Source organism: Variovorax sp. 770b2, assembly GCF_900115685.1.
Classification (GTDB): domain Bacteria; phylum Pseudomonadota; class Gammaproteobacteria; order Burkholderiales; family Burkholderiaceae_C; genus Variovorax.
Window position 1 is genome coordinate 224,571 of sequence record NZ_FOXJ01000007.1, and the last position, 57,671, is coordinate 282,241.

Annotated in this window: 49 protein-coding genes and 2 riboswitches (2 of these 51 cut by a window edge); of the genes, 30 read left to right on the plus strand and 19 right to left on the minus strand. The window is 64.1% G+C overall.

Going from position 1 to position 57,671, the window contains the following annotated elements; genetic code table 11:
- Positions 1-920, minus strand: the 5' portion of a protein-coding gene (locus tag BM133_RS28820; RefSeq protein ID WP_093441738.1) for a glycosyltransferase family 4 protein. 178 nt of this gene lie to the left of the window's left edge; only the first 920 of its 1,098 coding nucleotides appear in the window; its start codon is at positions 918-920; the stop codon falls past the left edge of the window.
- A 45-nt stretch (positions 921-965) separates the two neighbouring features.
- On the opposite strand from BM133_RS28820, the gene BM133_RS28825 reads away from it, so the two are divergent.
- Together BM133_RS28825 and BM133_RS28830 are read left to right on the plus strand one after the other, a co-directional pair.
- Complete coding sequence (locus BM133_RS28825) at positions 966-1,736, plus strand: glycosyltransferase family 2 protein (RefSeq protein WP_093441740.1); 771 nt, start codon at positions 966-968, stop codon at positions 1,734-1,736.
- Between the two features lie 66 nt (positions 1,737-1,802).
- Complete coding sequence (locus BM133_RS28830; RefSeq protein ID WP_093441743.1) at positions 1,803-3,851, plus strand: acyltransferase family protein; 2,049 nt, start codon at positions 1,803-1,805, stop codon at positions 3,849-3,851.
- Here the strand turns inward: BM133_RS28830 and BM133_RS28835 are convergent.
- The 3 genes from BM133_RS28835 to BM133_RS28845 are packed head-to-tail and all read right to left on the minus strand — an operon-like array spanning position 3,848 to position 7,387.
- Positions 3,848-4,900, minus strand: a complete 1,053-nt coding sequence (locus BM133_RS28835; RefSeq protein WP_093441745.1) for a glycosyltransferase family 2 protein — start codon at positions 4,898-4,900, stop codon at positions 3,848-3,850. The genes BM133_RS28830 and BM133_RS28835 overlap by 4 nt on opposite strands.
- A gap of 28 nt (positions 4,901-4,928) precedes the next feature.
- Positions 4,929-5,933 (minus strand): glycosyltransferase family 2 protein, encoded by a 1,005-nt coding sequence (locus BM133_RS28840; protein WP_093441748.1) that lies wholly within the window; start codon positions 5,931-5,933, stop codon positions 4,929-4,931.
- Complete coding sequence (locus BM133_RS28845; protein ID WP_177224966.1) at positions 5,930-7,387, minus strand: glycosyltransferase family 2 protein; 1,458 nt, start codon at positions 7,385-7,387, stop codon at positions 5,930-5,932. Before BM133_RS28845 ends, BM133_RS28840 begins: the two co-directional genes overlap by 4 nt.
- A 485-nt stretch (positions 7,388-7,872) precedes the next feature.
- Here BM133_RS28845 and BM133_RS28850 point away from each other — a divergent pair, with 485 nt between their 5' ends.
- From BM133_RS28850 to BM133_RS28860, 3 genes are read left to right on the plus strand one after another with little or no spacing between them, the layout of a single operon-like run.
- Positions 7,873-9,291 carry a mannose-1-phosphate guanylyltransferase/mannose-6-phosphate isomerase gene (locus tag BM133_RS28850; protein WP_093441753.1) on the plus strand — a complete coding sequence of 473 codons (1,419 nt, stop codon included), beginning with the start codon at positions 7,873-7,875 and terminating at the stop codon, positions 9,289-9,291.
- On the plus strand, positions 9,288-10,091 hold the full coding sequence (locus BM133_RS28855; RefSeq protein ID WP_093441756.1) for an ABC transporter permease: 804 nt from the start codon (positions 9,288-9,290) through the stop codon (positions 10,089-10,091). Before BM133_RS28850 ends, BM133_RS28855 begins: the two co-directional genes overlap by 4 nt.
- Positions 10,092-10,094: 3 nt before the next feature.
- Positions 10,095-10,796 carry an ABC transporter ATP-binding protein gene (locus BM133_RS28860; protein WP_093441758.1) on the plus strand — a complete coding sequence of 234 codons (702 nt, stop codon included), beginning with the start codon at positions 10,095-10,097 and terminating at the stop codon, positions 10,794-10,796.
- 6 nt (positions 10,797-10,802) lie between these two features.
- On the opposite strand, the gene BM133_RS28865 is transcribed toward BM133_RS28860, so the two are convergent.
- Positions 10,803-12,962, minus strand: a complete 2,160-nt coding sequence (locus BM133_RS28865; protein ID WP_093441761.1) for a glycosyltransferase family 4 protein — start codon at positions 12,960-12,962, stop codon at positions 10,803-10,805.
- Positions 12,963-13,124: 162 nt separating this feature from the next.
- Between BM133_RS28865 and BM133_RS28870 the strand changes: the two genes are divergently transcribed.
- From BM133_RS28870 to BM133_RS28930, 13 genes are all read left to right on the plus strand, one after another.
- Positions 13,125-14,417 carry an FkbM family methyltransferase gene (locus BM133_RS28870; protein ID WP_093441763.1) on the plus strand — a complete coding sequence of 431 codons (1,293 nt, stop codon included), beginning with the start codon at positions 13,125-13,127 and terminating at the stop codon, positions 14,415-14,417.
- Positions 14,417-18,184: a glycosyltransferase gene (locus BM133_RS28875; protein WP_093441766.1), complete on the plus strand. Its 3,768-nt coding sequence runs from the start codon at positions 14,417-14,419 to the stop codon at positions 18,182-18,184. Before BM133_RS28870 ends, BM133_RS28875 begins: the two co-directional genes overlap by 1 nt.
- Positions 18,185-18,264: 80 nt before the next feature.
- Positions 18,265-19,302, plus strand: coding sequence for a GDP-mannose 4,6-dehydratase (gene gmd / locus BM133_RS28880; RefSeq protein WP_093441768.1), 1,038 nt, complete (start codon positions 18,265-18,267; stop codon positions 19,300-19,302).
- Positions 19,299-20,168, plus strand: a complete 870-nt coding sequence (locus tag BM133_RS28885; protein WP_093441771.1) for a GDP-mannose 4,6-dehydratase — start codon at positions 19,299-19,301, stop codon at positions 20,166-20,168. Before gmd ends, BM133_RS28885 begins: the two co-directional genes overlap by 4 nt.
- A 191-nt stretch (positions 20,169-20,359) precedes the next feature.
- Positions 20,360-21,130 carry a glucose-1-phosphate cytidylyltransferase gene (gene rfbF / locus BM133_RS28890; RefSeq protein WP_093441773.1) on the plus strand — a complete coding sequence of 257 codons (771 nt, stop codon included), beginning with the start codon at positions 20,360-20,362 and terminating at the stop codon, positions 21,128-21,130.
- Entirely contained in the window at positions 21,130-22,212 is a 1,083-nt protein-coding gene (gene rfbG / locus BM133_RS28895; RefSeq protein ID WP_093442043.1) for a CDP-glucose 4,6-dehydratase, read from the plus strand. Before rfbF ends, rfbG begins: the two co-directional genes overlap by 1 nt.
- Positions 22,205-23,533, plus strand: coding sequence for a lipopolysaccharide biosynthesis protein RfbH (gene rfbH / locus BM133_RS28900; protein ID WP_093441776.1), 1,329 nt, complete (start codon positions 22,205-22,207; stop codon positions 23,531-23,533). The genes rfbG and rfbH overlap by 8 nt, the downstream gene beginning before the upstream one ends.
- Positions 23,526-24,584, plus strand: a complete 1,059-nt coding sequence (locus BM133_RS28905; RefSeq protein WP_177224967.1) for an NAD-dependent epimerase/dehydratase family protein — start codon at positions 23,526-23,528, stop codon at positions 24,582-24,584. Before rfbH ends, BM133_RS28905 begins: the two co-directional genes overlap by 8 nt.
- Positions 24,581-25,393 carry a transketolase gene (locus BM133_RS28910; RefSeq protein ID WP_093441781.1) on the plus strand — a complete coding sequence of 271 codons (813 nt, stop codon included), beginning with the start codon at positions 24,581-24,583 and terminating at the stop codon, positions 25,391-25,393. Before BM133_RS28905 ends, BM133_RS28910 begins: the two co-directional genes overlap by 4 nt.
- Positions 25,390-26,307, plus strand: coding sequence for a transketolase family protein (locus BM133_RS28915; RefSeq protein ID WP_093441783.1), 918 nt, complete (start codon positions 25,390-25,392; stop codon positions 26,305-26,307). Before BM133_RS28910 ends, BM133_RS28915 begins: the two co-directional genes overlap by 4 nt.
- 1 nt (position 26,308) lies before the next feature.
- On the plus strand, positions 26,309-26,674 hold the full coding sequence (locus BM133_RS28920) for a GtrA family protein (protein ID WP_256219383.1): 366 nt from the start codon (positions 26,309-26,311) through the stop codon (positions 26,672-26,674).
- Positions 26,671-27,618 (plus strand): glycosyltransferase family 2 protein, encoded by a 948-nt coding sequence (locus tag BM133_RS28925; RefSeq protein ID WP_093441786.1) that lies wholly within the window; start codon positions 26,671-26,673, stop codon positions 27,616-27,618. Before BM133_RS28920 ends, BM133_RS28925 begins: the two co-directional genes overlap by 4 nt.
- Positions 27,612-29,843, plus strand: a complete 2,232-nt coding sequence (locus tag BM133_RS28930) for a DUF7024 domain-containing protein (RefSeq protein ID WP_143100233.1) — start codon at positions 27,612-27,614, stop codon at positions 29,841-29,843. The genes BM133_RS28925 and BM133_RS28930 overlap by 7 nt, the downstream gene beginning before the upstream one ends.
- Before the next feature lie 21 nt (positions 29,844-29,864).
- Here the strand turns inward: BM133_RS28930 and rfbC are convergent, their stop codons facing one another.
- The 10 genes from rfbC to rfbB all read right to left on the minus strand — a co-directional run bounded on the left by rfbC (position 29,865) and on the right by rfbB (position 39,396).
- Complete coding sequence (gene rfbC / locus BM133_RS28935; protein ID WP_093441791.1) at positions 29,865-30,413, minus strand: dTDP-4-dehydrorhamnose 3,5-epimerase; 549 nt, start codon at positions 30,411-30,413, stop codon at positions 29,865-29,867.
- 27 nt (positions 30,414-30,440) lie between these two features.
- On the minus strand, positions 30,441-31,181 hold the full coding sequence (locus BM133_RS28940) for a cephalosporin hydroxylase family protein (RefSeq protein ID WP_093441793.1): 741 nt from the start codon (positions 31,179-31,181) through the stop codon (positions 30,441-30,443).
- Complete coding sequence (locus BM133_RS28945; RefSeq protein ID WP_093441796.1) at positions 31,165-32,238, minus strand: class I SAM-dependent methyltransferase; 1,074 nt, start codon at positions 32,236-32,238, stop codon at positions 31,165-31,167. The genes BM133_RS28940 and BM133_RS28945 overlap by 17 nt, the downstream gene beginning before the upstream one ends.
- Complete coding sequence (locus BM133_RS28950) at positions 32,238-33,083, minus strand: NAD-dependent epimerase/dehydratase family protein (protein ID WP_093441799.1); 846 nt, start codon at positions 33,081-33,083, stop codon at positions 32,238-32,240. Before BM133_RS28950 ends, BM133_RS28945 begins: the two co-directional genes overlap by 1 nt.
- Positions 33,080-34,306: a class I SAM-dependent methyltransferase gene (locus BM133_RS28955; protein ID WP_093441801.1), complete on the minus strand. Its 1,227-nt coding sequence runs from the start codon at positions 34,304-34,306 to the stop codon at positions 33,080-33,082. The genes BM133_RS28950 and BM133_RS28955 overlap by 4 nt, the downstream gene beginning before the upstream one ends.
- A 1-nt stretch (position 34,307) precedes the next feature.
- The gene (locus tag BM133_RS28960; RefSeq protein ID WP_093441804.1) at positions 34,308-34,874 is read right to left on the minus strand and encodes a dTDP-4-dehydrorhamnose 3,5-epimerase family protein; all 567 of its coding nucleotides are present in this window, start codon (positions 34,872-34,874) and stop codon (positions 34,308-34,310) included.
- Between the two features lie 101 nt (positions 34,875-34,975).
- The gene (locus BM133_RS28965; RefSeq protein ID WP_177224968.1) at positions 34,976-36,481 is read right to left on the minus strand and encodes a glycosyltransferase family 2 protein; all 1,506 of its coding nucleotides are present in this window, start codon (positions 36,479-36,481) and stop codon (positions 34,976-34,978) included.
- Positions 36,478-37,374: a glucose-1-phosphate thymidylyltransferase RfbA gene (gene rfbA, locus BM133_RS28970; RefSeq protein ID WP_093441809.1), complete on the minus strand. Its 897-nt coding sequence runs from the start codon at positions 37,372-37,374 to the stop codon at positions 36,478-36,480. The genes BM133_RS28965 and rfbA overlap by 4 nt, the downstream gene beginning before the upstream one ends.
- 46 nt (positions 37,375-37,420) lie before the next feature.
- Positions 37,421-38,311, minus strand: a complete 891-nt coding sequence (gene rfbD / locus BM133_RS28975; RefSeq protein WP_093441812.1) for a dTDP-4-dehydrorhamnose reductase — start codon at positions 38,309-38,311, stop codon at positions 37,421-37,423.
- Complete coding sequence (rfbB, locus tag BM133_RS28980) at positions 38,308-39,396, minus strand: dTDP-glucose 4,6-dehydratase (RefSeq protein WP_093441814.1); 1,089 nt, start codon at positions 39,394-39,396, stop codon at positions 38,308-38,310. The genes rfbD and rfbB overlap by 4 nt, the downstream gene beginning before the upstream one ends.
- A gap of 114 nt (positions 39,397-39,510) precedes the next feature.
- A riboswitch (glycine riboswitch) is annotated at positions 39,511-39,601 on the plus strand.
- Between the two features lie 33 nt (positions 39,602-39,634).
- A riboswitch (glycine riboswitch) is annotated at positions 39,635-39,754 on the plus strand.
- Between the two features lie 90 nt (positions 39,755-39,844).
- Here rfbB and BM133_RS28985 point away from each other — a divergent pair.
- Positions 39,845-41,146, plus strand: a complete 1,302-nt coding sequence (locus BM133_RS28985; RefSeq protein ID WP_093441817.1) for a D-amino acid dehydrogenase — start codon at positions 39,845-39,847, stop codon at positions 41,144-41,146.
- Between the two features lie 13 nt (positions 41,147-41,159).
- Here the strand turns inward: BM133_RS28985 and BM133_RS28990 are convergent, their stop codons facing one another.
- The 3 genes from BM133_RS28990 to BM133_RS29000 form a co-directional block, all read right to left on the minus strand.
- On the minus strand, positions 41,160-42,437 hold the full coding sequence (locus BM133_RS28990; RefSeq protein ID WP_093441819.1) for an FIST signal transduction protein: 1,278 nt from the start codon (positions 42,435-42,437) through the stop codon (positions 41,160-41,162).
- A gap of 45 nt (positions 42,438-42,482) precedes the next feature.
- On the minus strand, positions 42,483-43,238 hold the full coding sequence (locus BM133_RS28995) for a PhaM family polyhydroxyalkanoate granule multifunctional regulatory protein (protein ID WP_093441822.1): 756 nt from the start codon (positions 43,236-43,238) through the stop codon (positions 42,483-42,485).
- 65 nt (positions 43,239-43,303) lie between these two features.
- Complete coding sequence (locus BM133_RS29000) at positions 43,304-44,749, minus strand: aminotransferase-like domain-containing protein (protein WP_093441824.1); 1,446 nt, start codon at positions 44,747-44,749, stop codon at positions 43,304-43,306.
- A gap of 101 nt (positions 44,750-44,850) precedes the next feature.
- On the opposite strand from BM133_RS29000, the gene BM133_RS29005 reads away from it, so the two are divergent.
- The 9 genes from BM133_RS29005 (at position 44,851) to BM133_RS29045 (ending at position 52,362) form a co-directional block, all read left to right on the plus strand.
- Positions 44,851-45,450 carry a LysE family translocator gene (locus BM133_RS29005; protein WP_093441826.1) on the plus strand — a complete coding sequence of 200 codons (600 nt, stop codon included), beginning with the start codon at positions 44,851-44,853 and terminating at the stop codon, positions 45,448-45,450.
- Between the two features lie 55 nt (positions 45,451-45,505).
- A complete protein-coding gene (locus tag BM133_RS29010) occupies positions 45,506-46,477 on the plus strand; it encodes a DMT family transporter (RefSeq protein ID WP_093441828.1) in 972 nt (323 codons plus the stop codon).
- A 97-nt stretch (positions 46,478-46,574) separates the two neighbouring features.
- Entirely contained in the window at positions 46,575-47,777 is a 1,203-nt protein-coding gene (locus BM133_RS29015) for an aminotransferase-like domain-containing protein (protein ID WP_093441831.1), read from the plus strand.
- Positions 47,778-47,790: 13 nt separating this feature from the next.
- Positions 47,791-48,453, plus strand: coding sequence for a LysE family translocator (locus BM133_RS29020; protein WP_093441833.1), 663 nt, complete (start codon positions 47,791-47,793; stop codon positions 48,451-48,453).
- Between the two features lie 5 nt (positions 48,454-48,458).
- Positions 48,459-49,100, plus strand: a complete 642-nt coding sequence (locus BM133_RS29025) for a glutathione S-transferase family protein (protein ID WP_093441836.1) — start codon at positions 48,459-48,461, stop codon at positions 49,098-49,100.
- A 5-nt stretch (positions 49,101-49,105) separates the two neighbouring features.
- On the plus strand, positions 49,106-50,029 hold the full coding sequence (locus BM133_RS29030; protein ID WP_177224969.1) for a PhzF family phenazine biosynthesis protein: 924 nt from the start codon (positions 49,106-49,108) through the stop codon (positions 50,027-50,029).
- A gap of 16 nt (positions 50,030-50,045) precedes the next feature.
- Complete coding sequence (locus BM133_RS29035) at positions 50,046-50,738, plus strand: VOC family protein (protein ID WP_093441841.1); 693 nt, start codon at positions 50,046-50,048, stop codon at positions 50,736-50,738.
- 2 nt (positions 50,739-50,740) lie between these two features.
- Positions 50,741-51,373: a LysE family translocator gene (locus tag BM133_RS29040; RefSeq protein ID WP_093441843.1), complete on the plus strand. Its 633-nt coding sequence runs from the start codon at positions 50,741-50,743 to the stop codon at positions 51,371-51,373.
- A 17-nt stretch (positions 51,374-51,390) separates the two neighbouring features.
- The gene (locus BM133_RS29045; protein ID WP_093441846.1) at positions 51,391-52,362 is read left to right on the plus strand and encodes a threonine dehydratase; all 972 of its coding nucleotides are present in this window, start codon (positions 51,391-51,393) and stop codon (positions 52,360-52,362) included.
- A 13-nt stretch (positions 52,363-52,375) separates the two neighbouring features.
- On the opposite strand, the gene BM133_RS29050 is transcribed toward BM133_RS29045, so the two are convergent.
- Positions 52,376-53,212 carry a creatininase family protein gene (locus BM133_RS29050; RefSeq protein WP_093441848.1) on the minus strand — a complete coding sequence of 279 codons (837 nt, stop codon included), beginning with the start codon at positions 53,210-53,212 and terminating at the stop codon, positions 52,376-52,378.
- A 348-nt stretch (positions 53,213-53,560) separates the two neighbouring features.
- On the opposite strand from BM133_RS29050, the gene pgaA reads away from it, so the two are divergent.
- Together pgaA and pgaB are read left to right on the plus strand one after the other, a co-directional pair.
- Positions 53,561-56,104 (plus strand): poly-beta-1,6 N-acetyl-D-glucosamine export porin PgaA, encoded by a 2,544-nt coding sequence (gene pgaA, locus BM133_RS29055; RefSeq protein WP_143100234.1) that lies wholly within the window; start codon positions 53,561-53,563, stop codon positions 56,102-56,104.
- A 38-nt stretch (positions 56,105-56,142) separates the two neighbouring features.
- Positions 56,143-57,671, plus strand: the 5' portion of a protein-coding gene (gene pgaB, locus BM133_RS29060; RefSeq protein WP_256219384.1) for a poly-beta-1,6-N-acetyl-D-glucosamine N-deacetylase PgaB. 496 nt of this gene lie beyond the right edge of the window; only the first 1,529 of its 2,025 coding nucleotides appear in the window; its start codon is at positions 56,143-56,145; the stop codon falls past the right edge of the window.

The following is a 57,671-nucleotide window of genomic DNA, read 5'->3' on the forward strand; positions in this document are numbered from 1 at the left end:
CGCGCCAGCAGCTGCCGCGCCTCGTCGTCCGCCAGCGCCACGCGCACGATGCGGCGAAAGATCAGCTGGTGGAAGTGCAGCGCATCGGCCGTGCCGGGCGACTGGCCGCGCGCGAGCTTGCGGTAGATGGAAAACAGCGTCTCCCACACCGGGTAGATCAGGAGCAGCATCGGGAACCACGGCGAGACCACGCGGTGGCGCTGCACCAGCGTCACGCAGGCCACGGCGATCACCATGCCCCAGACGTAGGCGCCGCCGTCGCCGGCAAATATCTTGCCGCGCGGGTAGTTCCAGACCAGAAAGCCGAAGGTCGCCCCCACCAGGCAGATCACCATCGCCGCCAGTTGCCGGTCGCCCACCTGAAGGGCCACGTGCGAGATCGCCAGGCACACCAGCACCGCGACCGTGCCGGCCAGGCCGTTGTAGCCGTCGATGATGTTGAAGGCATGCGGCAGTCCGCCGATGGCGAGCGCCGCGAACAGCACCGTGGCATACGGCAGCATGGCCAGCCAGCCGTCGACCACCGGGACGCCGGTGCGCGAAACGCCCAGGCCGAGCAGCCAGCACACCAGCAGGGCAGAGCCGATGGTCAGGCCCAGCCGGTAGCGCACCTTCACCTGTTGCGTCATGTCCTCGACGATGCCGCCCAGCACCGCGGGCGCAATGCACAGCAGCGTCAGCATCGAGGTCTTGACCGGCCACGACACGTTGAAGGGATCGGTGCCGGTGATGCCGGCGGCCAGCCAGGCCGCCCCCATGCCCAGCAGGATGCCCGCACCGCCCAGGCGCGGCACATGGCCCTTGTGGAAGCGCTGCGGCATGTCGGCGCCGTAAAGCCGTGCGTGCCTGCGCGCCCGGCGCATGAAGAGCTGGACCGCGAAGGCAGCGACGAAGAAACTGATGACGATCAGGGCAATCATGTGTGGGGGTTGGGGAACCCTAGAATTCCCGAGCGAAATTAGACCATGCCAACGCCCCCCTCCCCCGCCCCCTCCGCTCCTTTGCCCCCGATCACCATTTCCATCGTGAGCCACGGCCAGCTTGCCCTGGTGCAGCCGCTGCTCGACCAGTTGGACCGGCACAGCCGCGCGTCGATTGCCAAGGTCGTGCTCACGGTGAACATCCCGGAGCCCGACGTGCTGGCGGGGCAAGGCTGGGGTTTCGAGGTCGAGCGGATCGAGAACGCGGGCCCCATGGGCTTCGGCGCCAATCACAACCAGGCCTTCAGGCGTTGCGCGAGCCCGTGGTTCCTGGTGCTCAATCCGGACATCCGCCTGGACAGCGACGTGCTCGCGCCGCTGATCTTGCAGGCCGCACCTGACGCGGGCCTCATGACACCGCGCATCCTGGAGCCCGGCAAGCCCGCGCCCGAGCCGCACCGGGCGCTGCTCACACCCCTGGAGATCCTCGGGCGCAATAAGCCGGGCTATGTACGGCCCGCCGTGCCCGCGTGGATTCCGGGCCTGTTCATGCTGTTCCGCAGCGATGCCTACCGCCAGGTCGGCGGTTTCGACGAGCGCTTCTTCATGTACGGGGAAGATTTCGACATCTGCGCCCGCACCCGCCTGGCCGGCTGGAAGCTGCAGGTCGGCGAAGACCTGCTCGCGCGGCACGACGCCCAGCGCGCGAGCCACCGCAGCAAGCGCTATCTGTACTGGCACGTCACCAGCCTGCTGAAGGTGTGGCTCTCGGGCGCCTTCTGGCGCTACCGGCGGATGCAGCCACCCCGCCCCTGAAGAGGGCGAAAAGCGTTTGCGAGGACAATCGGGAACGAAAAAAGCAAGCGCGCCTTCACACAGACGATGACGACGACAACGACGAGCCCGACGTTCCACAACGAACACGCCCACCTGGTTCACCCCAAATACCGCCCGGACATCGACGGGCTGCGCGCCGTGGCGGTGCTCTCGGTCCTGGGTTACCACGCGTTCCCGCAGTGGATCAAGGGCGGCTTCATCGGCGTGGACATCTTCTTCGTCATCTCGGGCTTCCTGATCACCACGATCATCCTGGCCAGCTTCGAGGGCGAGGGCTTCAGCTACCGCGAGTTCTATGCCCGGCGCGTGAAGCGGATCTTCCCGGCGCTGGCGCTGGTGCTGGCGGCCACGCTGGCCTTCGGCTGGTACTCGCTCCTGCCCAACGAATGGGAGCAATTGGGCAAGCACGTGGCATCGGGCGCCGGGTTCGTCTCGAACTTCGCGTTCTGGAGCGAGGCCGGCTACTTCGACAACGCGGCCGAGACCAAGCCGCTCCTGCACCTGTGGTCGCTGGCCATCGAGGAGCAGTTCTACATCTTCTGGCCCGTGCTGCTGGGCCTGGCCTGGAAGCGCAAGTGGCGCGTGCTCTGGGTGGTGGGCATCGTGGCGGCGGCGTCGTTCCTGCTGAACGTGACGACCATCCACAGCCACCGCGAGGCCGCGTTCTATTCGCCGCTCTCGCGCTTCTGGGAGCTGATGATCGGTGGCATGCTCGCGTACATGCGGCTGCACCGGCCGCTGCCCAAGCCGGGCTGGGGACGCCATGCGCAGTCCATCGCCGGGCTGGCGCTGATCGTTCTGGGCCTGTGCACGATCCGCGGCGGCAAGGCCTTCCCGGGTTTCTGGGCGATCCTGCCGACGCTGGGCGCCTTCTTCTGCATCGCCGCCGGACCGACCGGCGTGCTGAACCGCTACGTGCTCGCATCCAGGCCGATGGTGTGGGTCGGGCTCATCAGCTATCCGCTGTACCTGTGGCACTGGCCGCTGCTGGCGTACGCGCGCATCCTGGAAGGCAAGCTGCCCTCCGACGGCATCCGGGCGCTGATGCTGGTCGCCGCCTTCGTGCTGGCGTGGCTGACCTACCGTTTCGTCGAACGCCACACGCGCAAGACCGAGAACCCCACGGTGACCTCGGGCCTCGTCGCCGCGATGGTGGGTTTCGTCGTGCTCGGCCTGCTGGCCACCTCGGGCTACTACGTCGGGCGCCACAGCGACCCGTACTTCAACAAGACGGCGGCCGCGGCCAAGGACTGGGGCTATCCGGATGGCCTGAGCCCGATCAAGGTCGACGGCGAGGTGCTGCAGCAGATCGGCCACGGCAAGCGCCGCGTGCTGTTCTTCGGCGACAGCCACATCGAACAGTACGGCCCGCGTGCGGTGGAACTGAGCAAGACCGCGCCCGACACGCTCGATTCGCTCTCCTTCGTGACCTGGGGCGCCTGCCCGCCGATTCCCAACGTGGTCGACGAGCAGAACAACCTCTGCGCGGAACGCCGCGACGGCGGCATGCGCCTGGCGGTGAGCGACAAGTTCGATGCGGTGGTCTTCGGCGGCTGCTGGAACTGCTACTTCTCGGAGACCGACAAGCCCACCGCCGACAACGCCGCGGCGGACCGCTACTACTACCTGGACGGCAAGAACAAACGCCGCTTCATGGGCGGCGGCGGCGCGGACTTCGCGCTCAACACCCTCGAGACGGTCATGACGGCGCTCTCCAAGCACAAGCAGGTCTACCTGCTGCTGGACAACCCGGTCGGCGAAGGCTTCGGCCCCGAGGAGTTCGTGAAGGGCGGCCGCTTGGGCAACATGACCGTCGGACGCATGTCGCCGACCGCGCCCTGGGTGCCGGAACAGAAGGCCCTGCACGAGCGCATGCGCCAGATCGCAAAGCGCAGCGGCGCCATCGTGATCGACCCGATTCCGACACTGTGCGAGAAGGACTGGTGCACGCGGGCGGATGCGGATGCAACGCCGATCTACAAGGACGCCGGGCACCTGCGCGCGCAGTACGTGCGCAAGTTCGCCACCTACATCGACGCCGCGATGACCACGCCCAGGCAGCCAGCAGCGGCAGCGCCGGCCCCTGCTCGCTAGGCGTACAGGCGCCGCAGGCTTCGGATGCCCGGCAGGCGCGTGATGGCGCCGACCAGGCGCACCACGCCCGGCGGGCAGTGGTTGAGCAGGAACAGCGTGATCCGCAGGCGCAGCTTCTTCTTGCGCCCCACATACGGGTTGGCCAGCACCATGGCGCCGTACTCGTTGAGGATCGCGCTCATCTCCTCGCGGTACTGGTCGTCGTTCTTGATCGACTCGATCGCGTGGTTGACGAAGTACGGCTGGAACCGGGGCACCAGGCAATCGCGGAAGTAGTAGCGCCCGCGCAGGTGCTCGTCGGGGAACATCCGGGTGAGCTTCTTGAAGTACTTGAAGCGGCTGCGGATCATCCGGATGCCGAACGACGTGCTCGCCGTGTGGATGCACCAGACGGTGACGGCCTTGTCCACGAAGTAGTTGCTGAAGCCCTTGCGGAAGATGCGCAGGAACAGGTCGTCGTCCTCGAAGCCCATGAACTGCGAATCGAACCCGTCCACCGCCTCGAAGGCCTTGCGGCTCACCAGCGCGGCCGATGGCAGCACGAACATGTCGTTGCGCAGCAGGTCGTTGATGTTGCGCTTGGGGTGCGTCGCGTGCTCCTTGATCACGCCGGTGCGGATCACGTTGCCGTCCGCGTCCGCCTCGTACAGGTCGGCGTAGACGTAGCCGAACAGCCGGTCGCCGGGCGGGATGGAGGCGGCCAGTGTCTCGATGTGGTTGGGCAGGTAGAAGTCGTCCTGGTCGAGAAAGCAGATGAAGTCCGAGGTCGAGGCCTTCACGCCAGCGTTGCGGGCCGACCCCTGGCCGCCGTTTTCCTGGTCGATGATGCGAAACGGGTAGCGCGCGGCCAGCCCGTCGAGCGCGGCGCGCTCCTCGGGGCGCGAGCCGTCGTTGACCACGATCACCTCGGCTGCGGGCACCGATTGCTCGAAGACGCTCTTGACCGAACGCTCGATGAAGTCGGCGCCGTTGTAGAACGGGATGATCACCACGACGCTCGGCCAGGCGGTCGGCTGCGCTGCGATGGTGGAATCTGGGGAGGCGTTCATTGGATTCATGGTTCTTTGGGGGCGAAGCCTACACAGATTCGAAAAGGTCGCGGACCACGCCGCGCACGCCGCGGCCGAACCTGTCGTAGCGGCCGGTCAGGGCTTCGCGGGCGATCGGCCCGATGCGCGCGAGCCGCGACGCGGGCAAGGCGGCGCGAAAGCGCTGGTGCTCGATCTTGCTGCGCACCTTGGCAAGGATCTCGGGCGGCACCCGGTCGCCCAGCTGCACGAGCCGCGCGAGCAGCAGCCCGGCCTTGACCGCCCGCTCGACGTGCGTGTTGCCCCGGGAGGCCAGCGCCTTGCGCACCTTTTCCGCAAAGGTGTCGCGCCGCGCGCCGATCTGGTTGGACTCGTGCTGGCGGTATTCGATGAGGGGCTGCTCCAGCAGGTCGACCCGCGCCGTCGTCGAGGCGACGATGCCCAGCCATTCGTCGTGCACCCACTCGACCGGCAGCGGCAACGCATCGGCCAGCAGCGCGCGGCGAAAGACCGTGGTCGCGCCGGTCACGAGGTTGCGCCGCAGCAGCACCTCGAAGGCGTTGCCGGCATGCACCCGCGCGAGCTCGGAAGGCGTGACCTCCAGCGCATGGAACAGCGTCTGGTTCAGGTCGCGGCGTTCGGCGTCGACCAGGCGCGCATCGGTGTGCAGCAGCAGCAGGTTGGCGTCCTGCTCGAAACGAGCCACCATTTTCTCGAGCCGGTCGGGCATCCACACGTCGTCCTGGTCGCTGAGCGCGATCAGCTCGCTGGTGCAGGCGCTGATGGCCTGCTCGAAATTCTTGACGACGCGCAAGGCGACCGGGTTCTCGAAGACGCGCAAGGCGATCGGCGGGCCCGGGCGCTCGGCCGCGCATTCGGCCACGGCGGCACGCACCACCTGGACCGAGCCGTCGCGCGAGGCGTCGTCGGACAGCACGATCTCGACCGGCGGCCGGGTCTGCAGGCAGATGCTGCGCACCTGCTCGCGGAGGAACCGGGCGCCGTTGTAGGTGCAGAGCGCGACGGAAACTTCGAGGGGACGGGGAGCGTTCATGGATGGGTTGCCGGGGCGCCGCCGCTGCGAGGGTCGCGCGGCGGCCAGGCCAGGTCGAAGTCTTCGGTGTCGAGCGTGAGATTGGGGTTGTAGGCGGGGTCGTGGGCGATGAGTTCTGCCCAACGGCCTTGCATGAACGCGGACTCGCGCGCCAGCCGGTCGCGCGATTCGGCCGCCACGTCCAGGCCGCGGCTTGCCGACTCGTGGTGCAGCAGTTCGGCGTACGGCGTCCACACGTTGCGGTAGCCGGCTTCGCGCAGGCGCAGGCAGAAATCGACGTCGTTGTAGGCCACGCCGAGCTGCGCTTCATCCAGCCCCCCGACCTCTTCGTAGAGCGACTTGCGCACGACCAGGCAGGCGGCGGTGACCGCGGAAAAGTTCTGCACCAGTTGCGCACGGCCGCCATGCCCCGCGGCGGTCGACGGCAGGTGCTTGTGCGCGTGTCCCGCCATGCCGCCGACGCCCAGCACGACGCCGCCGTGCTGGATGGTCATGTCGGGGTAGAGCAGCTTCGCACCGACCGCGCCCACGCCCGGTTGCAGCGCGAGCGAGACCATCTCGCGGAGCCAGTCGGGCGAGATGACTTCGATGTCGTTGTTGAGCAGGCCGACGATCTCTCCGCGCGCCTGCGCCACGGCCGCGTTGTTCAGCGCCGAGTAGTTGAAAGGACGGTCGTCGCGAATCACGGTGATGCCCGGCTGCGCATCGAGCGCGGCGAAGTACGCCAGCGCCTCGGGATCGTCCGAACCGTTGTCGACCAGCAGGATCTCGTAGTTCGGGTAGGCGGTTTCCAGGACGATGCTCTCGATGCACTGGCGGACCAGGTGCGCGCCGTTGCGGGTCGGGATGACGAGCGAGACGAAAGGTGGCGCGTCGGGCAGCGCATGGTGCGTGCGAAGCCCCTGGGGCGTGGCCTCGGCGGTGGCCGCGGTGCCGGTGCGCTGGAAGTGCCGCTCGAGCGCCTGCACGTCGGCGGCGCCGGCTGCTGCGTGCCGTGTGCTGGCGTGGCCCGCATGGCTGAGGATGCGCGGGATGTGGCGGATCTGATCGGCCCGAACACGTTCCACGCAGCGCAATGCCAGGTCCAGACCCTGGGCGTCCCCGGCGGCCGCATCCAGGCCTCCGGCCGCGTCGAACAGGCTGCGCTGTATCACGCCCATCGGAGCGAAGAGATTGCGGGAGAGGAAGAGGTCCGGGTTCCAGTCGGGCTTGAAGCACGGGTCGCTGCGCTGGCCCGCGGCGTCGATCGCGTCCGTGTCGGCATACAGCATGCGGACCCCGGGATGCGCGAGGATCTCCTTGGCGATCGTGAAGAGTGCGTGGGCAGGCAGCGTGCAGCCCGGCTCGAGCCAGACGATCCAGTCTGCTGCATCCACGGGGCCGGCCGGGAAGCCTGCCTGGAGCGTCCACTCCGCGTAGACCTGGGCCTCCAGGGACCGGGTCGTTTGTTGCAACGACGCTGCATTTGCGCCGGCAGCACCGGTCAACACCAGGAAGCGGGGGCGCGCGGGCCACGCGGACATCTCCGCGCGCCGGCTTTCGTGGTTCGCGCTGCTCCCGGGGTTGTCGTAGCGCGCCACCCAGTCGGCATAACTTCCTCGATGGACGGGAACTGCGGGCGGCAGGCCGCGCGCAACGCGCTGAAAATGCCCGCTGGCCCAGCGCAGGGGGGCAGTCAGGCGCCAACTGGTAGATTGCTGCATGGACCGGACTTGCTCTTCGAGCGCCCTCGCCCGCACTTCCAGCAAGCCGATTTGCCGCTGCAGCTGCGCATGGCTCGAAGCAATTTCGGGCCGGCGTCGCCGAAGAAGTGACTGCGCGACCGGCAGCGTTGGCTTACTGAACATTGCTAAAAATCACGAAATAGCAGCTTCCACTGGTTACGGCGCCCCGAATCGGGGCCGGTAAAATTATCCCCTTCTTCACACCCTATAAAAATATGCGCGTCCTTTCAGTTGTGCTCTCGGGGGGGGCAGGTTCCCGGCTTTGGCCCGCATCGCGCCAGGCGTTCCCCAAGCCCTTCATGAAATTGGGGGGCTCTTCCTTGCTGCAGCAGGCCATCGAGCGAGGCCAGGCCTGTGGCACCGGCGATCTGATGATCGTCACCAACAAGGACCATCTTTTTCTTACAAAGGACGTGCTGCGACAAATGAGCGACCCGCCGGAAGCCACCCTGCTTCTGGAGCCGAAGGGCCGCAACACCGGCCCGGCCATCGCCCTTGCCGCGCTGCAATGCATTCAGCAATTCGGCGGCGACACGGTCATGCTGGTGCTGTCGGCCGACCATCTTGTGCCCGACGTCGAAGCGTTCGTAGCCAGTGCGAGCCAGGCATTCAGGCTTGCCGCGCAAGGTGGATTGGTGGTTTTCGGCATCAGCCCGACTGGACCGGACACCGGTTTCGGCTATATCGAGGTGGCCAAGGTTTCGCGCGACAACCAGCCGGCGAAGCGTTTCGTCGAAAAACCGGACCTCCAGACCGCCCAGGAATATCTGGCAACCGGCCGCTACTACTGGAACAGCGGCATGTTCTGCTTTACGGCCGATGCGATCGTCGCGGCATTCGAAAAATACACACCGGAGTTGCTGGCCGCGGCACGCCATGCGTTGAAGTCCTCGCAAGCCACCGGCAACACCATTCAGTTCGATCTGCATGCCTTCGGCCTTCAGCCGGACATCAGCATTGACTACGCGGTCATGGAGCCGGCGGACAACGTCTACGTGGTGCCGGCCAAGTTCAGCTGGAGCGATGTGGGTTCTTGGCCCGCGGTCGCCAAGGCACACACGCCCGACGCAAGCGGCAACACCATGCCCTCGGATGTGGTCGCCATCGATACCACGGGCACCCACGTACAGGTCGACAGCCATGGCCCCAAGCTGGTTGCCACATTGGGGGTGCATGATCTGGTGATCGTCGACACACCCGATGCGCTGCTCGTGGCCCACAAGAGCAGCGCTCAGGAAGTGAAGCGGGTCGTCGACACGCTGAAAGCCCGCAAGCACGAAACCGTGCATCTGCCCGCCGTCGTTCACCGCCCGTGGGGCACCTATGCTTCGCTCAAGGAAGAAGATGGGTACAAAGTCAAACGCATCACGGTGAAACCGGGAGAATCGCTTTCCCTGCAATATCACCACCAGCGCGCCGAGCATTGGGTTGTCGTGCAGGGGCGCGGCATCGTGCAGATCGGCGACCTCGAACACGTCACCCTACCGGGCCAGTACCGGTACATCCCACTGAAAGAGAAACACCGCTTGACCAATATCGGCGAAGAAGAACTGGTGCTCATCGAAGTCCAGTGCGGCGGCTACCTGGGCGAAGACGACATCGTCCGCCTGGCAGACACCTACGGACGCGCATGAGCCAAGTCCACTCCAACCTCCATCGAAGCGCCGTGGTCGACTGGTGGGAAGGCACCCGCCGTACCGACATCTGGTGGACCCTGGCCTGGTTCGACATCGTGCTGCGCTACCGGCGTTCGATGCTCGGGCCGCTGTGGCTCACGTTGAGCATGGGCGTCATGATCGGTGGCATGGGGCCGCTGTACGCCTCGCTGTTCGGCAGCGAGCTCTCCAGGTTCTTTCCACATCTGGCACTCGGCGTCATCTTCTGGGGCTTCTTCTCCAGTGTGGTGACCGACTCGTGCAACGCCTTTGTCGGATCTTCGAACTATCTGAAACAGGGCTACTTCCCGATCAGCCTGTTCGTCTGGCGCAGCCTTGCGCGCAATCTGATTCAGTTCGGCCACCAGATCGTGCTGTACATCCCCGTGGCCATTTGGGCAGGCATCTCGCTTTCCTGGTCGGTGCTGTTGATCTTGCCGGCGTTCGCGATCCTGATCGTCAACGCGCACGCATTGGGGCTTCTGCTTGGCCTGATCTGCACGCGCTATCGCGACGTGACCCAGATCGTGACCAGCGTGATGCAGATGCTGATGTTCCTCACGCCAGTGTTCTGGCTGCCGGAAAATCTTCCGAGTCGCGCCAAGTACGTGCTCTGGAACCCCTTCGCACAGATGCTCGACCTGCTGCGTACACCCCTGATGGGCGGTGTGGCACACATCCACAGTTGGATCGGGATTGGTGTATGGACAGTGCTCTGCCTTGCTGCTGCGGCCTTGCTGTTCGCCAAATACCGTCGCCGCGTCGTCTACTGGCTCTGACCCATGGCATTCATTTCACTTAAAAACGTAGCCGTCAACTTTCCGATTTATGGGGCAGGCGCTGCATCACTCAAGAAGACCCTCGCGGCTTCTGTCACCGGTGGGCGCTTCGGCAAGGAAACCGGCGTCACGGTAGTGCAGGCGCTCAGCGGCATCAACATCGAGCTCAAGAGCGGCGACCGACTTGGCCTGGTGGGCCACAACGGCGCCGGCAAGTCGACACTGCTGCGTACGCTGGCCGGTGTCTATGAACCCTCTTCGGGTGAATTCGCTCGCCAGGGCACGGTCGCCAGCCTGATCGATCCCTCGCTCGGCATCGAAATGGACGCCACAGGCGTCGAGAACATCATGCTGCGCGGACTCGTGATGGGCATGAGCAAGAAGCAGATCGACCAGCTCACGCCTGAAATCTGCGAGTTCAGCGGACTGGGCGAATACGTCAACATGCCGGTACGCACCTATTCGACCGGCATGATGATGCGGCTGGCATTCTCGATCTCGACCAGCGTCGAGGCCGACATCCTCCTCATGGATGAATGGCTGTCAGTGGGGGATGCCGAGTTCACGGAAAAGGCCGAGAAACGCATGCGGGATGTGGTGGCGAAGTCCGGCATCCTGGTGCTCGCCTCTCACTCGCCGGAGTTGATTGCCAAGGAATGCAATCGCGTGATCCACCTGGAGCACGGGCGGATCGTCGAGCGATAGGCTGCCTCAGTTCGGCGCGCTTCGCAGCAGCGCTTCGATTTCTGCAAGGCGGGCACCAATTCTTCGCCCTGAGACGGCGAGCGACAAATTGACTTCCGCACTCAACTTGCCGCGGGCACCGACTTCTCGAGCCCATTGGGGATCTTCATAGAGGCGGCGCAGAAACTGCGCGGCGTGCTCGATCGAAGGCTCTGCCCACTCCAGGTCGGCGTCGTACGGAGGAATAGGACGGCCCACCTTCACTCGTTCGTAGGGCACGAGAAGACTGTTGTCTTCCGTCATGAAGTCCATGTTGCCCGAGAAGCCCGTTGCGATCACGGGCTTGCCCATCAGCATCGCCTCGGCCATGGTCAAACCGAGTCCTTCGCTGCGATGGAGCGAGACGTATGCATCGCACGCGTCCATGAGCGACAGCACTTCATCGGAACTGAAAACCTTGTCGATGATGGTGATGGCAGGAACACTGGCCGCCGCCTCGCACAGCTCCCGGAACTGCTCGGGATGCCGATCTCCGAACGACGTCTTCAGCACCAGCGTGACGGGCTCGTCGCCGCGAAATGCCATCTTGAATGCTCGTATGAGACCCAGCGGATTTTTACGCTCCATCACGCTCATCATGTGAAAGGTGAACAGGAAGGTAAATCGGTCTGCTGCCAAGTTGAAATATGCGCGGTCGCGGATCTGGAACGGCCCGAGGGTCACGCCGGGAAAGAGCGTTCGCACGGGAATGGACAAACGCTCGCGCAAGCCGCGCGCGATGAACTCCGTCGCTGTCCAGACCTCGTCGACCTGTTCGGCGTGCTCGCACCAAGTCTCCGGTATCGAGTCGAACTCCCAGTACCAATAGGCAATGCGGTAAGTGCGCGGCACACGCTCTGCCAGATCTGCTCTTGCGTAGACTTCTTTGAAAAAAGGTTCGGGCTGCGCATGAATGATGGTGATGTCACCCACCTCCTGGCCGTCGAAGCGGGCATGGTGTGGATCGTCCCGCGTGTCCGTTCGAACGTCGCGCAGTGAAGTTCGGATGCCCGCCAACTCCATCGCCTCGGCCATGGCCTCCACGGAGACACGCAGCCCCGAGGGATAGCAAAAATGTCCAATGACATTGACTCCCGCATTCAGCAAATCGGGAATGAGCGGTCCGACGTTCAGCCCGCTGCACCACTTGCGCGCCTCTGGTTCGATTCGAGCCTCTTCACTGGCAGCGAGCCAGTCGATCAGGGCTCGTGCAGCAACAGCATTCGACAATGCCTCGGGATGCGCGTTCTGCCAAGCCGCATGCGCCCAATAACCGATACGGATTTGCAGCGCCGGCTCTAGAAATCCGAAAGGCGCGCTCGAACCGGACAGGGCCTCCTCGGCACCATACGTCTTGTCGATCCAGCCCGAGAAACGGGACCACCCGAAAACGGTCAGTGCGTCCGGGAAGCGCCGCTGCCAGTCCGGCGTAAACAGAAAGGCCCGCACCAGCTCGGCATGCGGGTTCTCCGCCGACTGCATGAACAACCACCAGACTTCCTCCAGCGCCAGGTCGCCGGCTTCCCGCCCGTGCTGCAGGAACCACCGGAACAGGCTGCGCCTGCCTGACGGCAGCAAGCCGTGAGGCAAAACAGCCCGGATCTCCTCGCTGGTCAGAAAGAATTGCCTGGCTCGCGCGGCAAAGTCGTCGGAAAAAAGTGAAACCAGATGCTGGGCACCTTCGGGCGCCAGCCCCAGATCCCGGCCCCCGTCGGCACTGCGCAACCAATCGACGAATCCGTCCGCTTCCGTTGCGGAGAGCGCTATGGGAAAACGATTACGAAGATCCTTCCGCCGGCGAAGCGTGTCCATGAGGAAACGCGCTGCGGTCTTTCGGTCCTTGATGTCGCTCGTATCGGTCTGCGGCCACAAAACCTGCTCCACAGGCAGGGCCGCCGCCTGGAGGACATCGGTGACGTCGTACAGGTCGAGCGCAGGAATGAAAGCCTCGCTCCCTCCGTGCAGGAGGGCCTCCAGCCGTGAGCGCTCCTGCTCGACAAGGTGCGCCAATGCCTGAGTCTTTTCTTCGCGAACGGCCCTATCGCGCAAAAATTGCAGCCGCTCGCGAGTGCGCCAGGGTGTGAGCAGCCAGAACGCAGCCTTCGGAACCCTGCGCGCCGCACGGCGGAGTGAATCAAGCCCTTTCATCACAGATAGACACTTTTGTCGGCAAACGTAACTTCATTATTTGTGGGGCTTATTCGAGTGGCGCCATCATGCCAAGAATCCTTCATCCCACCTCGTAAAATGCGACATATGCGCGAAAACGTGCTTTCTTAGGAGGACCGTCGGCACAGCCGCAAGTCACACATGACTCAAGAAAACAGCCCCAAGGCGTTCACTTCGTACGCGCAAAATTTCGAGGACGTCATGCTTTGGCGGGCGTTGAAGCACGTGCCTGCAGGTGTTTATGTCGACATCGGTGCCCAGCATCCCGTGGTGGACTCCGTCAGCAAGGCCTTCTACGAACAAGGATGGCGCGGAATCCACGTTGAACCTGTGCCGCACTACGCCCAACTACTGAGGCAAGACAGGCCTGACGAGGAGGTGCTGCAGCTCGCACTCGCGGATCGAGCGGGAATTCTCGAACTCCATGTGATCCCCGAGACCGGCCTCAGCACCGGCGTGAAGGCTTATGCGAAGATCATTGAGGAACAGCATGGATTTGCGCACCAGACCGTTCCAACTCCCATGCTACCAATGAGCATTGCCTTGGCGTCGCTGGCCGGGCAACAGGTGCACTGGCTCAAAATCGACGTGGAGGGTTTCGAGGAGGACGTGCTTCGAGGTTGGGACAGCAAGGTATTGCGCCCTTGGATCATCTTGATCGAAGCCACCGTCCCGATGTCGACGGAACTGCGGTACGAAGGCGCCGACAAAATTCTCGTCGATGCAGGCTACGAATTCGTGTACTTCGACGGTCTGAATCGTTTCTACATCGCCGTCGAACATGCAGAGTTGGCTCCAGCACTTCGGATACCTCCCAACGTCTTCGACGGCGCGCGGCTCAGTGGCTTGTCCTCCAGCGCGTGGTGTGGCGGCCTGATTTCCAGCCATCGTGTGGAACGACAGGCCGATGCAGCACAAATGGATGCCGCACTGGCTGACGCGCGCGCCGAAATGACTCAGGCAGAAAGCAACGCACGAGCCCGCCTTGAAGAAGAAAAGAGCCGTACCAGTCAAGCGGTATTGCGCGCCGTCGAGGCTGAAGCGCGCGCCGTCGCGGCTGAAGCATTCGCGAATCACGCGAACGATCGCGCGATCCATGCAGAAGCCAGAGCGCTGCTTGCGGCGAACACGCCGCTTCGACGATTGGCAACAGCCATTGCAGACGGCCGCATCACCAGTGGGATCAAGCGGCGCATCAAGACAGTGCTTCGTATCGCGGCCATCGCGGTCGGGCGGCACCCGACGCTAAAGCGCGCGGCTGTATTTGTATTGGATCGCGCACCGCCCTTGAGGCGGCGTCTGCGGACGATGCTGGCCCCGCAACAGGACCCTTCATCCAAAGACTCCATGAATAGCCTTCTGCCCATGTCTCCAGACGCCAATTTGGTGTACAGGCAACTCCTTCAAAGCCAGCACCGATCGGAACGTGCCTGATGCGAATCGTCATTGACCTTCAAGGTGCCCAATCCACTGGCAGCAGGCATCGCGGTATTGGACGCTACAGCCTGTCTATCGCGCAATCGATGGCACGACAGGCTGGAAATCATGAAATCCTGCTTGCGCTGAACGGGCGTTTTCCCGACGCAGTGGACGATTTCAGCGCGGCGTTCAAAGGACTGGTCGATCCGGCGCAAATCAAGGTCTGGTCGCCCGCCGCGCAGTCAGGCTCCGCAACCCGCTCCCGGGGCGAGGTGCGCGCGGATGAAATGCTCTATGAGGCATTCCTGGCGAGCCTCGCGCCCGACGCCGTACATGTGTCGAGCCTCTTCGAAGGGCTGGGTGACGCGACGGTTACCAGCGTAGGCAGGTTCGCGCCCATGCCCACCGCAGTCACCCTGTATGACCTCATTCCGCTGATCAATCCCCATCCTTATCTCGACAATCCGGTCGTACGCGACTGGTACATGGACAAGATAGCGTCGATGCGCAAGGCCAGCCTCTGGCTCGCGATCTCGGAGTCGTCCAGACAAGAGGGCCTTATCCACCTCGGCTTGGATCCGGCACGCTGTGTCAATGTCTCGACGGCTGCCGGCGACCATTTCCGCAAGCTCAACGTATTGCCTGAACGCGAGCAAGCGCTGCGCACACAATACCAACTGCACAAGCCATTCGTGATGTATACCGGCGGCATCGACCATCGCAAGAACATCGATGGCCTCATCAGGGCGTTCGCGCTGCTCCCACCTGGATTGCGCTCCGGGCGGCAGTTGGCCATTGTCTGCTCGGCTCGGCCCGAAGACCGGGCGGAATTGCTCGCGCTCGCGCGACGACACGGTTTGGCCGACGGCGACGTGGCGATCACCGGCTTCGTTCCGGAGCAAGACCTGGTCGACCTGTACAACCTGTGCGCACTGTTCGTCTTTCCGTCCTGGCATGAGGGTTTCGGCCTGCCGGCGCTGGAGGCCATGATGTGTGGCGCCCCCGTCATCGGAGCCAATACATCCAGCCTGCCTGAAGTCATCGGGTGCGAGGACGCGATGTTCGATCCGCGCGACGACAAGGCCATTGCCGCAAAGATGTCGCAGGTATTGAGCGACGACGCTTTTCGACTCGCGCTGATCGAGCATGGCGCACAACAAAGCAAGAAATTTTCATGGGACGAATCGGCACGGCGGGCGCTGCGGGCTTTCGAGGAATTGCACGAATCGACAGCCGCGGCCCCCGTCCGCACGCCGGCAACGCCCACTGCCGCACAACGCCCTCGTCTGGCCTACGTGTCCCCGTTGCCCCCCGAACGCAGCGGCATTGCGACCTACAGCGCCGAACTGCTGCCGGAGCTGGCCAAGTTCTACGACATCGAACTCATCACCGACCTGAAGGCTGTCGACGCGCAGGAGATGAACGCCACGTTCGAGCTGCGCAGCGTCGAGTGGTTTCGAGACAACGCCTCGTCTTTCGACAGGGTTCTATATCACTTCGGCAACTCCGAATTTCACCAGCATATGTTTTCGCTGCTGGAAGAAATTCCGGGGACTGTCGTGCTCCATGACTTTTACCTCAGCGGCATTCAGGCATACAGGGAGCTCGTGAAAGGCGAGGCGTTTGTATTGACCCGCGCGCTGTATGAATCCCACGGCTATTGCGCCGTCGCCGAGCGAGCGCAGGCGTTGGACACGGCGGACGTGATGTTCAAGTATCCATGCAACTTCAATGTCCTGCGGCTTGCGTCGGGTGTCATCGTTCATTCGCCGCACTCGCTCGAACTTGCCAAGCAATGGTTCGGCAGCGCAAGCACCGACAACTGGGCGCTGATCCCGTTGTTGCGCACCATGCCGGAATCGATCGATGAAGCAAGAATCCGGGCACGCAAGGAATTGGGACTGGATGCGGATGAGTTTCTTGTTTGCGCATTCGGGCTGCTCGGCCCCACGAAACTGAACCACCGTCTACTGGATGCCTGGAGCCAATCGTCATTGGCCACAGATCCGCGGTGCAGGCTTGTGTTTGTCGGAGAAAACGAAAAGGGAAGCTATGGCGTTCAGTTGGAAAAGGCCATTGCCGCCAGGGGAAAAGATGCGAAGGTCAGCATTTCCGGCTGGGTAGATACCGAGACATTCAAACGTTATCTAAGTGCGGCCGACGTCGCCGTCCAGTTGCGCAGCCTGTCGCGCGGAGAAACCTCTGCTGCAGTACTGGACGCGCTGGGACGTGGCGTTGCCACCGTGGTCAATGCCAACGGGTCGATGGCCTACCTGCCCGCCGACGCGGTGGTCATGCTGCCCGACGAGTTCAGCGATGAAGCGCTCATTACGGCATTGAATGATCTGCGCCAGTCGCCGCTCGTTGCACGCGCGCTCGGCGAAAAGGGCAGGCAGCTGATTGGCACGACGCACGCACCGCACGATTGCGCGAGGCAGTATGCCCAGGCGATCGAATCGTTCGCGTCAAGCGCTGAACGCACGCGCACCGGATTGATCAGTTCGATCGGAAAAGACGGCTTGCTGTCCGAATCCAGCCTGGTCGAGGCAGCACGAAGCATTGCGGACGCATTACCGATGCCTGCAGCCAAACATCAGCTTCTTGTCGACGTTTCAGAGCTGGTTCATGGCGACTCGCAAAGCGGTATCCAGCGGCTGGTGCGGTCACTGCTTCGTTCGCTCTTCGACAGTCCTCCTGCCGGCTTTCGTGTTGAGCCGGTTTATGCCGTGAAGGGCGAGCCTGGGTATAACTATGCGCGCAAATTCTCATTGGGCTTTCTCGGCTGCCCCGTGCAGGGACTCGACGATGCACCGATCGATGCGCGCGACGGCGATGTCTTTGTCGGCCTCGATTTGCAGCCGCATGTCGTTTGCGAGCAGGCTGACTTCTATCGCACTCTCAGGCAGAAAGGTGTTCGCATCGAGTTCGTCGTTTACGACTTGCTGCCAGTTCTGCTCGGGCACAGGTTCTTTCCAGCTGCGAAGGCGCTGCATGAGCGCTGGCTGGAAGTTGCGGCCCAGGGCAATGGCGTCCTCGCCATTTCGAATTCGGTGGCAAATGAATTCACCACATGGGTCGCCACCAATGCCCCCGAACGACTCGCAGCAGGACTGGAAATACGGGCCTTTCATCCGGGCGCCGATATTTCCTATTCGTCGCAGACCCGCGGTTTGCCGCCCGCTGCCGAGCAAACCCTGTCGATGCTCGCGTCGGCGCCAAGCTTCCTCATGGTCGGCACCATCGAACCCCGCAAGGGATATGCGCAAACACTGGACGCGTTCGAGCAGCTTTGGCGCGACGGCATCCATGCCAACCTGGTCATCGTGGGCAGGGTCGGATGGATGGTCGACGAAATTGTCGATCGGCTGCGACATCATCGGCAGAAAGGCAAGCGGCTTTTCTGGCTTGAAGGAGTGAGCGATGAATACCTTGCGCGGCTCTACAAGTCCTGTGCCTGCCTGCTGCTGCCTTCCGAGGGCGAGGGTTTCGGCCTCCCGTTGATCGAGGCCGCGACCCACAAGCTTCCCATCGTGACGCGCGACCTGCCTGTCTTCAGAGAAGTGGCTGGCGATCACGCGTTTTACTTCGATGGCATGAAGGGCGGGGACTTGGCCGCAGCCCTCACGCAATGGCTCGCACTCTTCGAAAAGGAGCAACATCCCCGCTCGGAGACAATGCCTCACCTGACATGGCAGCAGAGCGCGGAGCAATTCAAGGCGGCGCTTTTCTCCCGACCGGATCCGCAAAACGCCTTGCACCCACCCGCACATCGCGTTCAGTAGCCATCGGGTGAGAATCGAGGGATGCCGCCAAGGCTGTGCATGTCCCTAATCATTCAATTAAACAAGGAAAGAGGATTTCGATGAAAAAGCGCGCTGTTGTCACAGGCATCACGGGCCAGGACGGTGCCTACCTGGCGGAATTGCTGCTGGCCAAGGGCTACGTGGTCTACGGAACGTATCGCCGCACGAGCTCCGTCAACTTCTGGCGCATCGAAGAACTCGGGCTCCAGAACAACCCAGACCTTCACCTCGTGGAGTACGACTTGACTGACCTCGGCAGCTCGATCACGCTGCTCAAGGATGCAACGCCGGACGAGGTCTACAACCTCGCCGCCCAGAGCTTCGTGGGCGTGAGCTTCAACCAGCCTGCAGCCACGGCACAGATCACGGGTATCGGCGCCCTGCACTTGCTCGAGGCCATCCGCCTGGTCAATCCGAAGATCCGCTTCTACCAGGCATCGACGTCCGAGATGTTCGGCAAGGTGCAGGCGATTCCGCAGGTCGAAGACACCCCCTTCTACCCGCGCAGCCCCTACGGCGTGGCCAAGCTGTACGCGCACTGGATGACCATCAACTACCGCGAGAGCTATGGCATCTTCGGCAGCAGCGGCATCCTGTTCAATCATGAGAGCCCGCTGCGCGGTCGCGAGTTCGTCACGCGCAAGATCACCGACAGCGTTGCCAAGATCAAGCTGGGCAAGCTCGACGTGCTGGAACTGGGCAACCTCGATGCCAAGCGCGACTGGGGCTTTGCAAAGGAATACGTCGAAGGCATGTGGCGCATGCTGCAGGCTGACGAGCCCGACACCTTCGTGCTCGCGACCAACCGCACGGAGACCGTCCGCGACTTCGTCACGCTCGCATTCAAAGGCGCAGGCATTGCTGTCGACTTCAAAGGCTCGGGCGAATCCGAAACCGCAGTCGACACCGCCACCGGCAAGACCGTGATGCGCGTGAATCCCAAGTTCTATCGCCCGGCCGAGGTCGAACTGCTGATCGGCGACCCTGCCAAGGCCAAGGCCAAGTTGGGGTGGGCTCCTGCTACGACGCTGGAACAACTGTGCCAGATGATGGTGGAAGCCGATCTGCGGCGCAACGAACAGGGTTTCTCGTTTTGAAGATCCTGTTGACAGGCGCGCAGGGATTCACGGGACGCGTGTTCGCAAGTCGCGCGGCAGAAGCCGGGCATGAGATCGCTCCCCTTCTCGCAGACCTGACGGATGGGAAGGCGTTGCGACGTGAAATTGGCGCCGAAAGCTACGACGCGGTCGTTCATCTGGCCGCGATCAGCTTTGTCGGCCATGCGGATGAGCGTGCGTTCTATGACGTGAACGTCATTGGCACGACGAATTTGCTGGATGCCTTGCTCGAACTGACTGCGCCACCAACACGAATACTTTTGGCAAGCAGCGCAAACGTCTACGGTAACAGCAACGAATCACCGTTGACGGAACTGCATCCGCCGGCGCCGGTCAACCACTACGCGACGAGCAAACTCGCCATGGAGCACATGGCGCGAACTTATAACGATCGACTGGACATCGTCGTGACGCGGCCGTTCAACTACACCGGCCCGGGCCAGGATGCGAACTTCGTGATTCCCAAGCTGGCAAAGCACTTCGCCGAACGCGCGAAATCCATTGCCTTGGGGAACCTTGACGTCGAGCGCGAATTCAACGATGTCCGCATGGTGTGCGATGCCTATCTCATGCTGTTGGACCACGGCAAGGCAGGCGAGATATACAACGTATGTTCGGGCCAGCCTTACATGTTGCAGCACGTCATCGATGTGTTCACGCGATTGTCCGGACACAAGATCCAGGTTCAACTGAATCCGAAATACGTTCGTCCAAATGAGGTTCATCGCCTTTGCGGCAGTCCTGAGAAGCTTTCGACCATGCTGGCCGAGCATGGGCTTTCCCTGGAGCCGCCACCGCTGGAGGAAACGTTGCAACGGATGTTGGACAGTTACTCGTCCACCTAGCAGCCAGCGCAAAATATGCGGGAAAAGCGCTCCCGGCCGATTTGGCACAATTGGCGCCTGCAAACGGTCGGCTCGGTGACCCGCCCGATCTGACCCGTACACGCGGGTGCGAACTCGCAACGCCCCCACCCACGGGGGCTTGCGCTTCGATTTCATCCTCGAATTACTACAGTTGAGCCAGGAGAAGCAAGTTGAAAACGGTCATCCTCGCCGGAGGGCTGGGCACTCGGATTTCCGAGGAAACCCACCTGAAGCCCAAGCCCATGATCGAAATCGGGGGCAAGCCGATCCTGTGGCACATCATGAAGATCTATTCCGCTCATGGAATACGCGATTTCATCATCTGCTGTGGCTACAAGGGTTACGTCATCAAGGAGTACTTTGCGAACTACTTCCTTCACATGTCGGACGTGACCTTCGATATGGAGCACAACCGCATGGAAGTGCACCAGCGCTATGCGGAACCGTGGCGCATCACCCTGGTCGACACCGGCGAAGAAACGATGACCGGCGGACGCCTGAAACGAGTAGCTGAGCACATTCAGAACGAAGAAGCGTTCTGCTTCACATACGGCGACGGGGTTGGGGACATCGACATCACCAAGCTCATCGAGTTCCATCACGCGAACGGACTACAGGCCACACTGACCGCGACCTCACCGCCAGGTCGATTCGGCGCGCTCGATTTGCGCGATCACAAAGTAATGGCCTTCAAGGAAAAACCCAAGGGCGACGGGGGCCTCATCAACGGCGGCTTCTTTGTGCTCTCACCCAAGGTGCTCGAGCTTCTTGATGGGGACGGCACGATATGGGAGCGCGAGCCGTTGGAACGACTGGCGCAAGACCAACAGCTCGGCGCGTTCGAGCACAAGGGTTTCTGGCAACCCATGGATACGCTGAGGGACAAGGTCCATCTTGAAGAGCTATGGCAAAGCGGCAAGGCACCGTGGAAGGTCTGGTGATGGACTCGACTTTCTGGGCCGGCAAACACGTATTTGTCACCGGACACACCGGCTTCAAAGGCAGTTGGTTGTCGCTGTGGCTACAGCGCCTTGGCGCCGTCGTCACCGGCTATGCGCTGGAACCTTCAACCACGCCCAGCCTTCACGCGTTCGCTACGGCCGGAAGCAGCGCTGCATCGGTGACCGGCGACGTTCGAGACCTGGGCTCGTTGCGCAGTGCACTGCATGCATCGCGCGCGGAGATCGTCTTTCACTTGGCTGCCCAGCCGCTGGTGCGGCGTTCCTACATCGAACCGGTCGAAACTTACGCCACCAACGTGATGGGCACGGTTCACCTGCTGGAGGCGATTCGCACCTGCGACACCGTGAAATCCGTGGTGGTCGTCACGAGCGATAAATCCTACGAGAACAAAGAATGGGCGTGGGGCTATCGCGAATCGGACCCCATGGGCGGCTACGACCCCTACAGCAACAGCAAAGGCTGCACGGAACTTGTTGCCGCGGCCTATCGCACATCGTTTTTCAATGAATCCACTTACGCCAACCACGGCGTGGCGGTGGCCACCGCGCGCGCTGGCAATGTGATCGGCGGCGGCGACTGGTCTGAAGATCGCCTCGTTCCCGACCTGTTGCGGGCCTTCGGTGCGGGCCATAGCGCCCTCATTCGCAACCCGCACTCGGTGCGCCCCTGGCAGCACGTTCTCGAACCATTGCAGGGATACCTCATGCTTGCACAGAAGTTGTATGCCGAGGGACCTGCGTGGGCTCAGCCCTGGAACTTCGGTCCGGCCGACTCTGACGCCCGTCCTGTATCGTGGATTGCCGATCGGCTGACCCATGTCTGGGGCGAAGGTGCGGCGTGGCACACCGATCCGGCGACGGACCACCCCCATGAAGCCAATTGGCTCAAGCTGGATTGCTCCAGAGCGCGACAGGTACTGGGCTGGGTTCCGCGCTGGAATCTCGAACATGCGCTCGGCGCGATCGTCGAATGGCAGCAGGCATGGCGCAATGGCGAGGACATGCGGAGCACTACGCTCTCGCAAATCAAACAATTTGAGAACACCCCACAAGATGACTGAAATTTCATTCAAGCAGAACGAACTGCGCAAGAAGATCCTTGCGATGGTCGCGGAATACGGCGCGCTTTCGAGCACGCCTGCATTCGTCCCCGGTGAATCGCTGATACCGCCGTCAGGCAAGGTCGTCGGCACGCCGGAAATGCAGCTCATGGTCGAGGCCTCGCTGGATGCGTGGCTCACGACGGGGCGCTTCAACACGCTGTTCGAAAGCAGGCTTGCGGGGTTTCTCGGCGTCAAGCATTTGCTGACGGTGAACTCCGGCTCTTCGGCCAACCTGGTCGCGTTTTCGACGTTGACCTCGCCCAAGCTCGGTGACCGCGCCATTCTTCCGGGCGATGAAGTGATCGGCGTGGCGGCAGGCTTTCCGACCACCGTCAATCCGATCCTCCAATGCGGCGCGGTGCCTGTGTTTGTCGACGTCGACATCCCCACGTACAACATCAACGCCGATCTTCTGGAGGCCGCCATCGGCCCGCGGACCAAGGCAATCATGCTGGCCCACACGCTGGGCAACCCTTACAACCTCGCCGTCGTCAAGGCCGTGTGCAAGAAGCACAACCTCTGGCTCGTGGAGGACTGCTGCGACGCATTGGGTTCGCGCTACGAGGGCCAACTCGTCGGCACTTTCGGCGACATCGGTACGCTGAGCTTCTACCCCGCCCACCACATCACGATGGGCGAAGGCGGCGCGGTGTTCACCAACAGCGATGAGCTTCGCTTGATCGCCGAATCGATCCGCGACTGGGGCCGCGACTGCTATTGCCCTCCCGGCAAGGACAACACCTGCGGCAAGCGTTTCTGCTGGAAGCTGGGCGATCTGCCGGAAGGCTACGACCATAAGTACACCTACTCGCATCTGGGCTACAACCTCAAGATCACCGACATGCAGGCAGCGTGCGCGCTCGCGCAGCTCGACCGTCTGGATGGCTTCGTGGACGCCCGCAAGAAGAACTTCAACTACTTGAAAGACCGCCTGCGCAGTTGCGAGGAGTTCATGATCCTGCCGGAAGCCACCCCGGGCTCCGACCCCTCGTGGTTCGGGTTCCCGATCACGCTGCGTGAAGAGGCGAACACCCGCCGTGTCGACTTGCTGACCTACCTGGACCAGCAGAAGGTCGGCACGCGTCTGCTTTTTGCGGGTAATCTGCTGCGCCAGCCCTACATGATCGGTCGCAATTACCGAGTCGTCGGCGAACTCACCAACACCGATCGCATCATGAACGACACCTTCTGGGTCGGCGTGTATCCGGGCTTGTCGGAATCGATGCTCGACCACGTCGTGGAAAGCATAGAAACCTATCTGGGTCTGCGATTTGACTGATGGACTGCCGCCTGTCGCGCGTCAGGATCTCGACGAAATCCTGCGCCTGACCACGCCCGACACTTGGGAGGCGTTGAGGCGGCAGTCCGTATTTATCACTGGGGGCACCGGCTTCGTCGGCAAGTGGCTGCTCGAGGCTCTGCTGCATGCCGACCGCTCGCTGGATCTCGGGCTCGGCATTTCCGTGCTGACCCGCTCGCCCGATGCGTTCGCGCTTGCCAGCCCACATCTGGCGCAGGCGAGCGCCGTAGAACTGGTGCGCGGCGACATCCTCGATTTGCCTCAACCCACCCGGCCCTACACGTCCGTCATTCATGCCGCCCTGCCGGTGGCAACGCTTCATGACAGCCTTGCGAACCTCGAAACGGTAGCGGCTGCAGGAACCCGGGAGGTCTGTCGTTTCGCGGCAGCCGCCGGTGCGCGCAGACTGCTGCACGTCAGCTCTGGCGCGGTGTATCCACCGCCCGATGGGCCCACACCGTTGCCAGAAGACATGGGCTGGCAGGAAGACCTGGGGTCAGCCAACGTTTATGCGCGTGCCAAGCGACGGTCCGAAGCCATCGTGAACGAAGGCGGCTGGCCGTTCGAAACGGTGATTGCGCGATGCTTCGCATTTTCCGGTCCCTACCTGCTTGCCTCCAGCGGTGTCGCCTTGGCTGGCTTCATGGAACGGGCCATTGAGGGACAGCCACTCGTCATACGGGGGACCGGAGAGGCCGTGCGCACCTATCAATACGCGAGCGACATGGCACGTTGGCTGTTGACCTGCCTTGTCCACGGAATGAAGGGCAGCAGCTACAACGTTGGCAGCAGCGAGCCCGTCACCATTCTTGAGCTGGCGCGCACGGTCGGTCGCCTCGCCGAGGACGTGGAAGTCCGCGTCGAAGGTCATGCCGCCGAGGGCTTGGCGGGCGCGTTCTACATTCCCGATACGCAGCGCGCGCAAAGGGAATTGGGCCTGCGCAACAGCGTTGGCCTTGAAGACGGAGTGCAACGCATGCTTCAGTGGCGCCGCAGCAAGGGCGCTACCTCATTGACATCACACGAATGAAACCAAGCTTCGAACCCTCCGCATTGCGCAAGACCGTAGTCGAAATGGCGTGCGCCGGCAACGCGGTGCATCTGGGCTGCGCCTTCTCGATTACCGAACTGCTGTCATGCCTGTACGCATCCCACCTGCGCTACGACGAACGCGATCCAGACAGTGCCTCGCGCGACTACCTTGTGCTGAGCAAGGGCCACGGCGTCATGGCGCAGTACGCCTGCCTCTATGAGCTGGGCTGGCTGAATCGCCAGGACATCGACCAGTACTTTCACGATGGTTCGCGACTCAAGGGCCTGTCCGATGCGCATGTCCCGGGTTGCGAAGTGACCTCCGGGACGCTGGGGCACGGCTTGTCCGTGGGCGTCGGCCTGGCGCTCGCCGCGGTGCGCCGCAACACGGGCCAGCGCTGCTACGCGATCGTGGGCGATGGTGAAATGAACGAGGGCGGGATCTGGGAAGCCATGCTTTTCGCCGCGCACGCCAAGCTGGACAACCTCATGGTGATCGTCGACAAGAACGGCTTCCAGGCAATGGGACCGACCGACGAAGTCATGAACCTCGGAAACCTCGAAGCAAAGTTTTCGGCGTTCGACTTCGACACTCTCAGCATCGACGGTCATGACATTGCCGCGATTTCGTTCGCCATCGAAAAACTCAACACGATGAAGAACGGCCGGCCCAAGGCCCTGATCGCACGCACCGTCAAAGGAAAGGGCGTGTCTTTCATGGAGAACGTCAATGCCTGGCATTACTCACGGTTGACACCTGAGCTGCGCGAACAGGCGATGCAGGAACTCGCAGGGAGCAAGGCATGAGAGCTGCTTTCTCCAGCGCGCTGGTCGCCGCTGCAAAGAACGACGAGCGTGTCGTGTTGTTGACGGGCGATCACGGCTATGCGCTGTTCGACGAGTTCCGTCGGCAGTGTCCTTCTCAATACATCAATGCCGGCATCGCCGAGCAGAACATGGTGGGTGTCGCGGCAGGAATGGCCAAGGCGGGCTTCCGCCCCATCGTCTATGGATTGAGCGCCTTCGTGCCCGTGCGCGTGCTCGAACATATCAAGATCGACGTCTGCTACGAAAACCTGCCAGTCATCTTCACTGGCGACGGCGCGGGCCTCGTCTACAGCACGCTCGGCACCAGCCATCAAAGTTTCGAGGACATCGCCTGTCTTCGCGCCGTGCCGCAGATCGACATCATGTCGCCTTGCGATGCGCATGAACTGACGGCCTGCATGTCCAGCGCGCTCGCCTCAGCCAGCCCGGTCTACATGCGCATGGGCAAGGCCGACGTAGGAGCCGTACACACCACATTGCCGCGACTCGACCGGGGTGCGCTTCTGAAAGTACGAGCCGGCACGCACCCCGTCGCACTCGTGGCGACAGGATCGATGGTCAAGACTGCGTGTACGTTGGCAGAAGAACTCGACGCCTCCGTTTGGAGCGCACCGTGGATCAAGCCTCTGGACGCTGCACAAGTTCGCCGAATCGCCAGCGAGACCAAGGCTATCGTGACGCTGGAAGAGCACTCCATCGCCGGCGGCCTCGGCGGCGCGCTGTTGGAGGCAATGGCAGAGGAAGCGCCGATTCCCGTCTTGCGCATCGGCATCGGCGAACGCTTCTCGCATACGGCCGGCAGCCATGCACATGCAATGCGTGAGCACGGCCTGGACATCGCTACCGTGCGAGACAGGGTGCAGCCCTTCGCATCGCGCTGGAAATCAAACTGACGTGCTGCGCCTCCAACTGCTGCGTTTTCTACTGGTAGGAGTGCTCAACACGGCAGTGGGCTACGGCCTGTTTGCGCTGTTCACGTGGCTGGGCCTGCCATACCCCGCAGCGATTGCCTTGGCGACGCTCCTTGGCATCGCGTTCAATTTCCAGAGCACCGGCCGGCTCGTCTTCGGCGGTGCTCCGCTGTCGCGGCTCCTGCGCTTCATCGCCGTCTATGTCGTGATCTACGGCTTGAACGTTGGCGGGGTCGCTGCGCTGCTGCGCACGGGTGCCAACGTCTATCTCGCCAACGGGCTTGTCATTCTTCCCCTGGCACTTGTTGCCTTCGCCCTCCAACGGCGCTTCGTCTTCACAGCATCATGAAACACATCACGGTCGTCACGCCTTGCTACAACGAAGAGGACAACGTCGAAGAGGTTTATCGACAGGCGCGCGCTGTTTTCGAATCCATCGAGGGCGTCAGCTACAGGCATCTGTTCATCGACAATTTCTCGAACGACAAGACGCCGGACATTCTTCGCCGCATGGCGTCGGAAGATCCCAACGTACAAGTCATTCTGAATGCGCGCAACTTCGGGCATATCAGGTCTCCCTATCACGGCCTCTTGCAGGCAGAAGGCGACGCAGCCATTTTGCTGGTTGCCGACCTGCAGGATCCACCGGACTTGATGCGCGAGTTCGTGCGGCATTGGCAGGAGGGTGCGAAGCTGGTGGTGGGTGTCAAACCAAGCGCAGACGAATCGGGGCTGATGTTTGCCGTACGCAGGGCGTATTACCGATTCATCACACGCATCGCGGACGTCAAACTGATCCAGAATTTCACCGGCTTTGGCCTTTATGACCGCCGAGTCCTTGAAGTCCTGCGAAAGATCGACGACCCCTATCCGTATCTGCGCGGTTTGGTTTCGGAAGTCGGGTTCGAGCCAGTCAAACTTCCCTACAACCAGCCTTTGCGCAAACGCGGCATCACGAAGAATAACTTCTATAGCCTGTACGACATGGCCATGCTGGGGATCACGTCGCACTCGCGAGTGCCGCTGCGTATTGCAACCATTGCCGGATTTTTCCTATCAGGCCTGAGTCTGGCAATTTCAATCATCTATCTACTGTTGAAACTCGTATTCTGGAATACCTTTGCCGCTGGAACTGCCCCTATTCTCTTTGGGCTTTTCTTTTTCGCATCCGTACAATTATTTTTCATTGGCCTGCTCGGGGAATACGTGGGCGCCATCTTGACGCAGGTCATGAAACGTCCTTTGGTGGTCGAACGCGAAAGAATCAACCTGGAAGAGCCGCCTAAATGCTGACAGTCAATGAGGAAAACGCGCAACGCAGGCGCGTAGATCTCATTATCTCTGCGATTTTGGCCGTCTGCGTGACATTGACGGCATGGCTATTGATTGGCGGAACAACGATCAAATGGCGAGTGCCACTCGCATACGATGGCGACGCGATTTTACATTTGCTGCTGATCAATCGATTGGGAGATGGAAATGGCTATTTCAACAATACGGCAATCGGTTTTCCTTTCGGCTCATTGTTTTACGATTTTCCCGGCTCGGATGGCCTGAGCCTGGCAGCGCTCTGGCTTCTTCGAAACCTCAGTGGCAGCAGCGCATTCAGTTTCAACTTTTATTATCTCTTTGGATTTCCGGCGGCCGCCGTTTCAGCGTATTGGGTCTTGCGAGCCCAGTCGCTGACGCGGCTTTCTTCGCTGGTTGCGGCAACACTTTTCGCCTTTGCCCCGTTTCATTTCCTGCGGCTGGGGCATCTTTACTACACGTGGTATTTCGGAATACCCATTTTTATCTGGTACGGAGCCCGGATCAGTCAGGCAACAACTGTCGTATGGCAAAGCAAATGGTTTACTGCGCGGCGCCTGGGTCACGCAGCAATTTTATTCCTGATTTCGTCTCTGGGTGTGTATTACGCTTTTTTTGGCTGTATTGTTATCGGTTTGTCGGCCATCTTTGGTGCTTTCAAACTTCATAGCATCCGCCCATTGCAGCACGCAGCAATCGCCGGGGCCATCGTCGCAGCAGCAGTATTCGCGAATCTTGCTCCCAATTTTTCCTTCTATATCGAGCACGGCAGAAATGATGCCGTCGCCGCGCGCGCAGCATCCGAATCCGAGTTATATGGCCTGAAAATCACTCAACTGTTGCTGCCCCAGCGTGCGCACCGCTCAACTCATCTGCGCGAAATCACCACGCGCTACAGCAATACTTTTCCGCTGATCAACGAGAACTCGGTTTCTTCGCTCGGCTTGGTTGCGGGCATCGGATTTGTTCTGCTTCTGGGATTTTCTTTGGTGGGTTCACGTGGCCCGAGCACCAGATTTTCGACGCTTCACCTGTATGCGTTCCTGACCACCTCGCTTGTATTGATTGCAACGATTGGTGGCTTTTCTGCTCTCTTTGCGCAATTCGTTTCCGATCTAATTCGAGCCTGGAATAGAGTCAGCATCTATATTGCATTTTTTAGCATCGCCGCCATTGCATATGCACTTGACTTCTTGCGAAAATGGTCCGCTGGCGCCGCAATCGCGCTGTCCGTAGCGTTGATGGCTTTGGGAATCTGGGATCAATCCCCCCCCACCAACAGATCTTATTTGCAGCAGGTCCAACAGTCCTATCTCGCGGATAAGACATATCTGGCGCAAATCGAAAGCATCACCGCGCCAAACGCGGCAATTTATCAATTGCCATACATGCGATTTCCAGAGTCGGGTCCTCTGGAAAAACTCACCGATTACGATCTGGCGAAGCCGTATCTGCACAGCAAGAATCTACGCTGGAGCTTTGGCACGATTGCCGGCCGTGAGGGCGACGCGTTCTTCTATGCGTTGTCGCTGGAGCCCATCGAAGTACAGTTCGAAGTCATTCGCCATCTTGGATTTGCCGGACTATATTTGAATCGCGGCGGCTTCGCGGACAACGGCGTTCTCATTGAAGAAAAAATTCGCAAACTCACTCCCGCTCGGCCTTTGCTCAACGGCAAGGGGCAGATCGCATTTTATGCAATAGCCGATTTACCTTCGCCTCCGCTGGAAGAACTTTCTGCTTCCGCGCAGTCATTGTTGAAAAAATTTGCGCTTTCCGTTGAAAATGGGAAAGTCATCGTGGGCGAAATTTCCCCGTGGGAAATCGATTTCCGCCGCACATTGGCGACGCAGGTTCGCGAGGCAAATGGGCTGCAATTACCTGAACGCTGGGGCAGATGGTCGCGCGGCGAGTCGGTCAAGCTGCGCCTCAAACACGAACTTCCAAGAAAATTCTCGATAACGCTCAATGTCATGGCCTTTGGTCCCAACATTGGAAAACCGGCAATGTTGCAGATCGGCTCGATCCTGAAACCATTTGCAGCTCAAGACCATCTCGAGAACGTCACACTGGAGTTCGAACTCGAACAGCCTACCGACATTATTTCAATCAAGGTGCCCTATGCCGTTTCACCGGCAAGTCTAGGTAGCTATCAGGATGCGCGAGTGATTGGCTTGGGCTTTAAAGAAATCACCATCACACCGCACTAATTGTTCAGGCGGAACTTCCTTTCAATCGAAAACCCGAGCTTCCCGAAATGAAGCTCCGGCAAGATCTTTGGCCGATAGCTGGGGATCAGCGCAATCCAGCGGCCATTCGATCGCCAGTTCCGAATCGCTCCACAGGATGCATCGTTCGTGTGCCGGCGCATAAAAATCGGTCGTTTTATATAGAAAGTCGACCGATTCACTCAACACCATGAAACCGTGCGCGAAGCCCTCTGGCACCCACAGTTGCTTGTGATTGTCTTCAGTCAGTTCGACGCCTACCCACCGACCGAAAGTCGGCGACGAGCGGCGAATGTCCACCGCCACATCGAATACCGCGCCGCGGACCACGCGCACGAGTTTTCCCTGGGGCTGCTGGAGTTGGTAGTGCAGTCCGCGCAGCACGCCCTTGACCGAACGCGAATGGTTGTCCTGAACGAAATCCACATGCCGCCCAACCGCCTCGTCAAAGGCTTTGTTGTTGAAGCTCTCGTAAAAAAATCCGCGTGCATCGCCGAACACTTTGGGCTCGATCACAAGGACCTCGGGAATGGCTGTGGGCGTGGCTTTCATGGTGCTGCAAAAATAGGTTGGTAATGGTCAGGCGATGCGCTTCAGGTAGCCATCGGGGGCCACACTGATCAGCAGTTTGCTGTCGATGCCTCGATCAACTTCGAACGAGGAGCCGTGCGTCTTGAGAAACTCGTGCACCGCGGTCTTCGGGTTGTTTCCTGGCCCCCATGGACGGTCCGGGAAGAAGTCTGCTGGCAGGTCTTCGACGACCGTGTCGAACACCACGCAATAGCTTCCGACCGAAACCATCGGTGCGTAGGCTTTCAGTTCCTCCAGGACATGCGCATGGGTGTGATTGCTGTCAAGGCAAACGAGCACACTCTTCTTGCCCAGCGCTGCACGCTGGACTTGCGCAACGGTATCCGGCGCGATGCTGGAGCCCTCGATCATCGAGATGCGCCTGGCCATGGGATGCTCCTCGATGGCGCGCCGGTTGTGCGATCGGATGTCGATGTCGATACCCACCACTTGCGCATCTGCAGAGCCACCGCATGCGGCATTCAACTCCAGCATGGCCGCGGAAAAGATCAATGATCCCCCGTGCGCGATGCCCGTTTCAATGATCAGATCGGGCTGGACGCGCCAGATGATCTCCTGCATCGCAACGATGTCCTGCGGGTACTGAATGATCGGTCGTCCCATCCAGGAGAAGTTGTAGGAGTACCCGGCGCCGATGGAAGAGTTCATCAGCGTTTTTGCATCAGCCTGCAGCGCGGCGTTGGTTTCATTGGCAGCAACGCGGGCCGCCACTTCAGCTTCGAATGTCATTCTGGTCTACCTTCACAAGACGAAATTTTCCCTGCGACTGCTCGAGGATTTCATCGAAATAGTTGGAGTTCATTACGAACACAAGCGCGTCCGCAGGCAAGGCCTCCAGCGCAGCGTGCGGCGAGACGATGCGCAGACCGGTACCCGCCATGTACCGGTTCTGCTTGACGGGATTGATGTCGACCGCCATCGCCAACCCGATGTCCGTACCGCGCAGGTGATGCGCAAAGATAACGCCTTTGGACGATGCTCCCCAGATGGCCTTCGGCCCCGGGGTGGCGCGGGCAAGGACCTTGCTGGCTTCCACGCCCGACAGGAAATCGGCGGGCAGTTCGACTCGGTCGCTGGCATCCGCCACGGGAGCGCGCAACGTTGCCAAGTCCGCCACCACGTACAGATACTGGCCGCCGAAGACGTGCCCCTGTTCATGGATGCGTCCGAACATCCGCTGGAAATCGGACGCGCGAAAGTAATTGACGTGCTCGTAGAAGATATCGAACCACGCGTGGCGCGCACAGATCCAGTCGAAGCACGGGACCTCGATATAGATCGAGCCCCGCCCGCCATTTGCCGCGGCGATGGCGCGAAGAAAACTCAACGGATCCTGGATGTGCTCGAGCACATGGCGCAAAACCAGGGCATCGGCTGAAAGACCAAGGGCCGGGGAAAATGCCGCCTTGACGACGTGGGAGCTGTCGCCCTCGTAGGCGGGATCGATGCCCGTTGCTTCATAGCCGGCCTCCCGCAGATAGTTCAGAAAGTAGCCCTTGCCGCAGCCGACCTCGATCACCGTGCGTCCCTTGAAGTGCCGCCCGATGATGGAGAGAACGCTCTGCAGATGCTCGCGAAAGACGGCGGAGTGCGCCTGCTCGTTCTGGTAGTCCGCATCGTAGGCGAGCAACGATGGATCGAAGGCCACGTTGGACACCAGCCCGCTCATGTTGTCCTGGGCAAGCGTCATGTCACCTCTGGGCGACGCCCGACCGGCCGATGCGGAACCATAGACACGGTTCTGGAGTACCGGCAGTCGCTCGATGTGCAACAACTCGCGCTGCATCAGTTGGCCCTCAAGAGTTGTTCAAGCTTGGCATTTCGCCCCCAGAATGCCATCGGTTCGTAGGCTGGGTACGGGAAGTGCCCCAGCACGAGCCTGGCCTGGATCCGATGAGCCTCCCGCCATTCCTCGACAAGGGAACGAACCGATCGGGGTTCGCCGGAGCACACATTGACGACGCCGGCCCCGGGCGCCTGTTTGGCCAAGGCCACGAGATAGCCCGCCACATCGCGCACATGCAGATAGTCACGCAGTTGCTCACCACCGGACATGCGGAACTCGGCGTCGCCGCGCTGGCCGGCCGCAATCAACTGGCTGTACAGCGAGGTGGGCGCCTGCCCCTCTCCATGCATGTAGAACAGCCTTGCCCACGTCAGGGCGAGGCCGGTGTCGCCAGCCAGAAACTCAAGCTCACGGCGCAATGCATCCTTGGCAAAGCCATAGGGATTGCGGGGATCGGTTGGCAGGGACTCATCGAGTTCGCCGGCTTGCATGCCGTATTCGAAACAGGTGCCAGCGCATACCAAGGATCGCAGGCCGGTGGTGGCAAGAAGACGAAGAAACCTGTACTGCTCGCCAAGATGAGTCTCGAAGTGATGCCGCGACTGATAGTTCGGCAAGCCGCTCCACGCCAGATGAATCAACACGTCGGGCTCGCCGAGCATCTCGTAGACATTGGCCGGTGGCAGGGCCAGATCGATGGAGACATGCGCTACGCCTTTGGGCAGCCACGACAGATCTCGCGCTTGATGCGACACCGCAACAACCCGCTCCTCGGCCGTCGCCGCAAGCAGACCCAGCACATGCCGGCCAATGAATCCACTGGCGCCAGTGACTGCGATCTTCATGAGACCTGGATCTCGGGAACCGCGCAGACGAACTGGCCGCCCCAATCACGGACATAAGAAAGCTGGCTCATCACCTCCGCCTTGAGGTTCCACGGCAGGATCAGCACGTAGTCGGGCTTCTCGCGTTTCAGCCGCTCTTCGTCAACGATCGGAACCCGACTCCCTGGAAGATAAAGCCCCTGCTTGGAAGGGTTGCGGTCCACGACCCAGGGCAAAAGCCCCGTACGCACGCCGGCATAGTTGAGCAAGGTATTGCCCTTTGCGGCCGCGCCATATGCGCCGACGCGTTTGCCCGCCCGCCTGGCCTCGACCAGGAACACCATCAGACCATCGCGGATGTCGTCGGCACGGGCCTGGAAGTCGGCGTAGTAAGCGGGTGTCTCCACGCCGGCTTCCGCCTCGATGCGAAGAAGCCGCTCAACGCTCTCTTGCTTGGGGCGGTCTCCGGTGTCGAGCCGCTGCGCATAAATGCGCAGGCTCCCCCCGTGCGTGCCGAGCTGCGCGACGTCAAAGATGCCAAGACCATTTGCCTCGAACAGCCGGCGCACAGTCGCCAGCGAAAGATAGGAAAAGTGCTCGTGATAGATCGTGTCGAACTGACACTCCGCAATCAATTGCATCAGATGCGGAAACTCGAAAGTAGCCACGCCTTGCGGCTTCAGCAGCTTCGCGAAACCGGCAACGAAGTCATTGACGTCCGGCACATGCGCCAGCACATTGTTGGCCACCGTCAGGTCGGCCGCCCAACCTTCGGCTACAAGCTCCTTCGCGAGCGCCACGCCAAAGAATTTCTCGACGATTTCCAGTCCTTTGGCTCGTGCAGCACGCGCGGTGCTGGCTGTCGGTTCGACGCCCAAGCATGGAATTCCTGCTTCCTTGACATACTGAAGCAAATAGCCATCGTTCGCCGCAATTTCAACAACTCGAGACGCCGAGGACAATGCAAAGCGCTTCACCATGTCGCCGACATAGCGTTGACTGTGTGCAAGCCAACTTGTCGAATAGGAGCTGAAATATGCATAGTCGCTGGAAAACAGTTCTGCATAGTGTGCATAGTCATCTGTTTGAATCAGCCAGCAATTCGTGCAGGTCAATATGCGCAGCGGATACCATTTTTCAGGCGCAGTCAACTGCGACACGCGCAGATATGCATTGGATGGCGGAGATGTTCCCAGATCCATCAACTGAAGCGAAAGCTCAGAATCGCAATGGCGGCATTTCATTTCAGAGACCTTCGAAATCGTTCGTGAGATAAGGGCAAGCCATATCCCGCGGTGACAACTCGGCAAACTCCAGCGGCCAGGCAATATTGAGTGCCGGATCGGCGGGGTGTAGTCCGCCTTCGGCTGACGGAACGTATGGCGCCGAATGGAGATATAACAACTGAGCGTTGTCCGTCAGGGTTTGAAAACCATGGGCGAATCCTTGAGGGATCAGCAGGCTACGCGCATTTTCGGCTGAAAGAATTTCAGCATGCCATTGAAGAAACGTCGATGAGCCCTTGCGCAAATCGACTGCAACGTCGAAAACCTCTCCTTGAAGACAACTTACAAATTTGTCTTCCGAATGAGGTTGGAATTGAAAATGCATGCCACGCACTGACCCGCTTTGCCGCGTCAACGTATGATTAATTTGTGCGACTGGCAAGATAAAACCCGATGGGCCAATTTCTTCGGCACAAAAGAATCGACTGAAAAATCCACGCGAATCCTCGATTCGTGGTCGTTGCACAACGCAAAGTCCTTCGAGATCCGTTTTGCGAACAAGGAATTTAGCCACATCAAATGCCATTTTCTGCTGAATAGTATTTACAAAACCTGTAAACCTGCCTTGCCGTGACTTGCAACTTTTTATCGTTCTCGTCGACAACAAGCCTGCAGGCGGTCAAAGCACTAGGCGGCAGTGGGCGGCTTTCGGAGCAAGCCGAATACTTTGCGCAAGACCCGCCTTGGCACATAGCGCAGCGAGGCAGCGTGGCGTGCCTCGTTCAATTGATGCGCCAGTTGAGTGCACTCCTCTTGCAAGGCCTGTACCTGCGCATTCGCCTCAACGACGTTGGCTGCATCGCGCGTGGCTTCTCGCCGCACTTGCACGACCTCCCGTTCTGCGCGTGCGAGCTTTTCCTGTTCCGACCAAACGAGAGCGCGCATCTCAATCAACGCCGGCACATCAAAGGAAACCTCGTCGGTACCGACGCCCACCAGCGAGGCGGCAAACCTGACCGCGTCCGAGACATTCTGAATATCGAAAGCCGCAGCATCGAGGCTCAACGTAGAGCCATCAAAACCGAAACGAGGAGGGCGGAAAGTATGCAAAGGCGCAGGCGGAAAGCTGGGGGCTTCATGATCGAACCACTCCAGCAGTTCCGGACTGTCCGCAATCGATGCGCGAATGACCTGACGCACACGTTCCCGATCCTCGGGGTCTGTATCCGGGATCGCTCCAAGACAGCGCTCGGTGAACAGCTTGCGGTCGAACACCAAGGCGTCATCGTGTGGAAAGAGCGCCTCCTTGGCGTGCAGAAACGAATCTGCGATGTGCACAGGCCCCAGGATCATCTTGTCGGGAACCCGCGGATGATGAACATAGCCAAACGCCTCGTTCAACGTCGAAAAGTCGCTGGCCACGGCCGTCTTCTTTTCATTCATCAGCGTCGCCACGCCATTGCTCGCATGAGACAGCCCGGCGAGATTCATCGGCACGCTGACCGACAGGTATGTTCCCGCGAGATAGCCAAAGCCAAAGGCCGAATAGATGTCCGGGTAGATGTTCAGAAAGACGCGTCCGACCGCCGCGCGGTGCTGCTCGATCAGGTCCCGGTGAATTGCCGAACTGTAGATCATCGGCAGCGAGTCGGTCCCTGCCTCGAACCGCATGACCTTGCCGATCTGCGCTCGTCCATCGATTTCTGTGACGGCACGAAAAAAGGGAACGATGAGCAGATTTGCCTCGCCCTCGACACCGATCGTCGGCCACGTATAAATGCCGCGTTGCCATCGGATGGCTTTCGCGCCGGTGCGCGATGCGAGACGGTCCAGCTCGCGCAATGCGTAAGGCATGAGGCCATCGTCATCACCCAGCACCGTGACATATTCGCCCTGCGCTTCGTTCAGGCCGCGCTCCCAGTTGGCACTCATCGCAAGAGGCCGATCGGAAGGAACATGCCGGATTCTGGGCGAATTCGCGGCCTTGACGATTGCGGCCACCTCTGCCGCCGCAACAGGATCGCTGTTGTCGCAGACGATGATTTCGTAGTCCTCGAAATCCTGTTCGAGACAAGTCGCCAATGCATGGCGCAAGGTTTCGGGGCGATTGCGCGTTGGAACGACGACACTGAATCGTGGCCGCACCGTGCTGCTTGCCGAGTGCGCTCCCGAGGGGATCTGCGCTTCGCTCAAGAACGCACCTCGTCGTTCAGCAGGTGCTCGAGGTACTTGCCGTAACCGCTCTTTTCCAGCGGCGCGGCGAGCTTGGACAACTGCTCGGTCGTGATGAACCCATTGCGCCACGCGATTTCTTCAGGACAAGCGATCTTCAGCCCCTGCCGATGCTCCAGCGTGGCGATGAACTGCCCGGCTTCCAGCAGGCTGTCGTGCGTGCCGGTATCGAGCCACGCATAGCCGCGCTGCATGATCTGCACGTTCAGCTGGTCCAGATCGAGGTACGCCTGGTTGACCGCGGTGATTTCCAGTTCGCCGCGCGCGCTGGGCTTCACGGCTTTGGCGATGTCCACGACCTGGTTGTCGTAGAAGTAGAGGCCCGTGACCGCGTAGCTGCTCTTCGGCTTGAGCGGCTTCTCTTCGATGCTGCTCGCCCTGCCCTTGGCATCGAAGGCCACCACGCCGTAGCGCTCGGGGTCGTGCACGTGGTACGCGAACACGGTGGCGCCCGAGGTCTTGGCGTCCGCATCGGCCAGCAGGTGGGCGAAGTCGTGGCCATAGAAGATGTTGTCCCCCAACACCAACGCACTCGGATCGTTCCCCACGAACTTGTCCCCGATGATGAACGCCTGCGCCAACCCATCCGGACTCGGCTGCACCGCGTACTGCAGGTTGATGCCCCACTGGCTGCCGTCACCCAGCAGTTGCTGGAAGCGCGGCGTGTCCTGCGGCGTGCTGATGATCAGGATGTCGCGCATGCCGCCCAGCATCAGCGTGCTCAGCGGGTAGTAGATCATCGGCTTGTCGTACACCGGCAGCAGCTGCTTGCTGAGCGCCAGCGTCGCGGGGTGCAGACGGGTGCCCGAGCCACCGGCGAGGATGATGCCTTTGCGTTGCGTCGTTTGGGTCATGGGTGTTCGTGTCTCTCGTCTTGCTCTGCGGGTGCCAGAAGGTTTCTCAGAAGGTTTCGCGCAACATGCGGGCGACGCCGGACTGCCACTCGGGCAGCACGAGGCCGAAGGTCGATTGCAGTTTCGTGGTGTCCAGGCGCGAGTTGTGCGGACGCGTGGCCGGCGTCGGGAACGCGGTGGTGGGCACGGGCTCGACCGCTTCCGGGCCGGCCTTGAGCTCGACGCCCGCCGCCTTCGCCTGCTCGATCACGAAACGCGCATAGCCGTGCCACGTGGTCACACCGCCGGCCACCGCGTGGTAGAGCCCGGCCTTGGACGGGTCCTGCAGCGTCGCGCGAATGGCGTGCGCGGTGATGTCGGCCAGCAGCTCGGCGCCGGTGGGTGCGCCGAACTGGTCGTCGATGACGATCAGCTTGTCGCGCTCCTTGGCGATGCGCAGCATGGTCTTGGCGAAGTTGCCGCCGCGCGCGGCATAGACCCAGCTGGTGCGAAAGATCAGGTGCTTCGCGCAGTGCCGGGCCACCAGCTGCTCGCCCTCGAGCTTGGTGCTGCCGTAGACACTGAGCGGGCCGGTCGCATCGTCTTCTTTCCACGGCTTGCTGCCGCTGCCGTCGAAGACATAGTCGGTCGAGTAATGGACCATCAGCGCGCCGATCTGCTGCGCCGCTTCGGCCACCACGCCGGGCGAGGTGGCGTTGAGCTTGCGCGCGAACTCGGGCTCGCTCTCGGCCTTGTCGACCGCGGTGTGCGCGGCGGCATTGACGATGACGTCGGGCCGCACCTTCAGCACGGTCTCGGCCAGCTGCTCGGGGCGGCTGAAGTCGGCGTTGAAATCGGTGCTGTCGAAATCGAGCGCGACCAGTTCGCCCAGGGGCGCGAGGCTGCGCTGCAGTTCCCAGCCGACCTGTCCGCCCTTGCCCAGCAGCAGCAGCTTCATGCGGAGGCCTTTGCAGATCCGGCCGGTGCGGCGTCGTATTGCTTTTCCACCCATTCGCGGTACGCGCCGCTCTGCACATTGCGCACCCACTCGCCGTTCGCGAGATACCACTCGACCGTCTTGCGGATGCCGCTGTCGAAGGTCTCGGCGGGCTTCCAGCCGAGCTCGCGCTCGAGCTTGCGCGCGTCGATGGCGTAGCGCCGGTCGTGGCCGGGGCGGTCGGTCACGTAGGTGATCTGTTCCTTGTACGGCTTGCCGTCGGCCTTGGGGCTCATCTCGTCCAGCAGCGCGCAGACGGTGTTGACGATCTCGATGTTGGGCTTCTCGTTCCAGCCGCCCACGTTGTAGGTCTCGCCGAGCTTGCCGGCTTCCAGCACGCGGCGGATGGCGCTGCAGTGGTCCTTCACGTAGAGCCAGTCGCGCACCTGCATGCCGTCGCCGTACACGGGCAGCGGCTTGCCTGCCAGGGCGTTGACGATCATGAGCGGGATGAGCTTCTCGGGGAAATGGAACGGCCCGTAGTTGTTCGAGCAGTTGGTGGTGACCACCGGCAGGCCGTAGGTGTGGTGCCAGGCGCGCACGAGGTGGTCGCTGGCCGCCTTGCTGGCCGAGTACGGGCTGTTGGGCTCGTACTTGTTCTCCTCGGTGAAGGCCGGGTCGGTCTTGGAGAGCGAGCCGTAGACCTCGTCGGTCGATACGTGCAGGAAGCGGAAGGCCGCCTTCTGGTCGGCCGGCTGCGCGTTCCAGAAGCCGCGCACCGATTCGAGCAGGCGGAAGGTGCCCAGCACGTTGGTCTGCACGAAGTCTTCGGGGCCGTGGATCGAGCGGTCGACGTGCGATTCCGCGGCGAAGTTCACGACGGCGCGGGGCTTGTGCTCGGCCAGCAGGCGGTCGAGCAGCGCACTGTCGCCGATGTCGCCCTGCACGAAGATGTGCTTCGGGTTGTCCTTCTGCGACGCGAGCGTCTCCAGGTTGCCCGCGTAGGTCAGTTTGTCGAGGTTCACGACCGGTTCATCGCTCTGCGCGAGCCAGTCGAGTACGAAATTGGCGCCAATGAAGCCTGCGCCGCCGGTTACCAGGATCATGAGGTCCCCTGTTGTTGTCGAACGATCGCCCTCCGGCGAATGAACGGATGATTATCCCATCGGCCCAAGGGGCCTAAACCCGGGGTTGGCGCATCCGCGGTGCCCACCTACAATCGCCCCACTGCAGGAGAGCGGGCCACCCTGGTGGCCCTACCGAAGGCGCAAACTCCCATAAACGCTCAGGTCGGCCCAACGAAGTTCTTGGTAATTTCGGCAAGGGGTCAGTACTGCACCACATCAAACGCCGTCTGGAGAGCCATCGCACCCTGCAAAGGCGTCGCGATGCACCGAAGGAGCAAACCCGTTGCAAGGCGCAACAGAGGTGAATCTCTCAGGTACCGAGGACAGGGGGAGCGGCAACTTGGACGGCGGACGTCCGGTTGCTTGCTATTGAATCAATAGCACACCACGCCCGCCATTCAAGCGCTGCACCTCAAAGGTACTTGAAATGCGCGTGATCGTTCTTGGCGCCGGCCTGCTCGGCGTGACCTCGGCTTACTACCTCCAGCAACTCGGCCACGAAGTGACCGTGATCGACCGGCAGGCCACCCCGGCCGCCGAAACCAGCTTCGCCAACGGCGGGCAGATCTCGGTGAGCCACGCCGAACCCTGGGCCAACCCCAGCGCGCCGCTCAAGGTGCTGCAGTGGCTGGGCAAGGAAGACGCCCCGCTGCTCTTTCGCATCCGCGCCGACATGCGCCAATGGCTCTGGGGCCTGCAGTTCCTGCGCGAATGCACGCCGGCGCGCACCAGGCACAACATCGCGCAGATCGTGCGCCTGGGCACCTACAGCCGCGACACGCTGCAGCAATTGCGCCGCGACACGGGCCTCAGCTACGACCAGCGCACCCAGGGCATCCTGCATTTCTATACGACGCAAAAGGAGTTCGACGGCGCGCTCAAGCCGGCCGAGCAGATGCGTGCCCTCGGCTGCGAACGGCTGGTGATTTCGGCCGACGAGGCCGTGAAGATCGAGCCCGCCCTCGCCCACATCCGTCCCCAGCTGGCCGGCGCCACCTACACGGCCGAAGACGAATCGGGCGACGCCAACCGCTTCGCGCGCGAACTGGTCGGCCTTGCGGCCGCGGCCGGCGTGAAGTTCCTCATGAGCCACACGGTGACCGCGCTGCGCGAAGCCGGCGGCACCATCGACCACGTCGAGGCGACCGACAGCGAAGGGCGCTTCCAGCGCATCCGCGGCGACGCCTTCGTGCTGGCGATGGGCTCGCTCAGCCCGCTCTATGCCGCGCCGCTGGGCATCCGCCTGCCGATCTATCCGGCCAAGGGCTACTCGGTGACGCTGCCCGTGAAGGACGCCTCGAAGGCGCACCAGGTCTCGCTGACCGACGACGAGTACAAGCTCGTGTTCTCGCGCTACACGTCGGAATCGGGCGATCGCCTCCGCATCGCCGGCACGGCCGAGCTCAACGGCTACGACCGCGACCTGAACCGCGTGCGCTGCGAAGCCATCGTGCGGCGCGTCGAAGAACTGTTCCCCGGCGCCGGCGACACCGGGCAGGCCCAGTTCTGGACGGGCCTGCGCCCCGCGACGCCGAGCAACGTGCCGATGATCGGCAAGACGAAGCTGCCGAACCTGTACCTGAACACCGGCCACGGCACGCTCGGCTGGACCCACGCCTGCGGCTCGGGCAAGTCGATCGCGCGGATCGTGAGCGGGCTCGCGCCGGAGGTGGACTTTGCGTTCACCGGCATGCCGGCACCGCAACCGCGCGTGCTGCAACCGGCCTGATCGCGGCGGCCCGTCAATCCTTGCTGGTGAACACCGTCAACACGCCGGTGTAGCCATACAGGTGGTGCCGGGCGATCTCGCCCGCGGCGAAGAAGCCGACCAGCGGCACGTCGCCCAGCGCGTGGCGCACGATCTGCAACTCGGCGCCCGGTGCGCCGAAGTGCGGCCCGCCCCGCCCCGAGCAGCTCACGTACACCGCGCCCGCGATGCGGCGCGCGGGGTGCGGCGCGGCCTCGGCTTCGCCGGCCGCGACGGCGCGGGCGGTGGCCAGCGTCTGTTCTTCGGGTTCCAGCTCTTCGCGAATCTCCGCGCAGATGCGCATCAGGTCGGCGCGCGCAGCCTGCGCGTTGCGGCGGCAGAAGGTCAACCGCATGCCGGCCTCGGCCGTATCGGCGATCGCGATGCCGCGGCGCGTCGGGTCCAGGCCGATGATGTGGCGCACCAGCACGTCGGCGCCCAGATCACCGGTGCGGCGCACGCCGTCGCTGCCCGCATCGGCCAGGCCGACCAGCGTGTTGCGCACGGCGTCGATGGCCTCCTGCGGTCGTTCGAGCGAGACCTGCAGGTCGGCCAGCAGCACGTCCAGCGCGGGCTCACCGTCCAGCTTGAGCAGGAGGTTGCCGTCGGCTTCGGTGATCTCGCGCTCGCGCACGCCCGAGCGCAGCGGCTGGCAGCCCTGGGTGACGCGCGACACCAGCCGCACGCCCTCGCCGAACACCACGCCCGACAGGCCGCCGGAGAACACCCCACCCGCAGCGCCGTGGCCGCGGATGTTGCCGTTGCCGCCCACCGCGAACTGCAGCGCGCCGCCACGGCCCGACGAGAGTCCGCCGAAGAGGTAGCCGGTGTCGACGCGACCGGCCATCTCGCCGATCAGCTCGGTGAGGTCGGGCGTCGCGGGGTCCGCGTGGACGAGCGCGGTGTGCGCCTCGAACCCGCTCATCTCCGAATTGCTCAGGGGCGCCACGCCCGAGAACACGCGGTACTGGTCGCTCGGCAGCGCGCAGAGCATGAGGCTCATGCCGGGCTCGTCGAAGTACTCGGCGTTGTTGGCCGAGACGCCGATGCCGACCGTGCCCGACCAGTCGGTCACCTCGGGCAGCTCGGCGCTCAGGTGGTCCAGGATCTCCTGCGCCTCGGACGCATAGTGGTCGGTGATGTAGAGCAGCCCGAGCGTCGGCGAGGACGCGTAGTCGGGCAAAGCCATCTGCGCGCGCAACTGGGCCAGCACGAGGCCGGCCGCCATGCGCCATTGCGGATGGGTGGCATGGCCAGTGGGAAACAACTTCATGATGCGTGCCAACCCGTTCTCTTCAAAAAGGATATGTGTGTGACGTCAGCGGCGGCCGGTGGTTCGCTTGCGGGCGGCGGCCGAGGTCTTTTTCTTCGCGGCGGGCGTTGCCGCCTTTTTGGCCGCGGTTCTTGCCGCGGTTTTGGCCGCGGGCTTCTTGGCAGCAGCCGTCTTGCCCATCACCTTGCCGACCGCATCGGCCAGCGGCTGGGCCATGGCGGGGACCTTGAGCTGGGCCGCGTCCTGCAGCGCCGAGCTGGCGATCTGCTGGAACTGCTCGGTGAGCGACCCCCACCACTGCATCGGATCGACCACGCCGGCGCCGTCGGCGGCAGCCGCCTTGCTGCGCGGCTTTTTCTTCGGTGCCGGTGCTTCTTCTTCCTCGATCTCGGTCTCTTCTTCCTCGACCGGCTCGGGCTCGGGCGCGGACGCTGCGAAGGGCGCGGGCGCCGGGGCGACGGCGGCCGCCTGCTTGGTGAACGCGCTCGCCAGGTCTTCCATCCGCACGTTCATGCCGCGCAGGGTCGAGAGCGTCATCTTCTGCACCTCCAGCGCCTGGATCGTGGCCTTCAGCGCATGGCCGTTCTGCTCGAGCCAGTACTGCACGGTCTTGAGTTCCTGGATGCGCTTGTCGACCTCTTCCACGCTCAGCGTGGGTGCCACCCAGCTGGCCAGGCTCGGGATGCCCGGCACCGACGACGCGGCGCCGGTGCCTGCGGCGGCGCCCCCGGCCAGGTTCTTCAGGAAGTCGAATCCGGGGACGAACTGGCTGAAGTTGAAGGGTTGGCTGGCGTTGGTCATGCGGGAGGTCTCCAGGCTGGGTTTTCTTGTGCTGCCAGCTTACTCCAAGCCTCCGGCGTAAGGCCTCAAAGCTCGCTTCTGACCTTGCTGAAAACTTTCCAGAAAGTCGCGTCCTGCGAGGTCGCGAAATTGATCCGCATCATGGTGCTGGGCGGCCGGCGCGCGTGGAACAGCGAGCCCGGCGCGAGCAGGTAGCCCTGGTCGAGCATGCGCTGGGTGAGCGCGTCGGTGTCCACGCCCGTGTCGACCCAGCCGAACAGCCCCGCCGGCTCCGAGGCGAAGGTGCAGCCGTGCGACATCGCAAGCTTCACCGACCGCCCGCGCGCACCGTCGAGGCGAATGCGCACGCGCTCCGAATGCCGGCGCAGCTGGCCCTGGTCGATGCACCACGACAACGCCCGCTCGAACAGCGTGGGCGAGGTCAGCGTGGCCAGGAGCTTGGTCTCCAGCAGCCGCTCCTTCAGCGCGGGCGGCGCGGCCAGAAAGCCGATGCGCCAGTTGGGCGCGATGATCTTGGCGAAGCCGCTCACGTAGATGGTGCGCTGCAGCCCGTCGAGCGCGCTCAACCGCGTGGCGTGCTCGGGCGCGAGATGGCTGTAGGTGTCGTCCTCGACGATGTGGAAGTCGTGCTCGTTCGCCAGCTTGAGCACCCGGTGGGCGCTCCCGGGCGTGAGGCTGTAGCCGGTCGGGTTGTGCAGCACGCTCACGCTCACGAAGAGCTTGGGCTTGTGCAGGAGGCAGTACTGCGCCATCACCTCCAGGTCGGGCCCGTCGGCGCGGCGCGGCACCGGCAGGATGCGCATGCCCAGCGCCTCCAGCCGCGCGAACTCCAGCGCCCAGCCCGGCTCCTCGACCATCACCGGATCGCCCGCCCGCAACAGCGTGCGGCTCACGATGTCCAGCGCATGCGTGGCGCCGATGGTGGTGATGATCTGGTCGGGCGCGGCCGGCACGTTGATGCCCACCAGCTTCTGCGAAAGACTGCGGCGCAGGCTCATGTCGCCGGAGGGCTCGCCGTACTGGAGCGACAGCTCCTGCAGCACGGCTGTACTGGTCATGCGCCGCACGGCCGTCGGCATGAAGGTCGAGGACATCCAGTCCGGCGGAAACACGCCCATGCCGGGCTGCGGCTTGTCGCTCGGGCGATGGAACATGCTGCGGATCAGCGAGCTCGCGTCGGCCGGTACGCGCGAGGCCATCATCTGCACGGCCATGGCCGCCGGCATGTCGCTCACGCCGACGGCGTCGGGGGCCTTGCCCGAACGGCCGTCCTGGCTCTGCGCCGAATCGCGCACGTAGAAGCCGCGCTGGCGGCGGGCTTCGACGAGCCCCTGCGCGAGCAGCTGGTCATACGCGGCGACCACCGTGTACGGGCTCACGCCCTGCTGCCGCGCGCATTCGCGCACCGAGGGCAGGCGGGCGCCGGGCGGCAGCAGCCGGGTGCGGATGCGTTCGGCAAGGCGGTCGGCCAGTTGTGCGGTCAAGGACTGGGTGGAGGTTCGTGTCAGCATGCGGTGTCGAAGCTGTGTCGAAAGAATGACCAATACAGATGCCTTGTTTGTTCGATCATCTGTACTGGAACTGTAATGGTCACAAGTTTAGAGTCTGTGCCATGAACTGGCAAGAATTCACCGCGCTGCTGGTGTTGGCCACGGCGATGAGTTTTTCGCCCGGACCCAACACCACGCTTTCCACCGCCCTGGCGGCCAACGGCGGCCTGCCGCGCGCGATGCGTTTCGTGGTCGCGGTGCCGATCGGCTGGACGCTGCTGCTGGCGATCTGCGCGGCCGGCCTCGGTGCTCTCGTGGTGGCGGTGCCGCCGCTGCGCCTGGCGATCAAGGGGCTGGGCATCGCCTACCTGCTGTGGCTGGCGTACAAGCTCAGCGGCAGCGCCAAGCTCGGCAAGGCCGACAGCGCCAGCCTCTCGGTCGGCTTCGGGCAGGGCGTGATGCTGCAGTTCGTCAACATCAAGGCGTGGCTGCTCGCGCTCACGCTGGTGGCCGGGTGGATCGCCGGCCAGCCCGACGCGCTCTCGCGCTTCGCCATCGTCGCGCCGGTGATGCTGTTCTATGCCTTCGTCAGCAACTTCGCCTATGCGCTGGTCGGCGCGCTGCTGCGCGACTGGCTCGCCAGGGGCAAGCGCCTCCTGTGGTTCAACCGTGCGATGGGCCTGGTGCTGGTGCTCACGGCCTGGTGGATGCTGGGCGTATGAGCCGCCGGACCGCTCCCAGGGCGAATGCCGCAGCGCGCAGCGCGGAGGCGGCCCGATGACCAGGCGCCTCGACATCAAGGACGAAACGCTGGGCATGTGGCTCGGCGTCGTCGGCGTCGCCATGTTCGCCATCACGCTGCCGATGACGCGGCTGGCCACCGGCTCGCAAGACGCGCCGCAGCTCTCGCCATGGTTCGTGACGGTCGGGCGCGCCGCGCTGGCCGGCGTGCTGTCGGCCATCTTCCTACTGGTCACGCGCTCGCCGCGGCCGGCCGCGCACCAGTGGCGGCCGCTGGGCATCGCGGTGCTGGGCAACTGCATCGGCTTTCCGCTGCTGCTGGCCTATGCGCTGCGGGTGGTGACGGCCAGCCACGCGGCGGTGGTGACGGCGCTCTTGCCGCTGGTGACGGCCGCCGTCGCCGCATGGGTGCTGCACCAGCGCGCGCGGCTGGGCTTCTGGCTCTGCGCCATCGCAGGCAGCCTGCTGGTGGTGGTGTTCTCGGTGCTGCGCGCGAGCCAGAGCGGGCATGGCTTCGGCTTCGAATGGGCCGACCTGCTGCTGGTGGGCGCGGTCATCGCGGCCTCTTTCGGCTACATCTACGGCGCGCAGGTCACGCCCTCGCTGGGCGCCGAGCGGGTGATCTGCTGGGTCTGCGTGATGGCCCTGCCCTTCACGCTGCCGGCCACGCTGGCGCTCTGGCCGACGCAGCCCATCGCCACGGCGTCGTGGCTGGGCTTCGTCTACGTGGGCATGTTCTCGATGTGGATCGGCTTCTTCGCCTGGTACCGCGGTCTCGCCCTGGGCGGCGCGCTGCGGGTGAGCCAGACGCAGCTGCTGCAGCCCTTTCTCTCGATCCTCGCGTCGATCCCGATCCTGGGCGAGCCGCTGGACGTGGTGACGCTGGGCTTCGCGATCGCGGTGGTGGCCACGGTGGTGATCGGCAAGAGGCTGTCGCAGCCGCAGGCCGCACCGGTCGCGGCGCCGCTCCCCGCGGGCAATGGCGTCGCGGCCAGAAGAAGCCGATGACCGCCCCCCCATCACGCCGGCTGCAACAAAATCCCTGTTGCATCCCTTGGCGACCTGCCATCGAATCTCACCTCACCCGCCTGAAAGAAGAAACGCCATGAACTGGAAACTCGCCGCCCGCGCCGCCAAGATGAACCCGTCGGTGCTGCGTGAAATCCTCAAGGTCACCGAACGCCCCGGCATCATCAGCCTGGCCGGCGGCCTGCCCTCGCCCAAGACCTTCCCGATCCAGGCTTTCGCCGACGCCTGCGCCGAGGTGCTGCACAACGACGGCCAGGCCGCGCTGCAGTACGCCGCGAGCGAGGGCTACGCGCCGCTGCGCCAGGCCGTGGCCGACATGCTGCCGTGGAACGTCGATCCCGCGCAGGTGCTCATCACCACCGGCTCGCAGCAGGGCCTGGACCTCGTGGCCAAGGTGCTGATCGATCCGGGCAGCAAGGTGCTGGTGGAAACGCCCACGTACCTCGGCGCGCTGCAGGCCTTCGGCCCGATGGAGCCGAACCCGATGAGCGTGGCGAGCGATGAAGACGGCGTGATCGTCCAAGACCTCGTGGCCAAGGCGAAGGACGCGCGCTTCGTCTACCTCTTGCCCAACTTCCAGAACCCGACGGGCCGCACCATGACCGAAGAGCGCCGCGCCGCCGTCTCGGCCGCTGCCGCCGAGGCGGGCCTCCCGATCATCGAAGACAACCCGTATGGCGAACTCTGGTTCGACGAAGCCCCCCCGCTGCCGCTGACCGCGCGCAACCCCGAGGGCTGCATCTACCTGGGTTCGTTCTCCAAGGTGCTGGCGCCGGGCCTGCGCCTGGGCTTCCTGGTGGCGCCGAAGGCCATCTACCCGAAGCTCCTGCAGGCCAAGCAGGCCGTCGATCTGCACACGCCGATCTTCACGCAGCGCATGGTGTCGGCAGTGATGAAGGACGGCTTTCTCGACCGCCACGTGCCCACGATCCGCGCCCTCTACAAGTGCCAGCGCGACGCGATGATCGCCGCGCTCACGCGCGAGATGGCCGGCCTGGACGTGAAGTTCAACGCACCCAAGGGCGGCATGTTCCTGTGGGCGCGCCTGCCCGAGGGCATCGACACCGTGAAGCTGCTGCCCAAGGCCGTCGAGCGCAACGTGGCCTTCGTGCCCGGCGCGCCGTTCTATGCGGGGCTGGGCGATCCGCGCACGCTGCGCCTGTCGTTCGTGACGGCCAGCGTCGAGGAAATCGATACCGCCATCGCAGCGCTCGCGGTGACGCTGCGCGAAGAGCTGGCGCTGCTCGGCGAGCACCAGCTCGCGCCTGCACCGGTGTGAAGGAGCGGGGACGATGATCGGCATCGCGACGCTCTCGCTCTTCCTGCTCGCCGTGCTGGCGCTGTTCCTCTCGCCCGGGCCGAACATGGCCTTCGTGCTCTCGCACGGCGTGGCGCACGGCCCGCGCGGCGGGTTCGCGGCGGCGATCGGTATCTCGGCGGCCGACCTGGTGCACACGCTCTTCGCGGCGACCGGCGTCACCGCGCTGGTGGCCGCATGGCCGCCGTCGTTCGACGTGCTGCGCTATGCGGGCGCGCTGTACCTGGTGTGGCTCGCGGTGCAGGCGTTGCGCAGTGGCGGCCTGCGCACGGATGCGCAAGCCCAGCCCGCGGGGTTCGGGCGCATCGTGCGCATGGCGCTCCTGAACAACCTCGTCAATCCGAAGGCGCTGCTGTTCTTCATGGTGTTCCTGCCGCAGTTCGTCGATCCGTCGCGCGGCAGCGTGGCGCTGCAACTGGTGCAGCTGGGCGTGGTGCTGTCGGTGGCCGCGCTCGCCTTCAACACGCTGCTGGGCGCCTGCAGCGGACAGGTCGGGCGCTGGCTGCAACGCCGGCCCGGCGCCGAAAAATTCCAACGGACGCTGCTCGCGCTGGTGATGGTCGGCCTGGCCATCCGCCTGCTGATGCTCGACCGGCCCACCGCCTCCGTGGCCGCACTTCCCACACAAGGACACTGAACACCATGCTCAACATCTGGGGCCGCATCAGCTCGATCAACGTCCGCAAGGTGGTGTGGTGCGCGCAGGAGCTCGGGCTCGATTTCCAGCGCACCGAGGCCGGCGGCAAGTTCGGCATGGTGCAGACGGCCGAATACCTCGCGCTCAATCCGAATGCGATGGTGCCCACCATCGACGACGGCGAAGGCGCCGAGCGCGTGACGCTCTGGGAATCGAACGTGATCGTGCGCTACCTCTGCGCGAGGCATTCGCACGGCACGCTCTATCCGAGCGAGCTGCCCGCGCGCTTCGATGCCGAGCGCTGGATGGACTGGCAGCAGACCACGCTCAACCGCGCGAGCCGCGATGCATTCATCCAGTGGGTGCGCACGCCGCCCTCGGAACGCCAACCGGCATTGATCGAGGCCTCGGTGCGCCAGAGCGAAGCGCTGTTCGCGATGCTCGACGCGCACCTCGCCCAGCGCGCCTACATGGGAGGCGACCGCTTCACGATGGCCGACATCCCCCTCGGCTGCGAAGCGCACCGCTGGTTCGGGCTGCCGGGCGCCGAATACCGCCGGCCCGGCTGGCCGAACGTGGAGCGCTGGTACGCCGACCTTCTCTCCCGCCCGGGCACGCGCGGCGTGCTCGATCTATCCCTCGAATGAATCCGATGAAATCCCGCCCCTTCAAGCAAGTCGACGTCTTCACCGCCACGGCCTACCGCGGCAATCCGCTGGCCGTGGTCATCGACGGCACGGACCTGGACGACGCCGCGATGCAGCGCTTCGCGCAGTGGACCAACCTGTCCGAGACCACCTTCCTCCTGCCGCCGACCGAAGCGACAGCCGACTACCGCGTGCGCATCTTCACGCCCGGTGGCGAGCTGCCGTTTGCCGGGCACCCGACCATCGGCACCTGCCATGCGTGGCTCGAGGCCGGCGGCAAGCCCAAGGTGAGCGGGTTGGTGGTGCAGCAGTGCGGCGCCGGCCTCGTGCCGCTGCGCCGCGACGGCGACCGGCTGGCCTTTGCCGCGCCGCCGCTCAAGCGCAGCGCGCCGAGCCCCGCGCTGCTGGCCAAGGTGGCCGGTGCGCTGGGGTTGAAGGCGCAGCAGATCGTCGCGGCGCAGGTGCTGGACAACGGCCCGGTCTGGTTCGGCCTGCTGGTCGAGGATGCCGATGCCGTGCTGCAACTCACGCCCGACCACCGCATGCTCAAGGAGCTGGGCGTGAAGGCCGGCGTGGCGGGCGTGCCGGCGGCGGTCGACATCTCGCCGCTGATCGGCCGCTCGAACCGCGAGGCGCGCGCCTTCGGCAACCGCAAGGCCGCCGAGTACGACGACGGCGCGAAGATCGACCTCGAAGTGCGCGCTTTTGCCGAACCGATCGGCGTGCAGGAAGACCCGGTCACCGGCAGCCTGAACGCGAGCCTGGCCGAATGGCTGATCGCCGACGGCCACATGCCCGAGCGCTACCTTGCCGCGCAAGGCCAGTGCCTGGGCCGCGCGGGCCGCGTGTACATCGAGCGCGACGCCGAAGGAAAGATCTGGGTCGGCGGCGATGCCGTGACCTGCGTCGACGGCCACGTCACGCTCTGAACGAAGGCACAGGGCCATGCACGCCGAAGTCGACCACCTGGTGATCGCCGCCGCCTCGCTGGCCGAGGGCGTGGCGTGGTGCGAGGCGACGCTCGGCATCACGCCGGGGCCCGGCGGCGTGCATCCGCTCATGGGCACGCACAACCGGCTGCTGAACGTCGCGAGCGATGCGTTCCCGCGGGCCTACACGGAGATCATCGCGATCGAGCCCGGAAAGCACCCTTCGCGGCCCGGCACGCGCCGCTGGTTCGACCTGGACGACGCCGCGCTGCAGGCGGGCCTCGCGCAGCACGGCCCGCGGCTCATCCACTTCGTCGCGCGCGTGCCCGACGCCGCCACCGCAACGCGCGCGCTGGCCCGCGAGGAGCACGCGCACATCGAGCGCGGCCACCTGCTCGAGGCCTCCCGCGACACGCCGGCCGGGCGGCTCGAATGGCAGATCACGGTGCGCGACGACGGCCAGCGGCTCTTCTACGGCGCGCTGCCGACGCTGATCCAGTGGGGCGCGGTGCATCCGACCGATGCGATGCCCGCCTCGGGCCTGGCGCTGCGTTCGCTGCGCGCCGCGCACCCGCGCGCGCCGGCGCTCGCCGCAGCGCTCTCGGCCATCGGCATGGGCCAGCTGAAGGTGGACGCCGGCCCGCCCAACCTCGTTGCGGTGTTCGACACGCCGCGCGGCCCCGTCACCCTCGAATCCAAGGGACTCTGAGCATGCTGACCCTCACAGAAATCGCCTGGTTCGCCCTCGCCTCGCTGCTGCTGGCGCTCACGCCGGGGCCGAACATGATCTATTGCGTCTCGCGCACGCTGATCCAGGGCCGCCGCGCGGGAATGATCTCGCTGGGCGGCGTGCTGATGGCCTTTCTCGTGCACCTGTTCGCCGCGGCGCTCGGGCTCACCGCGCTGCTCTTGGCGGTGCCGCTCGCGTTCGATGCGATCCGCATCGCCGGCGCGGCCTACCTGCTGTGGCTCGCATGGCAGGCGGTGCGGCCCGGCGGCAATGCGCCCTTCGAGGCGCGCGCGCTGCCGGCCGATCCGCCGGGCAAGCTGTTTCGCATGGGCTTTCTCACGAACCTGCTGAACCCGAAGGTGGCGATGTTCTACCTGTCGTTCTTTCCGCAGTTCATCCACCCCGAGCGCGGCTCGGTGCTGCTGCAGAGCATGCAGCTGGGCATGGCGCAGATGGCGACGAGCGCGGCGGTCAACACGGTGATGATCTTCGGCGCCGCGAGCATCACGGCAGTGCTCTCGCAAAGCGCCGGCTGGCTGCGCGCGCAGCGCTACGTGATGGGCAGCGTGCTGGCCGCGCTGGCGGTGCGGGTCGCCCTGACGGAACGCAAATAGACAACCAAAGGACGCCCGTGAAATTCACCCGCGAAGAGATCGATGCCGCCCAGCGCACCGTGCATGCGGCAATGCCGCCGACCCCGCAATACACCTGGCCGCTGCTGTCGCAGCGCCTGGGCGCGACGCTCTGGGCCAAGCACGAGAACCACACGCCGGTCGGCGCCTTCAAGATCCGCGGCGGCCTCACCTACTTCGAGACCCTTGCGCGGGAGCACCCCGAGGTGCGCCATGTGATCAGCGCCACGCGCGGCAACCACGGCCAGTCGCTCGGCTTCGCGGCGCGGCGGCATGGCCTCGACGCGACCATCGTGGTGCCGCACGGCAACTCGCAGGAGAAGAACGCCGCGATGCGCGCGCTCGGCGTCACGCTGGTCGAGCACGGCGACGATTTCCAGGCGGCGTCGGAACACGCGGCCCTGCTGGCCGAGCGCGATGCGCTGCACCGGGTGCCCTCGTTCCATCGCGAACTGGTGCGCGGCGTATCGACCGCGTATGTCGAGTTCTTCAGCGCGTTCAAGGACGCGCCGCCCGACGTGCTGTTCGTGCCCATAGGCCTCGGCTCCGGCTTTGCCGGCGCGGCCGTGGCGCGCGCGCATTGCGGCGTGGCGACAAGGATCATCGGCGTGGTGTCGGCGCACGCCACGGCGTACCGCGACTCCTTTCGCGCGGGCAAGCCCGTCGAGTCGCCGGTCAGCACGCGGCTGGCCGACGGCATGGCCTGCCGCGTGCCGGTGCCCGAATCGGTCGAGGTGATCCTGCGCGAAGCCGACGACGTGATCACCGTCACCGACGACGAAGTGGCCGAGGCGATGCGCATCCTCTTTTCCGACACGCACAACGTGGCCGAAGGTGCGGGTGCCGCCGCATTGGCGGGCGCGCTTCAGCAGCAGGAACGCTGGCGCGGCAAGACGGTGGGCATCAGCGTGAGCGGCGGCAATGTCGATTCCGACATGTTCGCCGGGGTGCTTTCGCGCGCTTCTTCCTGAAGGTGAAGGCCGGTCAGGGCAGCGGCTGCGTGTTGGCCGTGGCCAGCGGCAGGCGCGACACCTCCGCCAGCAGCAGCGCCAGTTGCTGCGCGGCCGCATCGACCACCGCCTGCCCCTTGGCCGCCGTCGCCGCGGCCGCATTGCCGGCCGCGCCCTGGGCGTTGTAGTCCTCCATCGCCCAGCCGAGCTTGGCGCTCTTGCCGTTGCCCAGGATCGCGTAGTCGGCCGCGCGCTGCTCGGAGGTCGAGCGGAAATCCTTCGCCTCGCCCATGCGCACGCGCTCCGGCGTGAGCGCCAGCATCATCGAGGTCTCGACCTCGCCCGCGTGCACGCCGAAGCGGTGCTCCTCGGCACTGAACTGCGCGCCCGCATCGCCCAGCGGCAGGTTGAACCAGCTCACGCTGTAGACGATGAGCCCGTGCGCCGCGCGCAGTTCGCGCGCCACGATGTCCATTGCGCCCACGTGGCCGCCGTGCGCGTTGAAGAGCACCAGCTTCTTCACCCCCGCGCGCGCCACGCCCGCGCCGATTTCGCTCCACATGCGGATGAGGGTCTCGGCCGAGAGGGTGAGCGTGCCCGCAAAGCGCGCGTGCTCGGGGCTCAGGCCGATCTGCTGGGTCGGCAGGAAGAGCACCGGCAGGTCCGCCGGCAGCAGCGGCAGCGACGCGCTCACGATGCCGTCGGCCAGCACCGTGTCCACGCCCAGCGGCAGGTGCGGCCCGTGCTGCTCGGTGGCGCCCAGCGGCAGCACCGCGACGGTGGCTGCCACATCGAGCGCCGCGAAGTCGCGCGTGGTGAGCCAGGACCAGAAACGGGGGAGGGGTCGCAACGGGGACGAAGGTGCGTTCATTTCGCGATCTTAGGCCGGCGCGCGGTGCCTGCCAAAGTTGCACTTGCGTACAAGTTACCGACAGAGATCGCGCAAATCGCGAACCTATTCACAGTCATGAATCATCTTCGCCACCTTTGTTGTCGATTGTTAACCAACTGGTCTACAGTGAATTTTTAAGAACTTTCCGCCAAGGCTTGTCACGGCCTGGAAACGTTCGCTTCTGCACCCGCAAGCCGACAGGCGGACGGTGCAGCCACAGGGAGCAGAGTGTCTATCCACAAGAAAGATGGAGGCACGATCGCGGCCGGGCGCAATGAAGCGCTCGCCGGCTCGTTGCCTCGACACCTCGCGTGCATTGCGCGAGGCTTGCCACCGATTGTTTGCGCGCTGGCGCTGGGCATGCAGGGCATGTCCCAGGCGCACGCGGATGCGGATGCGCGCGCCACGACCCCACCCGCCGCCGATCGAAGCGCGAGAGCCTACGGCGCGCAGCAGCACGACGCATTGATCGTCGCGCGCCGCACGGGCCGCATCACACCCGCGGAGGCACTGCAGCAGTTGAGCGCCTGGCTCGCGGCACCGCTGGACGATGCGCAGCGGCGGCGCGTGGCGTCCGACGCCGTCTCCATCGCGGCGGGCGACGGCAGGTTCGCCGAAGCCGTGGCGCTGGGCCGCCGGTTCCCGCCCGCCCAATTGCTCGACTACGCGCTGGGCCCGCTGACCGTGGCGGCCCGGCGCACGCGCGACCTCGCGCTGCAGGGCGAGACCATCGCCGTCTGGCGCGCGCGGCAGCCGGCCTCGCGCAACGCACGCATCCACGAGGCCTTCTGGCTCCTGGACAGCGGCGATGCCGCTGGAGCCGAGGCGCTGTACCGCGCCCTCTCGCAGCCGGCGCCGACCGAAACCGCGGACCGCGTCGCGCTGCTCGAGTTGCGCGGTGCCGTGGCGCGTGCCGCCGGCGACACGCTCCAGGCGCTCGCCGCCTACACCGAGTCCAGCGCGCTGCAGCCCGGCCGCGCCGATGCGCGCCGCGAAACCGACCTCGCGCTGGCCGCCAGCGGCGCGGCATCCACCGCCTTCGACGACGCCGAGGCGGCCGAACGCGCGCACCCCGGCACCTTCTCCGCGCTGTCGCTGTCCAGGCTACAGCAGCAGGCGCTGGCCCAGCGGCTGCGCTGGGCCATCCAGGAGCGCGACGAACGCGCGGGCCTCGCTCGCGTCGGCTCCCTCGATCGGGTGCTGGCCGATCAGGAGGCCGCATTGGGCCGGCTGGACATGGCAGCGGCCTCGGCCGCGCCGGCCGAGGCCGCTGCGTGGCACACCGTGCGCGTCCGCCTGCAGGCCGATCGCCTGCTGGCGCTGGTCGAACGCGGTCGTCCCGCCGATGCCGTCGCGCTCTACGACACGCTGCGCGCCACAGGAACGGAACTTCCGCCCTACGGCCTCGCCGCCGCCGCGGGCGCCTTCGCGCAGGAGCGCCGTTCGGCCGACGCGGTGCCGCTGTACGAAGCCGCCCTCGCCAAGGCCGGCGCCGACCTGACGATGCCCGACGCGATCCACTTCGAGCTGGTCTACGCCTACCAGGACACGGATCGCTTCGAAGACGCCGAGGCGCTGCTCAAGCGCATCGAGGACGCCACGCCCGCCTTTCTGCGGCTGGCACCGCAAGCGCGCCGCCCCAACAGGCAATACACCGACGTGAGCGGCATGCGCAGCCTGCTGACGCTCTACGAGAACCGGACCGCCCTGGCCCAGGAACGCTTCGCGACCCTCACCCAGGAAGCGCCGTTGAACGCGGGCTTCGCGCAAGGCGCAGCCCAGACCGAGCGGCTGCGCGATCACCCGGAGGCCGCGCTCGCGCGCTTCGAGGCGCTGGCGACCAACCAGCCCTTCGACCTCGGCGCGCGCGCCGGCCATGTCGAGGCCCTGATGGATGCGGGCGAGTTCGCCCAGGCGCGGCGCCGCGCCGAAGCGCTGCAGGCCGATGCCCCCGACGCCGTCGCAGTGCGCGGCCTGGCCCGCAGGCGCCGCGCCGTCCTCGGTCCGCAGCTGGAAATCGAATCCGCCGGATCGACTGGCGGTGCGACGCTCGCGGACAGGGAATGGCGCCTGGACAGCCGCCTGAGCTCCGGCCTCATCGACGACCAGTGGCGCGTCTTCTACGACCAGTCGCTGGGCCGCGGCGACACCGCCCTGGGCGATGCGAACCGCGCACGCGGCGGCCTCGGCCTGAACTGGCAGCGCGGCCGCTGGCTGGCCGAAGGCGAGGTGCAGCGCTCGAACACTGGCCCCTACCGCACCAGCGTGGCGGGCCGCGTGGACTACCGCGCCGGCGACGCCTGGCGCCTCTCGGCCACCTACGACGGCGACAGCAAGGACCTGCCGTGGAAGGCGCAGATCGCCGGCACCGGCGCGCGCGAAGCCGGCGCGAGCGTGGGCTACGTGGTCGACGAATCGCGCCGCTTCGATCTGAAGTGGAAGCAGCTCGACTTCAGCGACGGCAACTTGCGCAGCGGCCTGGACTTCGGTTGGAGCGAGCGCTGGATCAGCACGCCGCGCTTCCAGCTGGAGACGCGGCTGGGTGTCGATGCGAGCCGCGGCCGCGAGCAGGACGTGCCGTACTTCAATCCGTCGAGCGACGCGAGCGCGCAGCTCGCCGTGCGCGCGCAGTGGCTCAACTGGAAGAGCGACGACCGCCAGTTCTTCCAGGCCGTCGAACTCGGCGGCGGCGGTTATCGCCAGGCCGGTTTCGGCACCGGCGCGCTCTGGAGCCTGCGCTACGAGCACCGATGGAACCTCGGCCCGAAGCTGGCGCTGCGCTACGGCGTGAGCGTTTCGGGCCACCCCTACGACGGCGTGCGCGAACGACAGCGCGGCGTCTTCCTGAACCTTTCGACGCCATTGCAGTGATGCCGCAACCGACTCCACTCCACTTTCTGCGCACGGCCATGCTCTGGCTCCTGGTGGCGCTCGCACTGCCCGCCATGGCGCAGCCGCTGCCGCCCGCCGACCCCGACGACGGCGTGAGCTTTCGCGTGCTGGCCTTCCACGACGTGCGCACCAACGTGCGCGCGAGCTTCGAGACCTCGCCCGACGAGACCGCCATCGACGAACGCACGCTCGCCGAAGTGTTCGCCTGGCTGCAGTACAACGGCTACCACCCGGTCAGCGTGCAGCAGATCGTCGATGCGCGCGCCGGCGGCAAGCCGTTGCCCGCCAGGCCGGTGCTGCTGACCTTCGACGACGGCTACCGCAGCGCCTACACCAAGGTTTTCCCGCTGCTGCAGCGCTACAACTACCCGGCGGTGCTGGCTCTGGTGACGAGCTGGCTCGAAGTGCCCGAGGGCGGCCAGGTGCACTGGGGCGACAAGCCCGCGCAGCGCGACAACTTCCTGCGCTGGAGCGAGGCCGCGGAGATGGTGCGCTCCGGTCTCGTCGAGCTCGCGAGCCACAGCGATGCCATGCACACCGGCCTGCAGGCCAACCCGCAGGGCAACCTGCTGCCGGCCGCAAGCACCCACCGCTACGACCCCGCCACCGGCCGCTACGAAGACGATGCGGCCTATGTGAAGCGCATCGAGGCGGACCTGCGCCGCAGCCGCGAAATCATCCAGGCCCGCACCGGTGCCAAGGTGCGCGCGATGGTCTGGCCCTACGGCGCGTACAACGCCGCGGCGCTGGAGGCGGCCGCGCGCGCGGGCATGCCGATCACCTTCACGCTGGACGACGGGCCGAACGCATCCTCGGTGCCGCTCTCGCAGATCCGCCGCGCGCTGGTGGCCTACGACACCGAGGCGCCCGAATACGCCCGGCTGATGCGCAGCCCCGTGGGCGGCGAACTGCGGTCGGTGAACCGTGTCATGCACGTGGACCTGGACTATGTCTACGACGCCGACCCCGCGCAGCAGGAGCGCAATCTCTCCGCGCTGATCGAGCGCGTGGCCACGGTGCGCCCGCGTTCGGTGTTCCTGCAGGCCTATGCCGATGCCGACGGCGACGGCGTGGCCGACGCGCTCTACTTTCCGAACCGCCACCTGCCGATGCGCGCCGACCTGTTCAGCCGCGCGGCCTGGCAGCTGCGCAGCCGCGCCGGCGTGAAGGTCTACGCCTGGATGCCGGTGATGGCCTTTCGCCTGCCGGCATCGGACCCGCTCGCGACGCACACGGTGCGCACGCAGGACGGCAAGGCGCCGGCCGAGCGCTACCACCGGTTGTCGCCGTTCGATCCCGCGGTGCGGTCGCTGATCGGCGATCTCTACGAAGACCTCGGCCGCCACGCCTCTTTCGCAGGCCTGCTGTTCCACGACGACGCGATGCTCTCCGACGACGAGGACGCAAGCCCCGCCGCGCTCGCCACCTACGGCCGCTGGGGCCTGCCGGCCGACGTGGCCGCCATCCGCGCCGACCCGGCGCTGATGGCACGCTGGACCACCGCCAAGACGCGCTACCTGACCGAGTTCACGCAGGAACTCGCGGC

Excerpts from the sequence above, each read along its gene's own strand:
- rfbC (WP_093441791.1), bottom strand. The coding sequence starts at position 30,413 with ATGAAAGCCACGCCCACAGCCATTCCCGAGGTCCTTGTGATCGAGCCC.
- BM133_RS28915 (WP_093441783.1), top strand. The coding sequence starts at position 25,390 with ATGAGAGCTGCTTTCTCCAGCGCGCTGGTCGCCGCTGCAAAGAACGAC.
- BM133_RS29000 (WP_093441824.1), bottom strand. The coding sequence starts at position 44,749 with ATGCTGACACGAACCTCCACCCAGTCCTTGACCGCACAACTGGCCGAC.
- BM133_RS28960 (WP_093441804.1), bottom strand. The coding sequence starts at position 34,874 with ATGGCATTTGATGTGGCTAAATTCCTTGTTCGCAAAACGGATCTCGAA.
- rfbG (WP_093442043.1), top strand. The coding sequence starts at position 21,130 with ATGGACTCGACTTTCTGGGCCGGCAAACACGTATTTGTCACCGGACAC.
- rfbH (WP_093441776.1), top strand. The coding sequence starts at position 22,205 with ATGACTGAAATTTCATTCAAGCAGAACGAACTGCGCAAGAAGATCCTT.
- gmd (WP_093441768.1), top strand. The coding sequence starts at position 18,265 with ATGAAAAAGCGCGCTGTTGTCACAGGCATCACGGGCCAGGACGGTGCC.
- BM133_RS29005 (WP_093441826.1), top strand. The coding sequence starts at position 44,851 with ATGAACTGGCAAGAATTCACCGCGCTGCTGGTGTTGGCCACGGCGATG.
- BM133_RS28830 (WP_093441743.1), top strand. The coding sequence starts at position 1,803 with ATGACGACGACAACGACGAGCCCGACGTTCCACAACGAACACGCCCAC.
- BM133_RS28840 (WP_093441748.1), bottom strand. The coding sequence starts at position 5,933 with ATGAACGCTCCCCGTCCCCTCGAAGTTTCCGTCGCGCTCTGCACCTAC.
- BM133_RS28985 (WP_093441817.1), top strand. The coding sequence starts at position 39,845 with ATGCGCGTGATCGTTCTTGGCGCCGGCCTGCTCGGCGTGACCTCGGCT.
- BM133_RS28835 (WP_093441745.1), bottom strand. The coding sequence starts at position 4,900 with ATGAACGCCTCCCCAGATTCCACCATCGCAGCGCAGCCGACCGCCTGG.
- BM133_RS28825 (WP_093441740.1), top strand. The coding sequence starts at position 966 with ATGCCAACGCCCCCCTCCCCCGCCCCCTCCGCTCCTTTGCCCCCGATC.
- BM133_RS28870 (WP_093441763.1), top strand. The coding sequence starts at position 13,125 with ATGACTCAAGAAAACAGCCCCAAGGCGTTCACTTCGTACGCGCAAAAT.
- BM133_RS28995 (WP_093441822.1), bottom strand. The coding sequence starts at position 43,238 with ATGACCAACGCCAGCCAACCCTTCAACTTCAGCCAGTTCGTCCCCGGA.
- BM133_RS28930 (WP_143100233.1), top strand. The coding sequence starts at position 27,612 with ATGCTGACAGTCAATGAGGAAAACGCGCAACGCAGGCGCGTAGATCTC.
- BM133_RS29035 (WP_093441841.1), top strand. The coding sequence starts at position 50,046 with ATGCACGCCGAAGTCGACCACCTGGTGATCGCCGCCGCCTCGCTGGCC.
- BM133_RS29015 (WP_093441831.1), top strand. The coding sequence starts at position 46,575 with ATGAACTGGAAACTCGCCGCCCGCGCCGCCAAGATGAACCCGTCGGTG.
- BM133_RS29030 (WP_177224969.1), top strand. The coding sequence starts at position 49,106 with ATGAAATCCCGCCCCTTCAAGCAAGTCGACGTCTTCACCGCCACGGCC.
- BM133_RS28945 (WP_093441796.1), bottom strand. The coding sequence starts at position 32,238 with ATGCAGCGCGAGTTGTTGCACATCGAGCGACTGCCGGTACTCCAGAAC.
- BM133_RS28875 (WP_093441766.1), top strand. The coding sequence starts at position 14,417 with ATGCGAATCGTCATTGACCTTCAAGGTGCCCAATCCACTGGCAGCAGG.
- BM133_RS28865 (WP_093441761.1), bottom strand. The coding sequence starts at position 12,962 with ATGAAAGGGCTTGATTCACTCCGCCGTGCGGCGCGCAGGGTTCCGAAG.
- BM133_RS29020 (WP_093441833.1), top strand. The coding sequence starts at position 47,791 with ATGATCGGCATCGCGACGCTCTCGCTCTTCCTGCTCGCCGTGCTGGCG.
- rfbD (WP_093441812.1), bottom strand. The coding sequence starts at position 38,311 with ATGAAGCTGCTGCTGCTGGGCAAGGGCGGACAGGTCGGCTGGGAACTG.
- BM133_RS28850 (WP_093441753.1), top strand. The coding sequence starts at position 7,873 with ATGCGCGTCCTTTCAGTTGTGCTCTCGGGGGGGGCAGGTTCCCGGCTT.
- rfbA (WP_093441809.1), bottom strand. The coding sequence starts at position 37,374 with ATGACCCAAACGACGCAACGCAAAGGCATCATCCTCGCCGGTGGCTCG.
- BM133_RS28910 (WP_093441781.1), top strand. The coding sequence starts at position 24,581 with ATGAAACCAAGCTTCGAACCCTCCGCATTGCGCAAGACCGTAGTCGAA.
- BM133_RS29040 (WP_093441843.1), top strand. The coding sequence starts at position 50,741 with ATGCTGACCCTCACAGAAATCGCCTGGTTCGCCCTCGCCTCGCTGCTG.
- BM133_RS29025 (WP_093441836.1), top strand. The coding sequence starts at position 48,459 with ATGCTCAACATCTGGGGCCGCATCAGCTCGATCAACGTCCGCAAGGTG.
- BM133_RS28925 (WP_093441786.1), top strand. The coding sequence starts at position 26,671 with ATGAAACACATCACGGTCGTCACGCCTTGCTACAACGAAGAGGACAAC.
- BM133_RS28950 (WP_093441799.1), bottom strand. The coding sequence starts at position 33,083 with ATGAAGATCGCAGTCACTGGCGCCAGTGGATTCATTGGCCGGCATGTG.
- BM133_RS29010 (WP_093441828.1), top strand. The coding sequence starts at position 45,506 with ATGACCAGGCGCCTCGACATCAAGGACGAAACGCTGGGCATGTGGCTC.
- BM133_RS28860 (WP_093441758.1), top strand. The coding sequence starts at position 10,095 with ATGGCATTCATTTCACTTAAAAACGTAGCCGTCAACTTTCCGATTTAT.
- BM133_RS29050 (WP_093441848.1), bottom strand. The coding sequence starts at position 53,212 with ATGAACGCACCTTCGTCCCCGTTGCGACCCCTCCCCCGTTTCTGGTCC.
- rfbB (WP_093441814.1), bottom strand. The coding sequence starts at position 39,396 with ATGATCCTGGTAACCGGCGGCGCAGGCTTCATTGGCGCCAATTTCGTA.
- BM133_RS28990 (WP_093441819.1), bottom strand. The coding sequence starts at position 42,437 with ATGAAGTTGTTTCCCACTGGCCATGCCACCCATCCGCAATGGCGCATG.
- BM133_RS28955 (WP_093441801.1), bottom strand. The coding sequence starts at position 34,306 with ATGAAATGCCGCCATTGCGATTCTGAGCTTTCGCTTCAGTTGATGGAT.
- BM133_RS28940 (WP_093441793.1), bottom strand. The coding sequence starts at position 31,181 with ATGACATTCGAAGCTGAAGTGGCGGCCCGCGTTGCTGCCAATGAAACC.
- BM133_RS28855 (WP_093441756.1), top strand. The coding sequence starts at position 9,288 with ATGAGCCAAGTCCACTCCAACCTCCATCGAAGCGCCGTGGTCGACTGG.